The organism is Bradyrhizobium sp. USDA 4472 (assembly GCF_054058595.1).
Genome location: NZ_JBSSAM010000001.1, coordinates 1 through 54,529 on the forward strand (window position 1 = coordinate 1; position 54,529 = coordinate 54,529).

A 54,529-nucleotide genomic window follows, 5' to 3' on the forward strand; every position below is an offset into this window, starting at 1 on the left:
AGGGCTAGCGGCGAGGTGTAGACGACCTGATACTCGCCGCGCGCCTCGCGGAGCTCCGGCGGCATCGGCGGCAGCAGGCCGAGCGAGTTCAGCACGTCGACCTCGCGCTCGATCATCGGGCCGAGGTATTCGGTCTCCTGCCGGCCGAGCGTCGGCGCGATCAGGATGCCCTTCTCGTTGACGAGCTCGATCACCTGCGTGGCGGTCATGTTCGGGTGCTCGGACAGCACTTTGAACAGCGACACCAGGAACATGTCGTCGATGATCGCCTTTTCCTCGAGCATCATCTCCTTGGCGATCTGGATGTCGCCGGTCGGAAGCGTCCCGATGAGCGGCTTCCCGTCGGCACTCATGCCGCCCTTGTTCTGGGCGCCGGGCTTCAGGTTGACCTGGTCGATGATGCCGTCGTCGGCGATCAGCAGCACGGGATCAGCGGCGCGGTGCGCCTGCTTCAGGAAGACGGACTTCTGCGCGTTCAGCGTCTTCAGCGCCGGCAGAACCATCTGCGCCGGCCCGCGGCCGTAGACCTCGCGCGGCGCCTGGTCATAGCGGCTGATCGCATACGGGAAGGTGCGATAGCCGCCCTCCTCCTGCATCAGGCAGCCGCCCTCGATCGAGACATAGTGCGAGGAGAACGGCAGGCCTTTGGCATCATAGCGGCCGCGGTCATAGTCGCGGCGCGGCTTGACGCAGTGCAGGAAGTTGAACGGCTGCTGGCTGCCCTTATCCAAGGCTGCCGTGATCTGGATCGGCAGGTTCTCGTATTTCCATTTCTGGGCGGCCTGCTGCGCGGTGAAGCGGAACCAGCGGATGATGCTGTCGACCTGCCCCTGGTGGTTCTCGGCAAAGAAACATTCGCCGAGCGGGACCGAGCGGTATCGCAGGCCCTTGGCGCCGTGATAGTCGCGGCCGTCGAAGGCGTCGATGAACATGCAGCCGTTGCCGAAGCCGCCAAGCGATCGGAAATTCGAGTTGTTCTGGCCGCGGAAGTTGGCGAGCGGATTGCGGCGATACTTGAACAGCAACTGCGTGACCTGGTCGAAATACAGCCGGACGCGCCTGGATTTCATCAGGTAATCGTTGCTGGCCTCGAGGTTGTGCCACTTGCTGTTCGCCGGCGTCAGAAGCGAGTCCGCGATCGCAGCGAACCGGTGCAGCGCGAGCATGCCGGAGGCATCGACCTGCTGGAATGCCTTCTTCTGACCGGGCCAATTCCAAGAGCCATAGAAAAACGTGTTGCGCTGTTCAGGCCAGATCAGTTGCGCCGCCTCTTCCCACTGGCCGGCGAACACGTTGCGCCAGACGGTGCGCTCGGTGAAGTCGGCCATGATCTCGGCGACGATTCCCTGCTCCTGGCTGGAAATCATGCGATATTTGCGGGCGGTGTCGGCCATCAGTGCATCACCAGCCTGCGCGCGTCGGGATCGCGGCGATCCATGGTCGGGTCGAGCCGGAGATCGGCCTTGACCCAATGCCTGACCGCGATGAACAGGTCGATGCGCTCAGCGTCGGACATGCGCATGTTGTCGGCCAGGCGCCGCAAAACGCCTTGCATCTGATCCTCATCGTCGAAGATCACATAGGCTTTCTGCCTGTTGCCGTACTTCGTGATCAGGTCGGCGACGACGCGGCCTCGCTTGTCGATCTTAGGCGAGGTGCACAGGAACGGCGCCGTCACCGCGCAACTGCCGAAAACGGCATGCAGCAGGAACGGCATGGTCTCGTCGTAGTTGTCGGCGAATACGCTCATGAGCACGCGCGCCAGTTTCGGCGACGTGACCTCGCACCAGGCGAGCGCGCGGCCCTGCCAGCTCTGCCGCAGTTCCTCGGCGTCCATGCGTGGATTGATGCTGTCAGACCGATCCGACACCGCTCGTCCCCCCAAGCAGCATCTGCGCCGCCGGCGATTGCAGCGGCGACAGCCCCATCAGTCGCTTCTTGCGCTCCTCCTCGGTCTCGTCCTGGACCTGCTGTTGCAGGTTGGATCCGAGACCGAGATCGGAGGATGCAATGCCGGTCAGGTCAGGCAGCCTATTCAGCGGCATGGCGGTCGGCCGCCTCGCTTGCCTGTGCGTGGTTCTTCTGCGCCTCGGCCAGCGCGTTGGTCGCGCGGAGAAGTTCCTCCTCGGCGGCCACCAGGCGTTCAAGCGCGGCGTGCTCTGCCTTCTCGGCGTCGCTCATGTTCTGGAATTTCGAGCCGATCCCGCGCTCGACCTTGCCCTCGAACCGAACGGCGTCCGGGCCGAATTTTTCATCCTCAAAGGCACGGAGGCGGGCCTTGGCATCATCGGGGGCCGCTTCGGGCTCATCGCTCGCGGTCTCCGGCTCGTCCTTCACCACTTCGTCAGCGGGCGCATCGAGCGCGCGTTCGGTTTCGACGAGATGTTCGAGCGGCTTGTCCTGATCGTCCATGATCTACTCCGGAAAATGCGGCGGGCAGGCTTGTCCGGTCCACCCGCCGCCCAAGTCAGGGAGGAAACGCCCCTTGAGAGGGTGGCCGGACGATGTCGGCTGCATGACGCAGCAACAACGCACCCGACTATGCGCCACTGTGCAGATCGAAATCAGTCCCAGACGCGACCGGCAGGGCTCGCTCCCGCCGCTTCCATTCGACGAAGCCACCGAATTCCGCCTGGGTCCGCGCATATCGGATGTCCATGCAGAGTTGCCGGGTGGCGGACAGCAGGTCGTCGTCGACCTTCACAACCAGACCGCCCTCGCGGTGATAGCCCTGGTATTCGTCGAACCACTCGAAGAGGTGCTCGGCGACGCGAAGCCGACCCGTTGCCATGCGGTTTTGCATCTCGTCGATGCCGTTCTCGAACGTGAATCCGCCAGTGGCGAAGGTGGCATGCGTCGGGCGCATGTTCATTCCGAGCGTCTTGTACGTCTGGGCCACCGTCGCGCCGTCAACGATCGATCCGCCGCGGCCGCCATCGTGGGGCCACGCGCAGGGGGCGCGCCACATTGGATGCTGCTTCATCGCCGCCACGTGCGCCGGCGCCAGTCCAAGCATCCGCACAGCATGGACGATGTGGATAATATCGGCGTCGCGATCCCAGCAGCCGAGCACCGCGGCGAACGGATGGCCCGTGGTGGCTGAGCCAGAGTGCCGGAAGTCGAAGCCCCAAAGCCACGGCCAATAATGTGGCATCGAGGAGGGATCGATCCTCTCCTTGACCTGCGCCATGGGTGTGGAAAACACCGCGCCCTCGCCCTGCAGATCGGCGCCGAACGCGCGGGTCTCGCGCTCATTTTCCGGGAAGTTCGCGATGATGCCAGGGATATCATCGTCCGGGATATGGCCGCCCTTCGACACTGCGGCATCCCAGATCGTCATCAGGATTTCGCGCATGTTCGAGCCGAGCTTCTGCTTGAAGCGCTTGCGGAGCGGCGACAGGCCCAGCAGAGGCGTCAGAGAGCAGATGATGCGCCCGCGCGTCGTGATGCACCGCGCCAGCACCTCGCCATAGATCGTATCGTCTGTCTTGCTGATATCCTCGTCGAGCAGCGTCAAATCGACCGGCTCGCCCTGAAAGGCCGTGCGGCCCTGCTCGTAGGACTTGAAGCGCACCACTCCCTTGCCGCCGGTCTCGCGCCGCAGGTTCACCGTGTCGACCAGGCCAGACACGCCGCGCGACATAGTCGGCTTACCAAGGATGTTGTCGAGCGGGATCAGCCCGGTGCCGATGTCGCCGTCGACCACGGACCCAAGCAGCTTGAGCTGGATGTTGTCGCGCACCTTCGACGCCTCGGTCGATGCGCACCATCCCAGCCACTCCATGGGACGCTCGATGCCCGGCGGCTTCAGGAACTTCCGGCCCTCGTACCACTCCGGATAGAGTGCCAAAGCGTCCATCGTGACCTGCGCGCCCGCGGCGTGCGTCTTGCCGTTCTGGTTGCCGGCGCGGAGCATGAGTTCCATCACGTCGGCGTTGTGGAACTCGCGCTGCTTCTCATTGGGCTTGTAGAAATCGATGCGGCGATATTTCTTGCGGTATTGCTCGTTCGTCAGCATCCGCTTCTGGTGGCGCCGCAGATCGTTCGGATCCGGGCCTTCCTCGACCTCATCCGACACGCTTGGCCTCGCCTTCGATCACGGCTGGCTTAGGCAGCGCGCGCCCTTCCTTCTCGGCCAGCATCCGCTCATACCGCTGCAGCCCCGAGAACCCGAAAATCTCCTCGAGCTTCGCCCGCGGCACCTGCAAATCGAGATAGCGGCGCAAATCCGCGACCGCCTGATCGGTATGATTGACCTGCACCTCACCGCTGACATTGACGTCGAGTTTCGTCCGATCGCCCAGCCCATGGGCCGACAGCGCCGACAAGACCATCTTGGCGTGATCGGGGTGCTTCTTGTTCGCTATCATGTCCTCGGCAGCCAGCACCGCCGGCAACAGCAGCCCGCCGAAATACGCTCGGGCAACCTCCTGCATCGCCTCGATCACCCGCGGCCGGTGCCGGAGCTCATGCCCGCGCACCCGGATCGCGCTCGACTGCGGCCCTGGGTCGGAGCACCCCGCCTTCCGCGCCGCATCAGCCGCGTCCTCGCAGCCGTTCTCCAAAAATGCCCAGACAAAACGCCGCTCGCGCTCGCTGCACGCCTGCATCTTCGGGCCAAGTTCTTTCGGCAAATCCATGCCCAGAACTTGCCGTAACAGTTACAGGCAACAACGCACCCCAAAAATCACAGTGGCAGCAGGGCAACACCTTTTTCGCTAAGTCCGCGAAAAGATTTGGATATCTCGAAATATGCGGCGCGACCCTGCGTCTCCCCCACCCCCACCCCACCCCCGGTCTTTTTGCCGGGAAATCCATGCGTTTGGACGGTTCAGAGGTTTCGCCAGCAGTCGACCTGGCACATGGCTGGCACACCAACAGCAATTTCATCAATGATATCAACGATTGGATGACCCTCACGCAGGGACATGCGAGCTGATAGGCTGCCGGAAGTGGTTACGAGCGCTGATGACGTGACGAGGTCAATCGCGCTCTGGTGAGCGTGTCCGCTTGCCGGTTGGGATGATGGTTGGCTTGCGTGATGCTGCGGCGTTGTCGGCTGCCTCGCGGAGCTCAGCCTTGGTCGGATCGTGGGTGATGACGCCTTTCGCTATGAGGCGATGGAGGCGCTTGTGTCTGCCCTCGATCTTCGGATTGTGGTTGAAGGGCAGTTTAGCCATTCGGCTGGTGCTTGTTGTTGGAAGGGTGCGCGCGAGGTTGCTGTTGGCTCTTGCGGGATGCCTGAAGAATTGTGATTTGGCAATCCGTGGGACGACGCACCAATGGTTTGCGCATTGATCGAGGCGGATCGATTCAATTTTGGTATTGATCGAATGCGTCAGGGCCGAGCTCCTGCTCAATGAGCCGGCCGAGCTCCATGATCTCGTCTATGTCGAGCGTGACCTCAAAACCATCGATTGCATCCCGCATCAGCGCTTCGGTGAGGCGTTCGTGCAGGAGCAGCAGCATGCCCTTGCGCTCGTCCTCGCTCATCGGTGCGCTTGGATCAGGGAATGGGATGATATCGGCCGGCATCTCACCCTCCTATGAAAACGCCCGGTGGTGAGCCGGGCATTTCGTAGCGGGAATTCCCGCTACGGTCACTTCATGATCGCCTTCACCTGCTCCTCAGTGAGTTTCACGCCGACCAATTCGGTCTTCTTGCCCATCGCTGCGAGCTTGGTGAACCGATTGCCAAACATTGCCATTTCTTGGAACGTGCAGTCGCGCATGGCCTTGCCGTTGGGCATGGTGAGGTCGAGCATGATGATCTGAGCCTTGATGGCTTCAGTTCGTTCTTCCATCCCTACACGGCCCGGACCGCGGCGTGACTGAGCCGGCCTATGGTTTCGCGCTGACGTTGCGTAGCTGTATGCGTTCGTAAAGAAATACAGGTCTACTGCGCGCCTGAAGCTTTCACTATCAGCAATCTCCACCTGAAACAGTTCGAACAAAGCATTTTTGTCCATTCCTGGGTGTTGATCGACAAGGCGATAGACCATCTTGAAAGGATTGTCGGAGGCCTCCCGCGTAAGAGCCGCCGCTCCGATCGCCGCTTCTGCCGCGTAATTGTTCATGATGCCTCCTATATTTTTATGCCAAGCTCTTCGAGTGCGCGGAGCGCATCGCGCGCTCTCTTCTGCCTGATCTGGATACGAGCCCTATTCTGTTTTTTCTGATCTTCGGACAATTCCATCTTTTTGAGGACTTGGCGGCGACCGGCGCATTCTTCGGAGCAAGTTATTTGCCACGTCATTGTTGTTGCAAACGGCTTTGCGCAAACGACGCAGGGCTTTTGAACCGGCCCTTTCCTGATCTTCGCATGCGCTGCCTCGCTCCGGCACTTCACCGTGCAATATAGCCTGTAAGGACCACCAAGCGGCTTAGCAGACTCGAAGGGAGCGCCACACGTTTTGCAGAACGCGGGGCGAGGCAGAACTATTCTCCTCATTTTGAGACGATCGCATTCCATGCACGATCCACCTCGCACCTGCCGCTGTTCCACATGCCCATGGAGGCACGGCTTCCCGGTAAAATACCGCTTCAACCCGCGCGCCTTGGCATCAGCCCTGCTGATGATTTCCGGCATTGCCCTTGCTCCACCGCTTGCGTGCCGCATGTGTCGCTTTCGCCTGCCTGGCACGTTTCGCCATCATCTTGGCCCGCCGCTTCGGTGACTTGTTGCCTTTCATACCGATTTCTCGCATGCGGGCCTGGAGGGCATTTCTCATCAAATCCTCTATGTTTTCCGGGGTATTTGGCGTTTCTTGCTCGATGCTCGACGCAGCCCGTTTTTTCAGTTGCCGGGCTGATCCGCCAACGATATTTCGCTTTTTCCACCGGCCCTTTACGAGCACGATCTGCTCCTCGTCGTCGACCAGGACCAGCGCCTTGCCGAGCGCGCCGAGCAGCGGGAATGTCGAAACGGGCCCCAGCCGTTTCGATTGCGCCGGGCCCAAGATCTTCGCCGTGTAGCCGCTCTGGAGCCCAGACAGCGCATCGATCACCTCATAGCTGAGCTCGCGATCGATTTGAGCCGCGCGCACGGCCTCGACCAGGTCGGTCATGGAGCGGATCGGCGCGGTCATTGGTCGCCCTGCTGCGATGCCTGGGCGGTGGCCTGTATCGCGTCCCAGATGCGGTCCTGCTCCTGAAACTTCGCTATGCAATCGAGGTCGATCACCGGAGGCGATGGCGGACGCGGCTTTCGGCCAAAGTCGATCCGCTTGAGCGGCGGCCGGTGCCCGACGATGATCATAGCATCACCACCCCGAGCGTAATGATCGCCCCGACCATGGCGCCGATCATGAACGCCACGAACATGATGCCGTTGATCGAACTATGCCCCATAGCTGTGCACTCCCACGCACTTCCAATTGCTGCCTTTGCGAATGCGCGAAACCTGAGACTCGCTCATGCCAAATCGTGCTGCGATCTCGACCCCAGAAGCGCCACTTGAACGAATGGCGCTTACATCGGCTTCACTGAGCTTTGCCCTGCCGTGGCCGGCTCCTCGCCTCTGTCTGCCCTTGGAATTCCTGTCTGCCATGTTGTCGAAATTGGTGCCTAGAAACAGATGATCTGGGTTGATGCATGCCCGATTGTCGCAGCGGTGCAGGACATGCATTCCCTCCGGGATCGCGCCGCAATGCACCTCGTATGAAACACGGTGGGCGGCGCCTGATCTCACTCGGCTGTTGACCCAGATGCGCCCATAGCCGTCGGCGTCCTTGCGCGCTTGCCATTCCCAACATCCATTGCTGGCCGCGTGCGCCTTAGCCAACAGGCGTGTTTTCAAACCCCCATGCCCCGTCATGTCAGCCCCCGACCTCTGCCTCGTCGACGATCTTTTGCACGGCTTCCTTGCCGAGCGCGATAATCGCCTGCTGCACGAGCATGCGGAAATGGCGGACGTAGAACTCTTTGGCGACGTCTATCATGCTGCGGTCTCCTTTGCGTTTGCACGAATCTTGCGCTCAATGCGGGCGATCATGTCGAGCGCTTCCATCCTGTCGTCGTCGTCGATGCCCGGGATGCCCAGCTTTGCCCGCGTGGCATTGATCTCGTTGAGCGTCGAAGAGATTGAACGGCGCGCCGCTTCCAGATCATTGGACATCGAAATCGCTCCCGTATTGCGGTGTGAATTGACCAGTCAGAGGATCGACCATGAAATGGCAGGATCCGAGCTTACCAGCGCCGATCTCGCGCACCTTGCCGCTGATGACCTTGGCCGAGTTCTGGCCTGCCTCGCGCACAACGATCAGGCCGTTGTCGCATTTGTTAAACCAGTTCATCGAACCTTCGATGTCGGCGAGGCTCACGACGCGGCCGCCGTTCTGGGCAATGGCCTTGGTGGGATGCGCGACGATGATGACGATCGCGTTCATGGTACGGCAGAAGTCTTTGACCAGCATCAGGCAGCGGCCGATGTAGTCGGTCATCATCTCGTCGCGCTTGCGAGCGCGGTCGAGCTCGTTCCATGGATCGATCAGCACGATCTCGGTGTTGCGGTGCTGCACGGCCCAGGCGGCGCGATCGAGCACCCACTCGATGGTGTGAGCTGGCTCGTACTGGGCATGCGGGACGGCCGATTGGATGGTGCACTGCTCGCGGCAGAACCAGTCGAATTGTGCCTCGCTGCCGCGCCAAATCTTGCGAAGCTTGCTGCGCAGATGCCCCTCGTTCTCCGGAACGTACAGGAACGAGCCGATGCGCTGCTCGAGCGCCATCTTGAGCATCACGTTCAGCACGAACGTCGACTTCCCATGGCCGGCGATGCCAGTGACGACGACAAACTGGCCGAGATAGAACTTCAGGATCGAATCCAGTTCTTCCCAGCCGGAGCCGAAGGCTTGCTTGGCAACGGATCCGCGCTGCGGCAGATCGGCTAGGCGGTACAGCCCGGACGGAACGGACAGGTCCGGAAGCTCGACGACATCGCCCATCAGATCACCCCCTCGATGCCGTTCCATTTGAAGCCGCCCTGCTCTTTGGTTTTGTCTTTCGCGATCTTCGTTTCGCGGTTTCGCTTGGCGAGTGCGCCCTTGAGCGCGTGGAACCAGTTTTTGCCCTCGCTCTCAGCCCACTTGCTGAGCGACAGAAGCTCGGCGGCAAGGTCGAGATTGCTGAACGCCTTCGACCAGGCATCGAAGTCCTTCTGGTTGAGCTTGATGATGCCGTCCTCGAAAGCGTACGCCTTCGTCGACGACACGGCGCTAGCCGTCTCTTCTCTCTCTCTCTCTTTCTCTCTCTCCGTCGCGACCATTCGTCGAACGTTCGGAGAGTCCTGCGGAGGAGGCTCTGGGTGACGAGGCTTTTGCGGCTTGTCTATCTTCTGATGGTGCCAGCCTGTGACCTGCAAATATTCTTTCCCATCAACCACATACAATCTCACGAGACCATTCGACGACAATTCGTCGACCATTCCACGAATGGTCTCGACGGTGATGTCATCGCCGGGGAAAATCTGGGCTTTGATGGTTTTAGGTGAGTAAGAGCAGCGGCCGGCGTCGTCGGCAAAATTCCAGATGCCGATGAACATCAGCCGAGCGATCGGCGAGCATTCCATGACCTGCTCGCTCGACCAAAATTCGGGCTTGATTGTGCGGTAGCGAGCCATCTATCTCGCCTCCTTTGCGTGCTGGTCCTGGCGCCGCGCGAGCTCACTGGCGAGTTCGTCGGCGCGTTGGTTGGCCTTCAGCCGCTCAGCCCGCAGCGCGGCCTGTAGCAGGACCTCGTGCAACCCAGCCTTGGCCTCGATGGAAAGGGGCATCAGAACTCCTCGACCTCCCAGCCGCCACCGCGCTTGGCCGCGATTGGCTTGAGCCCTTTGAAACGGAACGGATAGAGCGACGCCGCGACCTTGATCTTCACGCGAGCGTCGTCCTCCCAGAAGCCTTTGGTCTCGTGCATCTCGATCGTGCCGTCGGCGATCATCACGGCAAAGTCGGGCGTGTAGAACGTGTTGTCGGCAAGGCGCAGTTTGACGGCCTCGAATTTGTGCCAGAGAACGTCACCGGTGCGGCGTAGATCCCAGAGGTGGGAATCGTACTTCGCCTCGGTCTTGTTCATCTCGCCGGTCTTGAGACGGCCCAGCGCCAGCCGTCCGCCACCCGGCTTGTCCTGAGGGATGGCGAACGGCGGCTGGCTGGTGTCGACATGGCGCGCGTTGGACGGCACACCATGGCGCTCCAGATGCTGCTTGAGCTGTTCTTCGGACCAGCGCATCAGTGAACCGCGGGCGCGTCGTGCTCGATGTCCATCTGCGCCGGAGTTATATTTTCAGATATATTTGGCGACGAATTTGTTGGATCAGCCGGCGGCGCGGGCTGGCGCTTCTTGGCGAAGGCACGCATGAGGATCGCCTGGCCGTCATGCCAGCCCGAGATCCAAAGCTGGAACTGATCCTGGGCGAGAGACAGCGGAGGCTCGCACTTATCGCCCTGCATGCCCGCGACCTTGCCGGCCTCAAACTGGTCGGCGGCCGGCTCGAAGAGTTGAGGCTGCGAGCCGATCGGCAGGCCAGCCCACCGCGCGAGACGCTGCACGCGCTCGACCACCGCCTTCATTTTGGCCGGCGTGTTGGCAGTCAGCAGATCGATGATATCGGCTTTGGCGCCGCGGCCGAGATCAGCCTTCGCGAGGTCGACGACAGCAGCGCGATCCTTCTTGGCCTTCTCGACCAGCGCCTCGGCGATCTCGTATGCCCTCGCATGGTGGAAGGTCAGAGCGCGCTTCTCGTCATCGGTCAGTGTGGAATTGTGCCCGGGCCCTGCCGTGCCATTCTTCTTAGCCATGTTGGCCTCTGGAATGATGCTGCCGGACACTCTCCGGCCAGAGACGCAAGCGATTTTACTGGCGTTCGTTATCGGCGTCGTCCTTGGGGCGCAGCCACGGCGCGATGCAGTGTGCCAACGCTTGCGCGCGGCGCATCAACATCTCGGCAATCCACGTCCGGACGTCGAAGCCCCAAGGAAGTTTCGGCCCGGTCGATGCTTGCTTTGAGAGATCGGTTGGCATCGAGAGCACCTTTGATCCGGCGGCGCGCTCCGACTTCGGCCGGCGCGCTAGTCTCCAACTTCAGAATTTCTTGTTCATCTTCGATGCGGCGCCGCTTTATTGCGGCCACGGCCATCACCTGCTTGGCCCACCACCACCATTTCGGCTGGGCATCGGCCATGATCGCGGCGAGATAATCGAGGCCGTCTTCGGACTGGAGCAGCGCCTGCAATTCTTCGATGGTGTAAACGCGCGAGTTAGCGAGACGATGCTTTGCAGAGCGCTCTTTCAGGCCGAACAGATCAGCGACAAAAGCCCATGTTTTATACGGGTTTTTGGCGCGGATGATGTTTGTGATGCTCGCCTGGAGTTCCGAGATCGTGGTGCACGATCCTGGAAAATCGGTGCACAAATCGGCACCCCCTGAATTTGCACAATTCGCCGTCGTCGCTGATGCTCGCGACATGTTCAGCCCCTCACGCAATGGACGGAAGATGATTTCGATCGAACTTGAATCAAAGCTGCGCAATGTGCGCGCGCTTTTCCAAAGCGAACAGCTTTTGAATTGCTATCGCTGCCAATCTGAGATTCTTGTTGCAGAGATTTCCCGAGCGAAGCAGTGTGCTGGAAACAAAAAGTGGTCGGGAGGATCAGATCAAGGAGACGGCGAACCACGCCGTCGTTTCGTGCGTAAGGAATTGGGTAATGGGGAATGTGGTTCGCTTTCCGACGCGGCGTCATGCGCGGATCTCTGCGGGAACGGCAAAAAACCAACCATCCTCCCACGCGATACCGCGCGAGAGTGCGGCGGCGCGGATCTTGGACATTTCATCGAGACTGGGCGCGAGTTCGCCGGCCTCCCACTTCGAGACCGTGCCTTGCGATACCTCGGCGACCGCAGCGAGTTCCGCCTGCGAGAAACCGAGCACGTCTTTGCGGATGAAGCGTAGTGCGCTCATGCCAACACAAATATTCGAAAACGAATTTATTCGTCAAGGCATTTTATTCGAAGACGCATCAAGTTACCGCCTATCCTGTGCGCAAGTCAGGACGGGGCACATGAAGGCGCGAGAAGCGGTTCCGCGGATACTTGAGGCGACCGGCTGGACACAGCAAGAGTTTGCCAAAAAGATCGAGGTCTCTCAGGGAACCATATCGAAGTGGATGAATGAGACGCAGTCCCCGAACACCAAACAGTGGGATCGGGTGCTAGAGCTTATCCGCCGAGATGGGCGCCTGACCGATTTAGCCCAAGAATTAGAGCCGGCCGCGTCTGCGGACGTGGTGGGCCAGGTGGGCGCGGGCTCCAAGATCGACGACTTCTTCGATGACGAGGCGGGAACCACACAAGTCGTCCTGCCCTTTCCAGCCTTTGGCGATTTCATCTCGTTCGAGGTGCTCGGCGATTCCATGCTTCCAAAGTACGAGCCGGGCGAAGTTGTCGTTGTCTGGAAGAATCAGCGACGGAGCACGGAATCGTTCATCGGCGAGCTCTGTGTGGTGCGCCTGGAGACGGGCGAGAGATACCTAAAAAAGCTGGCAGCCGGGTCCAAGCCCGGCCTCTATCGACTAGAGAGTTTCAACGCGAGCCCGATCGTCGATGTCTCCGTCGCTTGGGTTGGCGAGGTCATGGCGACCGTGCCGGCGAAGCAGGTGAAGACCATCGTCGTTCCGGCGGTACAGGGCAAAAGAAAATCGCGTAACGGTAGATAGATTATTCGTCGGCGAATTTTCCGCTTGACTGATATTCGTTTTGGAATATCGTTTGCTCCTCAACGGAGCGAACCCCATGCCCAATGCTCTCTACTTCGCCGAGGTCAATCATCGCCGGCTCGGGCCGGCCTTCCGCGAGACCGATCGCGATCTCAACAGCCGCGACGAAATTATCGGCCTGATCCGGTCGGGCGAGATTGACCCGCTCAAAATCATCGAGGTCGTCGAGCCCTGCGACGAGTACCCGAACGGGCGCGTGGCTGACGTCACCGACGAGATCGTCGCCGCCGCGATCGATCCGGTGCTCGTCCATTCCTTCGATCCCACTGCGCGCGTCGAGTACCTGAACGACCACCGCCGCGATCTGCGCGAGCAGGTGCGCGCATGAACAGCCGCCTCGACCCCAAGATGACCACGGCGCTCGAAGTCGCCGTCATCGTCAAATGCCTGCCGGACCTTCAGCAGGCCGCCGATCTGATCGAGCAGTACGGCCGCACCGTCGCATCTGCCGCCGTCTGTGATGCGACTGCGGAGGCCTACGGCAAGGTGCTCAAGAGCCTCACCAGGGAGCCGACAAATGCGCAAGCCTGATCCGGTCGAAATAGCTCAGATCGCCATCCCCGTGCTCGTCGAGGCCGTGTGCGTGTCAATCGCGCTGGCAGGCGCGGCGGCCTGGATCATCATCATGGCGACGCCGGTGCCATGAGGAAGATCGAGACCGCGACCTGCGGCGAGTGCAAGCGGCCGTTCAGATTTGAGCGGAAAGGCAAGCGGCCCCGGGTTTATTGCAACGTCTGCCGCGTGCTCCGATACGAGACCCAGCGCGCGGAATTCTACCAGCGGCAAGATGCGACCGAGAAACGGCTCGCCGACCGCGCCAACGCCATCAAATGCCACGAGGCAGCATGATCATCACCCAACCCGGCATCTACCGTGATTTCCCGACGGCTGCGTATTTCGATGACCCCACCCCAGCCCCCTCGTTCACGCAGTCACTCGCGAAAGTCCTCATCGAGCAGAGCCCGTTACACGCTTATCAGGCGCACCCGCGGCTGAATGTGAGGCCTGCCGATGAGGACGACGGCGAGAGCTACGACAAGGCGAAGGCGATCGGCAACGCCGCCCACGCGCTCATGCTCAACCGCGGCAAGGAGCTCGCCGTCGGCGAGTTCAAGGACTGGCGGAAGAAGGAAGCGCAGGAGTTCAAGGCCGACGCTATCCTCCATGGCCGCGAGCCGATCCTGCGCAAGCACTTCGACGCCGCCGGCAAGATGGTGGACGCCGGCACCGAGCAGCTAACCGCCATCCATGGCTGTCAGAACGCCTTCACTCACGGCGACGCCGAGGTCGTGATTGCCAACTGCGAGGACGGGATTTGGTTGCGCTCCATGATCGATTGGATCACGCCGGACCTGCGCGAGGTCTGGGATTACAAATCGGGCGGCGTCTCGGCCTCGCCCTACGCCACCCCTCGCCGCATGGCCGATGCCGGCTGGCATATCCAGGCCGCCTTCCATGAGCGGATCCTCGACGCTATCGATCCGAAGGGCGCCGGACGCCGCAAGTTCTTCTATGTCGCACAGGAGAACGAAGAGCCCTACGCGCTGACTGTCAATCAGATCAGCGAGTCCGCGCTGACGATCGGCCGCAAGCAGGTCGACTACGCGGTGCGCACCTGGGCCTTCTGCATGCGCCGCAAGACATGGCCCGGCTATCCGAACCGGATCAACCGTGCAGAGCTCCCGACCTGGGCCGAAAGCTCGTGGCTCGGCCGGGAGATCGAGGAAGCATCCGAAAACGATCCGTCACTCATTTTTGCAGGCTGAACATGAACGCGCCCGCTCGTTTCCAAGCGCAACCCGCTATCCGCTCCGAGGAGCCGCTTCTGCTTGGGGTAATTGGCCCGCCAGGCGGCGGCAAAACCCTGAGCTCGCTGAAGATAGCCCGCGGCATTCAGAAGGTCCGCGGCGGCGATATCCATGTGATCGACACAGAGGGCGGTCGGTCGCGCAAGTACAATGACCTGATCCCCTTCAACATCGTCGAGCTCACGAATGGCCGATCGAATGATTTCCTTGAGGCGATCCGCGCGCAATTGCCGGCGAACCCGGCCGCCATCATCGTGGACTCGATGAGCGATGAGCACGACCAGTACCTGGCGTGGCACGACGAGATGGTGCCGAAGATGGGCGGCAACGAGTGGGCGGCCTGGGCGAAGCCTGCCGCCGCCCGCAAAGCTCTGATCACCGGGCTTCTCAAGGTCAAGGTGCCGCTGATCTTTACCTTCCGCGCGCGAGAGAAGACGAAGCAGGAAGGCAAGAAGGTGATCAACATCGGCTGGCAGCCGGTCGCGCCGCTCGAGATCGTGCACACTCTGGATCTGACCTGCATCCTGCCGCCGCGTGCCGACGGCGTCCCGGTCTGGAAATCGGACAAGATCGGCGAGGATTTCATCATCAAGCTTCCGAATTACCTCGCGCCCTACATCCGCGAAGGCCAGGCGCTCAACGAGCAAATGGGCGAGGCCTTCGCACGGTGGGCAGCGGGATCACCAGTTTCGCCGCCTGAGCAAACGGCGAGGTCAGCCGCTCCGGAGAAGCCCTCCAGCCCCGGCATTTCCGGGGCGGCTGACGACAAAACCGCCGCCGAGTGGGACGTCGAGCTCGGCGAGGCCGCGAAGCAAGGCACGGTCGCACTCGCTAGCCTGTGGACGAAAATCCCGCGCGAACATCAGACGACGCTGAAGGCCGCGCTTGATCGCAGGCATAAGGTCACGGCAGCCGAGGCCGACAAGGCAAAGGAGTCCGCGTAATGGCGCTCCTCGGCAAGGCCTATCGCCCAACGATCGTGCTGATCGCCGTCGGCGCAAGCGTCATTGCGATCGCGCTTTGGATTTTGTGAGGTCCGACATGACCATGATTGACGCTGTCTCTCCGGAGGACTTCGCCAAGCAGATGGGATGGGCCCCGAAACGACTGCGCCGCCTGGCCAAGAAGCTTGGCGCGTGCCGGATTTTGGGCAATCGTATGGCTCTCATGCCCGAAGACATCGAAACCATTTTGAAGGCGACGAAGCCATGTCCATCAATTCCCTCAAGCTCTACCGCCGCGGCAAGGTCTGGCACTACCGCGGGACAATCAATGGGGATCGACTACGCGGCTCGACTGGCGCAACGGAACGCAGCGAAGCTGCAAAAATCGCGGCCGGTATCGCGCACGCAAGACATCAACGTAGTCCCGATGCCGAGAAAGAAGGCCTGACCTTCCCGCAGGCCGTCGCGCATTATCTCGCCGCCGGGAAGCCGGAAAAGTATCTCGACAAGATCGAAGACCATTGGAAAGACACCAAGGTCAAGGACATGACCGCCGGCGCGATCCGACAGAGCGCGATCGACATCTATCCGGACGCCGGCGGTGCCACGCGCAATCGCCAGGTGATCACGCCAACGCAGGCTGTCATTAACCATTGTGCCGAGCTCGAGCTGTGCGCGCCCATTCGGATCAAGCGCTTCAAGTTCGAGGCCGAGATCAAAAAGCCGATCACCCTGGAGTGGATCGAGACTTTTGCCCAGCACGCGCGGCCGGTGATCAAGGCCCTGGCGCTGTGCATGTGGTCGACCGCCTGCCGGTTTGGCGAGGCGAAGCGTCTGGAGTGGGAAGACTTCGACTTTCCGAACAGGACCGTCCTCATCCGCGATACCAAGATCAAGCAGCAGCGCCGGCCGAACATGCCGATGCCGATGCTGATCGCCTTCGCCAACCTGCCCCGCGACAAGAAGCCGTTTCACAGGGCCGAGACAACGCTGCGCCGCTGGTGGGACGAGGACGTCGCGTCGACTGCTGAGAAGGTTAAGGGATTTGAGCGGCTGACCTTCCATTCCTGCCGGCACGGCTTCGCAACAAAGATGCTGCGCGACGGCGTCGATCCGAAGACTGCATCGGACCTCGGCGGCTGGGCTGATATCGGCACGTTTATGAAGACTTACGCGCATGCGCTGCGCGATCCGCGGATCACCGACCAGCTATTTTCTGGCACAAAAGTGACACAAGAAGAAGCTGACGCCAACGAAATCAAGAGGATAGAGAAATGAAAAGACCCGTCCGGGGGGACAACCGGACGGGTCGAGCCATATGGGCGCTTGGGGTGGATGGGCGCTCGCGCCTGATATGACTGATGGGGAGGGATGACCGCTCCCACATAATTTGGTCGTGGCAGCACGCTGAACGTTCAATGCGGCGTTCGATTTTTCGACCCTGGGCCGACGCGCAATGTTGTCGCGGCCGTTACTGCGTTGGCGGCCTATCCGCCTGAAAAATCGTGGATTTATCGCCGGAATTCGACAACGAGGGCCGCTGCTCGAGGGCGCGGATGCCGGGGTCCTCGCGACGCTTCTCGGCATCTTCACGTTTAGTTGTAGCGGACGCGGCGGCGACCGGCGTCGTGCCGTCGACCGGAATGGCCATCACCGCAGCAAACGCATCGGGCTCGCCGTCGCCATAGAGATCATCACGCCCGGGTGAACCGAGGTCGCGCGCGGTCTTGGCCAGCGTCATGCGCAGCGCTTCCGGCTTGAGCGCGTAGTTGCGCTCGAGCAGCAATGCCGCGACGCCGGAGACGTAGGCGGCCGAGAAGGAGGTACCCGACGTGATCTGATATTTGCCGTCGGGCGCCGGCAGGAAGATGTCGACGCCCGGCGCGGCCAGCGCGACGTAGTTGCCGCGGTTCGACGCGGTGAACAACTTGTCCTGCCGATCGGTTGCGCTCACTGCGATCACGTTGGGATTGGCCGCGGGATAGAGCGGCGGCGATTTGGCGCCGGCATTGCCGGCCGCCGCGATCAGCACCAGGCCGCGCTCGGCACTCGCCGCGATCGCGCGCTCGATGACCGCGTCCTTGGGACCGGCAAAGCTCATATTGACGATCTGGGCGCCGTGCTCCGCGGCATAATTGAGCGACCGCAGGATGATGTAGGACGAGCTCTCGGCACCGCCGATAGTGCCGCCGAACGCCCTGATGGCGATGATGCGCGCTTCCGGCGCGCTGCCCATCAGCTTGGCATGGGCCACGATCGCACCGGCAATGCCGGTGCCATGGATATGGGCGCCCTCGCCACTGCCGAGCGCGTCGAAGACGTCGGCAATGGAATTGGCGAGCTCGGGATGTTTTGCGTCGATCCCGGAATCGATCACTGCAACCGTCACGTTGGCGCCGTGCACCAGCGTGTGCGCCTGCGGCAGCCGCAGCTTCGAGAGCGCGTATTGCGCCGGATCGCCTTCGGTCGGCACCGCCGGCTTCTCGTCCTGCAGCAAATAGCGGAAGTTCGGCTGCAGCGAGCGTACGCTGCCATCGGCGGCGAACTCGCGGCGCGCCGTCTCGTACGGCCTGCCGTCGCTGATGCGAAACAGGCCGACCGTAGCCCCGATCAGCGGGAAATTCTCCGAAGAGATGCGGATCAAGCCGTGGCGTCGCGCAAGCTCGTCGGCTTCGGTCGGCGACAGCGCGCCATCGATCTCGGCCACGAATTCATTGGCGAAACTGCGCGAGGTCATGGCAACCGGCGTCGCGTTGCCACGTCCCTTGCGGGCGCTCTTTTTGGCCGACTTGCCGGAGCCGCCGCCGCCGCCATTCGGCTGGCCGAGGCACTCGCCATCGGCATCGCGCGAGGCGTTAGAGCAGGCGGGATAGAGATTTGGCGAGTAGCGCGCGTAGGGCAGCACGGGGTTGACGGAATTCGGGGCGATCCGCGCGATGCTATGAACCGTGGGCGTCACGTGCGGCGTCACATGCGGACCGTGATCGCCTCCCACGACACGCGCCGCGACGCCCGGTGAGATCGTGGGCGTACGCGTGGGAATGCTGATCGTCGGCGTGCGCATGATCGCCTGGGCGTGGGCGACCTCGAGACCGGGACAGGCAAGCAGGAGCGCGGCCCCGAGCGACGAAGCATAGGCCCCGGTTCGCAACAGGCTCTGGGACTTGCGCGTCATCGCTGCAGGGGCGGCCTTAAGGCGCCGCGACGGCGAGATTGACGAACTTCTCGCGCTGCATTCTGGCGAGCAACGCAGTGAGCTCGTCCTGGCTCATCGCCTTGTCGAACTGGAGGCGGAACATGCCGCCTTTGGCATCGCCGATGATCGAGGCCTGGTAATTGTCGAGCAGCGCGGTGATGTCGGCGACGCGCGCCTCCGGCGTGAAGCGCACCAGCGCCCGCGAAGGTGTAGCCGCCCCGAGCTCGCGCATGACCGGCGCACCGGTCGAGAGCGAAGCAGTCTGGAAGGTCGCGGGCTGGGTCTGCATCAAGACAGCGCCGATGATGCCGGCCTGGAGCAGCAGCGCGATCGCGCCAAGGGTCGCGGACCAGGCCAGCGTGCGCGGCGACAGGCTCGCGAAGAACGTGGCGATACGCGCCGGGAGCGGCAACGAACGGGTCGCCCGCGCGGGCTCAGCGTCGATTGCGGCGAACAGCTTCTGCATCGCGCGCGCCGACGGAGCACCCAGGCTCTCATTCAGGTGGATGGTCTCTTCGTATTCGCCGCGGATCGCCGCATATTGCTTTGCGAGCTCCGGATCGCCGGCAAGCGCTTCCTCGACGCGTCGGGTGTCGCGCGGGTTCAGCGTTCCGGCGGCGTACCACGGCAGCAGCAACTCGATCTCCCCGGGCTCTCGCTCCAGCATCTTCTTGCTCAAAGCCATCATGGCCAGCCTCGCTCAATGCCGGCTGCCTGCAGCAGTTCGGCCAATTTCTTGCGCGCATAGAAGAGGCGCGTCTTTACCGTGTTCTCCGGGATGCCGACGATCTCGGCCACCTCTTCCACCGATTTCTCGTGGTAATAGACGAGGTCGACGATTTCCCGATGGTCCGGCGAGAGGCCCGTCAGACACTCCCGCAACGCTTCACTGGTATCTTTCTTCTGAACCGCCGTTTCTGGATTGTCGGATGAATCCTCGATCGCATTGGCGGCCTCGTCGTCCAATTCAAAATCCTTTCGGCGGCGAAGCGCAGAGAGGGCCTTGAATCGGGTGATTGCCAGCAGCCAGGTGGAAACGGCGGATCGGCCCTCGAATTTGCCGGCTTGACGCCAGACATCCAGAAAAACCTCGCTGATGAGGTCTTCCGCCGTCTGCTCGTCCCGCACGAGCCTCAGCCCGAACCTGTAAACCCTGACATGGTGCCGCCCGTACAGCACCTGCATGGCGAGCCGGTCACCCTGGGCGATCCTGGCGATCAGGACCTCGTCCGTAGCCGCCTGTGTCACGCTCAAAGCCGGTCTCGCAAGATTGGTCGAGTCGAGGCGGGGGACGGTTCGACGGGAGGCGCGAAATTCTCCAACCTATCCAAGTCATGCCGGGAACTGTGTGATCTACCGCACATGCGCGCGATTTTCTCGTCGTACCGGAGGCGGTCGGTCTTGGGGCTCGAGGACGGTAACATAATACGGAAATACTCTGTTGCGGACTCACCGTGGCCGAGGCGGACGGCTCGATCGCGCCGATGCGTCACGGCCATGTGAACCATTTGTCGCGCGGCGCCGGATTTGGTCCGGCGATATCGCCTGGGGATGCCCTAATGACCGCCGAATCCCGCGCTGCCACAAGACCCTTCTCCGCGCGGCGCCTCCGGGATTCGGTGCAAAAGGATACCAAACCTAAAGGCTTGCCACGTAGATTTTTTAGGCTGACATCCACCCTTTGGCGAGGACCATGAGCACGGCCGCGACGTCCTTTCCGGAGAGGAGTGCCGCAGAGGTCGCGGATATCGTCCTCGCGCCCGAGGCGGCCGCACCCGCAGTGCTGGCGCGCCGGGCCCGCCAGCGCCGCCAGATGTATATCGGCCAGGCCGTGAGCTATTCGCTCGGCGCCGCCGTGCTGCTGCTCTATGCCTATGACGGCGCCATCCACATCAACGTTCCATCGCTGTTCTGGGTCGGCGGCCTCCTGATCATCGGCATCTTCACCGTGATGTCGGAGGCCGGCGTCGGCGAGAAGCGCGACGACCATTATCTCACGGTCTTCCAGATCTCGGCGCACATGGCGCTGCAATTCATTTTCCTGGTGTCGGTGCCGACGATCGGGATCGCCTTCATCAGCGTGCTGTTCCTGATCTTCGCCTTCGGCACGCTGCGCATGACCCCGGCCCAGGCGATGCTGACATGGGCAATCGCGACGGTCGCGCTTGCGGCCGTGTTCCTCGGCTCCGATCTGCCGATCGGCATGCCGGTTGCGACCCGGCTCGAACGGATCGCGTCGATGCTGTGCTTCGTGCTGGTGATCGGCCAGTGCGCCTTCCTCGGCCTGTTCGGCGCCACGCTCCGCAAGATCCTGTATCGGCGCAGCATCGAGCTGAAGGCGGCCTATCGGCGCATCGAGGAGCTCGCCGAGCTCGACGAGCTGACCGGCTCCTATAACCGCCGCAGCATCATGCGGCTTCTCGATGCTGAGATCGAGAACTCGCGGCAGGCCGCCGCGCCATGCGCCATCGCGCTGATCGATCTCGACTGGTTCAAGCGCATCAACGACGCCCACGGCCATCCCATCGGCGACGAGGTGCTGCGGACCTTCGCCATCACCATGTTCGCCAACATCCGCCCCGGCGACCGTTTCGGTCGTTATGGCGGCGAGGAGTTTCTGCTCCTGCTGCCGGGCACCGAGAGCAACGCCGCATCGCACATGCTCGACCGGCTGCGCGGCATCGTCGCCGATCTCGACTGGAGCGCATTCTCGCCCGGCATGCGCGTGACGATTTCCGCCGGCGTCGTGACGCTGCGCGACAATGATACTGCCGACACATTTCTCGCGCGCGCCGACAGCGCGCTCTATTCCGCCAAGGCTCAGGGGCGCAACCGCATTGCCACGAGCTGACCAATCCATTTTTTGCCGGCGGGCATGAACGCGCCGGACCGAACGCTCCAGGACAGGGCCATGACATCCAAATCCGTCAAATCATCAGAAAACATCCTCGACGAATTGCAGTCGGCGCTCGCGCACGGCACCGTAGCCCGACGGGTCGAGACGCTGCGCCGGGTCACCGATCTCTTCCTCAACAACGTGGCGGATTATACCGAGGACCATGTCCGGGTGTTCGACGACGTCTTCCAATGCCTGATCGAGCAGATCGAGACCTCGGCGAGGGCGCTGCTCGCCGACCGCCTCGCCCCGGTCGCAGCCGCGCCGCCGCAGATCATCCGTACGCTTGCGCTCGACGACGTCATCGAGGTCGCAGGTCCCGTGCTGTCGAAATCAGAGCGGCTGGACGAAACGACCCTGATCGATATCGCGCGCCGCAAGAGCCAGGCCCACCTCAAGGCGATCTCGCTGCGGCGAGTGCTGTCCGAAGCACTGACCGACGTGCTGGTGACGCGCGGCAACCAAGACGTGGTGCAGTCGACGGTCAATAATCCGGGCGCGCGGCTCTCCGAGGGCAGCCTGACCGATCTCGTCACCCGCGCCGAGCGCGACGACGACCTTGCCGCCTGCATCGGCCTGCGGCCCGACCTGCCGCGGCATCATTATCTGAAACTGGTCGCCAAGGCGTCGCTGAGCGTCCGCAGGAAGCTGGAGGCCGCCCATCCTGGACTCGCGGACGAAGTCTCCAGCGTGGTCCAGGAGGCCGCGCAGCGGGTCCGCGCCGCCGCCATGACCAAGCAGACCGAGATGGCACGCGCGCTGGTTAAATCGCTCCATGACGACGGCCGTTTGACCGAAATCCAGGTCGCGACCTTCGCCGAGCAGGGCAAGTTCGACGAGGCCAATGCCGGGCTCGCGGCGCTCGCCGACGTTCCGGTCGAGACCGCCGAGAACATGATGATCGAGAGCCAGGTCGAGGGTCTGATGATCCTCGCCAAGGTCGCCGGTATGCAATGGGCGAGCGTTCGCGCGATCATCGCCATGCGCGAAAAGCTCTCGGGCGGGCCGAAGGCCGACATGCTGACGCTGCGCGACACCTATGAGGGCCTGCGCAGTTCCACTGCCCAGCAGGTGCTGCGCTTCCACCGCATGCAGGGCACGACGTCGGCGGCCTAATACCGCAAGACCTTCGACCCGACCACCGCGCCGATCGCGGTCACCAGCGCGGTCGCGATGGTGTACCAGGTCGCGACGAACAGCGGCGAGTCGTCCGTGCAATGCGAGGCGTAAAGGGTGGCGGCGAGCCCGGCCGACAACAGGCCGGCCAGCGCGCCGGCCAGCGCAGGCCGCGACGGCGCGCCGTGGCGCAGGCCAAACAACGCGCCCGCCAGCAAGGGCAGCGACATTGCGGGAATCGCCGACAGGCACGCCCGCGAGTTCTTGCCGACGAGACGCATCGCCATCGGCATGGCCGGCGCCATCATCGCCTCGCTGCCGATCGCGACTGCAAGCAATCCCACAGGCAGCAGCAGGAGCCAGCCCCAGCCGCGCATCAAGGCTTCCGGCCGCGACAGATGCAGGCTGATGATGATCGCGGGGATCGCGAGCGACAGCGTGACCGCGAACTTCATGTCGAAGAACGGGTTGTGAATGGCGCTCATCACGTCCGAGCGCACGCCGAGGAACGTCGCGAAGATCAGGATCGACAAGGGCGCCGCGACCAGCAGTCCCGTGGTCAGCAAGGCGCCCACGCGCGGGGCGCGGCGGGCGTTGTCGGCCGCGAGCGTGCGAATGAGTTGATCGGTGTCCATGCCTAGCGGTCCCGTAGTTTGGCGGTCAGGGCCGCAAGCCCCCGATGCAGCGCGACCCGCACCGCACCTTCGCTCATCGCAAATTTCGCCGCCGTGTCCTTGATCGAGGCGCTGTCGACCGCGATCGACTGCAACACGTCGCGCTGGCGCTGCGGCAGCGTGTTGAGCTGCGTGGTGATCTCCCCCGTCGAGGCCGTCTCCTGTGGCGCTTCGCCGGGCAGCGTCTCGGCGAAATCGTCGATGTTGACGAAGATGCGCCGACCGCGGCGCCTGAGCGCATCGATCAGCTTGTTGCGCGCGATCGCGAACAGCCAGGGCGCGAAGGGCGCTTCGCTGTCCCAGGTGTGCCGCTTCAGATGCACCGCCAACAAAATCTCCTGCACGATATCCTCAGCCTGGTCAGGGGGCTGCCCGGCCCGGGCCAGGCCGCGCCTCGCGGCGGCGCGCAGCACCGGCGTGACCGCCTTCAACAGCCGATGATACGCCGCATCATCGCCTGCCATGGCCGACCGCATCAGGCCGGTCCATTCGTCCTCACGTCCGCGCACGCGCGCCCCTCATCATTGCAATTCGGCCGCTTTTTCAATTTGTTACGCCCCGGCTCGCACGATCACGAAGTCGTGATCATAGCCGGATCCTGCCCCGAAGCAGCCGCAGAAGCTGCGTCAGGGCTCATAACACCGATCGAAGCCTCCCGCATCCGGCAGGCCGCCGCGGCCGGCCGGTTTGCCCCGGATTTGCCCGGTGTGGCCCGAAGATTCCCATATTTTGCCCCGCTGTCGTCATGCAGCGGGGTCTCTGTTCGGTACCGGGACGGGCGAATTGGGGAGATCGTCAACATGATGAAAGCCAGCGGGCGCGCGGCATGGATCGTTTTGGCCGGACTATTGCTGCTGTTCGGAGCGGCAGTGCAGGCCGCGCCGAGTTCTGCCACAGGCTCAAAGCCGGAAGGGGCGAGCAAACAGACCGATGCGGCCAAGCCAAGCAAGCACCGGCACCACGCCTCTCGCCGCCACACCGACAGCAAGACGGCGCAGAAATCCGACGACAAGACCAACAACGCGGACGCGACGCCCCCTGCGGACGAGGCCAAGACAGACAAACAGGCAGACAACAAGGCCGCCAACGACGCCACGCCGTCGAACCAGATGCCGCCGGAAGTTGCCAATGCCAACGCGCAGGTCGCCGCGGCCGACACGACGCCTGCGGCCGCGGCGTCGGCGATGACTGGCCGCGCCAACGACGATATGCAGGCGGCGGCCGATAGTCCCGCTGCGGCTGGCGCCGAGAACCAGGTCGTGGCCGCCGATCAGCTCAACGACCTCGACCGAGCCCTGCAACAGGACAACCCGGGGGCGCAAAAGACGGTGATCGCAGCAACCGACGCACAGCCGCGCCCGGCGCCAGTGATGGCGAGCAGCCAGCCGAGCTCGGCCTGGGATCAGAGCTCCCTGATCGGCAAGATCTTCATCGGCGTCGGCACGCTGCTGACGCTGGCCTCCGCCGCGCGCATGTTCATGGCCTGAGTCCTCGGGACGCGCTCACCTCGCGCGTTCCAGCCCCTTGAAGGCATCCGCGCCAGCGGGCACATTGCCCGCCCAATCAAACGCGTGGGTGGAGCATGAGCACGTTCGAACACATCATCGTCGAAAGCCAGGGCGCGGTCGGCCTCATCAAGCTGAACCGGCCGAAGATGCTCAACGCGCTCTCGTTCGGCGTCTTTCGCGAGATTGCCGCGGCCGTCGACGATCTCGAAGCCGATGACGCGATCGGCTGCATCGTCGTGACCGGCAGCGAAAAGGCCTTTGCCGCCGGTGCCGACATCAAGGAGATGCAGCCGAAGAGCTTCATCGACATGTTCTCCGAGGATTTCGCCGCGATCGGCGGCGACCGCATCGCGCGCTGCCGGAAGCCGACCATCGCGGCGGTCGCGGGCTACGCGCTCGGCGGCGGCTGCGAACTCGCCATGATGTGTGATTTCATCATCGCCGCCGATACCGCCAAGTTCGGCCAGCCCGAGATCACGCTCGGTACCATCCCCGGCATCGGCGGCACCCAGCGCCTGACCCGCGCGATCGGCAAATCCAAGGCGATGGATCTCTGCCTCACCGGTCGCATGATGGATGCGGCGGAAGCCGAGCGCTCGGGCCTCGTCAGCCGCATCGTACCCGCCGACAGGCTGATGGACGAAACCATGGCGGCCGCGGAGAAGATCGCGGCGATGTCACGGCCCGCGGTGGCGATGGCCAAGGAAGCAGTCAACCGCGCCTTCGAGACCACGCTGGCCGAAGGCATGAGCGTGGAGCGCAATCTATTCCACGCGACCTTCGCGCTGGAAGACCGCTCCGAGGGCATGGCCGCGTTCATCGAGAAGCGCAAGCCGGTGAACAAGAACCGATAGCTCCGTCGTCGCGCCGAAGGCCGGGACGACACCGAGATCAGGCGCGGCTCTGCTCGAGGGCCGCGCTGACCAGCGCGCGATAGAAGCGCTCCGGCCAGGTTTTGGGGCGATCGAGGCCGACGCGTGCGAGACAGGCCTGATCGGCCGTATCAGGCTTTCGCTTCACCCCCAGCCACAGCAGGCTCGCCAGCGCACGCGATGAATGTTGCGCGTTTTGCAATATCTCCAGCGCCGGAATGAGGCGCTGCTCCACCTCGGTGAAATCAGAGCCGAACGGAAACGACGGCAGCAGCCCGGCCTCGCGTGCGGGCTTGAGCGCTGCCGCGATCCGCTCAGGATGATTTTCGCGCCGGGCCGCAGGGATCTCGTAGCCGCGCGGCAATTTGCCGGCGTCCTTAGCCATCCGCACCAACTCGTCCTGGAAGCGCGAGTCAGCAATCCCCAGCATGGCCGCGATCACGTCGGCGTCCGATTTTCCCCTGAGATCGGCAACGCCGTACTCGGTGACGAAGACGTCGCGCAGATGCCGCGGAATCGTCTCGTGTCCGTAATGCCAGAGGATATTGGATTGCGGCGCGCCGCCGGTCTGCCGGGTCGCTTCGAAGGTCAGGACCGATCGCGCCCCACGAAGCGCAAAGGCCTGCGCCACGAAATTGTACTGGCCGCCGACACCGCTCACGACCTGCCCGTCGTCAAGTCCGTCCGACACAGCCGCGCCCAGGAGCGTCGCCATCATGGTGACATTGATGAAGCGTGCATCGACGCGGGCGCGCCGCTTCTCATCCTCCGCGCCGTAGATCTCGTTCGTGAACGACACAGGCATCATCCGGATCCCCGCGATCCGGTCCGGCGGCATCTCGCGCAGCGCGCGATAGAACGATTTGGGGCCGAGAAAGAAGGCGCCGTGCAACACCACGCCGTCGATGGCGCGCTTGAGAATGCCGGCGTCGATCAGGCCGATGAACGCCTCCGTGACCATCTCGCTGACGCCGTAAAGGCCGGCCTCGAAAGCACCGGCTTCCTGCGCGACGGCTGGTCGCGTTGGAGACAACCGAGCGACAATCTCGCGAAACGCCGTGCTGTTGCGATGGCGCAGGATCAGGCCCTGCGCCACCGCATCGCCGACCTGCCCGATGCCGATCTGCAACGTGCCGCCGTCACGCACGAGGGCCGCCGCGTTGAGGCCAACGGCATATTTGGTATCCGAGATCGGCGCCGAGGGCGGCGCGAACAGCGGAAAGTCGGTCGCTGCGCTGTCCAGCACGGCGCTGAACTCGTCGGCCGCGAGATCGCCCTCGCCCGGCATGAACGGCAGTTCGGAATTCACCTGCGCGATCAGCTTGAACGCCGCGCGTCCGGCACGGCGCTCGCGCAGCACATCCAGCGTCGTGTCGGTGTTGCAGGACAGGCTGTAGCGCGGCACGCCGTCGATGATGCGCTTGGCCACCAACTGTGTCACCACGTTCATCCCGCGCGCCAGCAGATAGCCCGCCGCATGGGTATAATTGGCCGAGATGTAGTTCTGCTGCGCGATCGGCACGTGCAGCCAGCGCCCGGCGAGAAAGAAGAATTCGACGACGTTGATATTGGGCGGCAGCCGATTTTCGCGCAGCGCATCGGCATAGGCCAGATCGGGATACGAGCCGAACAGGCGGTCGATCACGGGCATGATGAACCGCTGTTCGATCAGGGCCTTCGGCCTTGGTTTCTCCAGTGTCAGCGCCGACAGCAATGTCAGCTTGATGTCAGAGTCGGCGCAGGCTCGCGCATAGAGCGCGTTGACCACATGATTGGCCTTGCCGAGGCCAAGCGGCAGTCCGACCACCAGATCGGTTCCGACGTCGCGAATGATCTCCTCGGCGAGCGCATCGGGATCGGAGAAGAACGTCGGCGTCATCCGTGGCGTCCGGACCGCATGACAGGCACCTGACAGAATTGGACTGTGGGACCCTATAGCGCATTTGGGCTGGGTTGGGTGTGTGACGCACCTGCAACAAGCACGGAATACATGGAGGTTTTCCCCGCGGCAGTTTGCCTGCGGGACCGCCGCTGGGTAAACAGTTAAGAGAGCCGCCGTCGGCGGGGGCGGACAGCCAGGGTTTTGCAGGATTACATGATTGGGCGTGCCGCCAGAGCTGGTCGCGTGATGACGCGGCATCGATCGGGCGTGGGTCCTGTCCTGGCGGCATGGACGACATTGGCGCTCTGCTGCCTGCCCGCGACGGCCCGTGCGGAGGCCCTGCCGGAAGCGCTGGTCAAGGCCTACCAGACCAATCCACAGCTCAATGCCGAGCGCGCAAGGCAGCGCGCCACCGACGAGAACGTGCCCCAGGCGCTGGCCGGTTATCGGCCGCAGATCGTGGCTAGCCTCAGCGCCGGCCTGCAGGCGGTGCGCAACCTGCTTCCTGACAACACAATCCAGACAGCAACTCTGAAGCCCTGGACCATCGGGGTCACGGTGTCGCAGACGCTGTTCAACGGCTTCCGGACCGCCAACAGCGTGCGGGTTGCCGAACTCCAGGTGCAGTCCGGCCGCGAAGCCCTGCGCAATGTCGGTCAGGGCGTGCTGCTCGACGCGGTGACCGCCTACACCAACGTGTTGGCGAACCAGTCGCTGGTTGAAGCGCAACGCTCCAACGTCGCCTTCCTGCGCGAGACGCTGTCCATCACCCAGCGCCGCCTCAACGCCGGCGACGTCACCCCGACCGATACCGCGCAGGCCGAGGCCCGCCTCAATCGAGGCCTTTCCGATCTGAACGCCGCCGAGGTCGCGCTCGCGGTGAGCCAGGCGACTTATTCGCAGGTGATCGGCAATGCGCCCTCCGCACTTCGGCCCGCCGAGGTTGTCGATCGCTATCTGCCGAAGAGCCGCGAGGATTCGATCGCGATGGCGATCCACGAACATCCGGCGGTGATGGCGGCTAGCTTCGACGTCGACGTCGCCTCGACCAACATCCGCGTGGCCGAAGGCGCGCTGCTGCCCAGCGCCAGCCTCCAGGGCAGCGTCAGCCGCAGCCGCGACAGCGACCAGACGCTCGGCACCTTCGGCACCGACCAGGCCTCGATCGTCGCCAACGTCACCGCGCCCATCTATGACGGTGGCCAGGCCGCTTCACAGACGCGACAGGCCAAGGAGGTGACGGCGCAGAGCCGCCTGGTGCTCGACCAGGTGCGCAACCAGGCGCGCACCGCGGCTGTCAGCGCATGGGTCGCCAATGAGGGCGCCAAGATCGCGGTGTCCGCCTCGGAGTCCGAGGTGAAGGCCGCAACGGTGGCCCTCCAGGGCGTGCAGCGCGAGGCCGCCGGTGGACAGCGTACCACGGTGGACGTGCTGAACTCGCAGGCTGACCTGATCCAGGCCAAGGCTCGCCTGATCGGCGCACTGCGCGACCGCGTCATCGCCTCCTACACGCTGCTCAGCGCCGTCGGCCATCTCGACGTCAAGACGCTGAGCCTGAACACGCCGGACTATTTGCCCGAGGTGCACTACCATCAGGTCCGCGACGCCTGGCACGGCCTGCGCACGCCGTCGGGGCAGTAATTTCGAATCCTCGGGTCGAGCGAGGAGACTTCGTCGAATGGGCCTGCCACTACGAAGCCGGTGATCGCGAGGGCCGCAGTCTCGCAAAACATGAGGCCTGGCTTACGGGTCTGCCCCGTCCGGTCGTCCGCGTCGACGGTTCGCGGCCGGTTGCGGAGTTGGTCGAGCAGCTATGCAGTGACGTGGCGGGACGGCCAGGCTGATATGCTATCTTTCGGCGCCTGTCGCAACGCCGGAGCAGCCATGACCGACAAGATCTACGCGCGAGCCGCGCAACCCGCGACGCCGGTCGATTTCGACATGCCTGCGCATGCCTGCGATTGCCATACGCACATCCATGGCGATGTCGAACAGTTTCCGTTCTTCGCGGGGCGCGTCTATACGCCGGGACCTGCGAGTCCGGAAGAGATGGCGGCGCTGCACAAGGCGCTGCTTATCGAGCGCGTGGTGATCGTCACGCCGAGCGTCTACGGAACCGACAATTCCGCCAGCCTGTTCGGCATCAAGGCCCGCGGCCCCACCGCGCGCGGCGTGGCCGTGATCGACGACAACACCACGGAAGCCCAGCTCGACGCGATGCATGCGGACGGCTTTCGCGGCATCCGCATCAATCTGGCGACCGACGGCATCAACAATCCCGATGTCGGCCGCGCCCGCTTCACCGCTGCGGTCGAGCGCATGACGGCCCGCGGCTGGCATGTGCAGCTGTACACCACGCCGGCGATGATCTCGGCGATCAAGGATCTCGTGCTGGCCTCACCGGTGCACGCTGTGTTCGACCACTTTGGTGGGCTCGACGCTGCGCACGGACTCGCGCAGCCCGGCTTTGCCGACCTCATCGCGCTCGTCAAATCCGGCAAGGCCTATGTGAAGATCTCCGGCGCCTATCGCTCCTCACATCTCGCGCCCGACTATCAGGACATGGCGCCGTATGCGCGCGCATTGATCGCTGCGAATCCGGACCGCATCGTCTGGGGCACCGACTGGCCGCATCCGGATTCGGCGCAGGTCGAAGGCCGCAAGGCCACGGACATCGCGCCGTTCCACCAGATCGACGACGGCCGCCTGCTCAACCAGCTTCCGGTGTGGGCACCGGATGCCGATGTGCGCAAGAAGATCCTGGTCGACAATCCGGCGCGGCTCTACGGATTTTGAGGGCGGCGTCAGCGCGCGCGGCGGGAGAAGAACGAGATCAGCACCGGCAAGGTCACCAGGATCACGAGCGGCGCCAGCATCATGCCGGTGACGACCACGACCGCGAGCGGCTTTTGCACCTGCGAGCCGATACCTCCCGACAGCGCGGCCGGCAGCAGGCCGACGCCGGCAACGACGCAGGTCATCAGCACCGGCCTGAGCTGCAATTCGCCGGTACGGATCACCGCGCCCAGGCGGTCCATGCCTTCATCAATCAGCTGGTTGAACTGCGACAGGATGATGATGCCGTCCATCACGGCGATACCGAACAGCGCAATGAACCCGATCGCCGCCGAGACGCTGAAAGCGGTGCCGGTGATCAGCAGGCCGAGCACGCCGCCGAAGATCGCCATCGGGATCACGCTCATGGCGAGCAGCGTGTCAGTCATCGAGCCGAAATTGAACCAGAGCAGGACGGCGATCAGCGCCAGCGAGATCGGCACCACGATCGACAAGCGCCGGATCGCATCCTGGAGATTTCCGAACTCGCCGACCCATTCCATGTGCGAGCCGGGCGGCAGCTGCACCTGATCGGCGATCTTCTGCTGCGCTTCGCGGATCGCGCTGCCGAGATCGCGCTCACGCACCGAGAACTTGATCGGCAAATAGCGTTCCTGCTGCTCGCGATAGATGTAGGCGGCGCCGGAGACCAGGTTGATCGTAGCGACCTCGCTGAGGGGAATCTGGGTGATCGAGCCGTTCGGCCCGGGCGCCCCGATCCTGATATTCTGGATCGCCTCCGCACTGCGGCGATATTCCGGCGCAAGGCGAACGATGATCGGGAAGTGGCGATCGCTGCCCGGCTCGTAGAGATCGCCGGCGGTGTCGCCGCCGATCGCGACCTTGATGGTGGCGTTGATGTCGCCGGGCGCCAGGCCATAGCGCGCGGCCTTGGCGCGGTCGATGTCGATTTGCACGGTCGGCTGACCGAGCGAGGTGAACACCGCGAGGTCGGTGATGCCCTGCACCGTCGCCAGCACCGATTTGATCTTGTTGGCGGTGTCGGTCAGCGCCTGAAGGTCGCTGCCGAACAGCTTGATCGAGTTTTCGCCCTTCACGCCGGAGACGGCCTCCGAGACGTTGTCCTGGAGATATTGCGAGAAGTTGAACTCGACGCCGGGGAAGCGATCGTCGAGCTGCTTCAACAGCTCCGCGGTCAGCTCTTCCTTGTCATGCGTGCCGGGCCACTCGCTCGCGGGCTTCAGCGGCGCGAAGAATTCAGCGTTGAAGAAGCCGGCGGCGTCGGTGCCGTCGTCGGGGCGGCCGTGCTGCGACACCACGGACTCGACCTCGGGCCGGGCGCGGATCAGCTTGCGCATCTCGTTGACGTAGGTGTTGCCCTCCTCGAGCGAAATGGTCGGCGGCAGCGTGGCGCGGATCCAGAGGTTGCCCTCTTCGAGCTTGGGCAGGAATTCGAGGCCGAGCAGCCGCCCGAAGAGGATCGTCATCACCACGAGGCCGACGGCACCGCCGAGCACGATGGTGCGGTTGGCGACGGCCCAGTTCAGCAACGGCATGTAGAGCCGGTGCAGGACCTGCATCACCCTGGTCTCGGTCTCCTCGACATGCGCCGGCAGGATGATCGCCGATAGCGCCGGCGTCACGGTGAAGGTCGCAAGCAGGCCGCCGGCGAGCGCATAGGCATAGGTGCGCGCCATCGGTCCGAAGATGTTGCCCTCGACGCCCGAGAGCGTGAACAGCGGCAGGAAGGCCGCGATGATGATCGCGGCGGCGAAGAAGATCGAGCGCGAGACGTCGGCCGCGGCGCTGAGGATGGCGTGACTTTTCATGCCGAACAGCGTCTCTTGCGACATGTGCTCGGATTCCGAAGGCGGGGTGGTCTGCGTCAGGCGGCGGAAGATCGCCTCCACCATGATGACGGTGGCATCCACGATCAGGCCGAAATCGATGGCGCCGACCGAGAGCAGGTTCGCCGATTCCCCGCGCAGCACCAGAATGATCACCGCGAAGAACAACGCGAACGGAATCGTGGCGCCGACGATCAGCGCGCTGCGGAGATCGCCGAGGAATATCCACTGCAGCAGCACGATCAGCAGGATGCCCACCACCATGTTGTGCAGAACGGTGTGGGTGGTGAGGTCGATCAGGTCCTTGCGGTCATAGATGCGCTCGATGCGCACGCCCGGCGGCAGGATGGTCGAGCCGTTGATCTGATTCACGAGCTGCTCGACGCGATTGATGGTCGGCGTGCTCTGCTCGCCGCGGCGCATCAGCACGATGCCTTGCACGATGTCGTCGGAATCGTCGAGGCCAGCGATGCCAAGTCGCGGTTTCTGGCCGACGGTGACGGTGGCGACGTCCTTCACCAGCACGGGATTGCCGTTGGTCTGGGCAACCATGGTGTTGGCGAGGTCGTCGATCGAGCGGATCAGGCCGACGCCGCGCACCACGGCCGATTGCTGGCCGATATCGACGGTGTTGCCGCCGACATTGACGTTGGAGTTGCTGACTGCCTGCAGCAGCTGCGGCAGCGTCAGGCCGTTGGCGACCAGCTTGTTGTTGTCGACCTGGATCTCATAGGTCTTGCTCTTGCCGCCCCACCCGGTGACGTCGATCACGCCGGGCACGGAGCGGAAGCGGCGCTGCAGGATCCAGTCCTGGATGGTCTTGAGGTCGAGCACGCTGTAGTTCGGCGGGCCGACCAGGCGATAGCGGAAGATTTCGCCGATCGGGCTCAGCGGCGAGATCTGCGGCTGCACGTTGCCCGGCAGCGGGGCGAGCTGCGCCAGGCGGTTCAAGACCTGCTGCAGCGCCTCTTCATAGGTGTAGGCGAAGGAAAACTGCAGTTTGACGTCGGAGAGGCCGTAGAGCGAGATGGTTCGGATGGTCGTCAGGTTCTTCAGGCCCGCGACCTGGGTCTCGATCGGGATCGTGATGTAGCGCTCGATCTCTTCCGCCGAGAGGCCCGGGCTCTGGGTGACGATGTCGACCATCGGAGGGGTCGGGTCGGGATAGGCCTCGATGTTGAGCTGGTTGAACGCGATCAGGCCGCCGATGAACACGGCGACGAACATGCCGACCATCAGGAAGCGCCGGTTGACGGCTAGGGCGACGAGACGGTCCATTCAGGTTTTCGCAGTTTTCTCGGGGCGTCGATCAGCTACCGGACGCCGCGCGGTCGATGAACAGGCTGCCTTTGACGACGATCTGTTCGCCGGGCTTCAGGTTGCTGGTGACCTCGACGAGGTTGCCGTTGATGAGGCCGATCTTGATCTGGCGGAGCTCGACCGACTTGTCCTCACGCGCGACCCAGATGCGGACCTGGTCGCCTTCATAGATCAGCGCCTGCTTCGGCACTGCAGGCGCCGCGCGATCGCCGGCCGAATAGATCGTGACGTTGGCGAACATTTCCGGCTTGAGCAGGCCGTCCTTGTTGTCGATGGTGGCGCGAACCAGCAGGCGGCGGGTGTTCGGATCGATCGCGGCGGCGACGTAGTTGATCTTGGCCGTCAGCGGGCGGCCCGGCAGCGCCATCACGTTGATGGAGATGTCTTGCCCGACGCTGACTTGCGCAGCGTCGCTCTCGCGCACGAAGGCGGTGAGCCAGACCGTGGAAAGATCGCCGATCACGAAGACGGGATCGCTGGCGCCGGCGCTGACATATTGCCCCGGGCCGATCTTGCGCTGCACGACCGTGCCCGAGAGCGGCGCATAGATCGTGATTTCAGGGTTGATGGTGCCCTTGTCCTGGAACGCCTTGATCGTCGCGTCGGTGAAACCGAGGATACGCAGCTTGTTGTTGGCGGCCTCCAGCGCGGTCACCGCGGAGCGCATGTCGTTCTGCGCCTGAACCTGGGTCGCTTCCGCCTGCTGATAATCCTTGAGCGGGATGGCGCGGCCTTCATAGAGATCCTTGGCGCGCTTGTACTGGATGTCGGCAAGCTCGAGTGCCGACTTTGCCTTGTTCTGCGATGTCATCGCCGCGATGAAATCGTTCTGGGCCTGCACGGTGTCGGCGGCCTCGATCGTGAACAGCGGTTGTCCCTGGGTCACGGTCTCGCCCGGCTTGGCCAGCAGCTTTGTCACCCGGCCCGCATAGGGCGAGAACACCGGTGTCGAGCGGTCCTCATCGACTGCGACCTTGCCCTCTGTGACGTATTCCGCGCGGAAGGTCTTGGCGTTGACCGGCTCGATCGTCAGCGTCGCCCATTCGGACGGCGTCGGCTTGAAATTCTGGGCGTTTTTGCGCGACTGGCTGGAGACTTCGGAGTTCTTCTTGTCCTTGGCGCCGGCAGAGAGGAAGCCGTACGCACCAGCCCCGGCAAGCGCCAGTAAAACTACGGATGCGATCACCCGTCGTTTTGTAAGCAACTGCAATGGCTTGGTCTTTTCAGCTACCATGGGGCCCGGTCGTGTCTGCGACGAACTCGGCAGACGACTGCCTCATCGGTCGCGCTAATAGTGCCGAATTGAGATTTCAGACAACCTAAAAAACGCTGGCCGTCCTTCGGTTTGCGTTAAAATTTTGCGACATGTCAGCTTCACGTCAGCTTCGCGCCGGCCATTGCGCCGGGTGGCTGCCGAGCGGCATCGCCGGACGGCTCCATTGCGCCGGCGTCCTCGACAACACGGCCGAATGGCGCACCGCCCTCAACGTGCCGAAGCCAGATGACATGGTTTCCATGAACGCAGTATGTACGGCCTCACCCGTAAGATCCGGGGTGCTGAGACCGCCCTCGAGCCGGCCGAGATTCCACAGCCAACGTCCGGTCTGCGCCAGCGAGACACGCACGTGCCAGCTGCCGCCTTCGCGGGCCTGGCGCGCCTTGGCCATCATCGCGCCGAACGCCATCAGATAGCCGGTGGCGTGGTCGAGCATCTGCGCCGGCAATTCCTTGGGACCATGGATACCGGCTGCTTTTCCTTCCGCATGGTTGAAGCCCGTCGTGGTCTGCACCAGCGAATCGAACCCGCGCCGCCCGGCCCAGGGACCGGCATGGCCATAGGCGGACAGGGTGACGTAGACGATGCCGGGATTGATTTCCGCAGCCTCGTCCGGCGAGAAGCCGAGGTGAGCGAGTGCGCGCGGCCGATAGCCTTGCGAGAAAATGTCGGCGCCCTTCAGCAATTCACGCATTTGCGCCCTGCCCGCCTCGCTCTTCAGCTCGATGAAGGTGGTGAGCTTGCCGCGACCGGTGTCGATGGTCAGCCAGGGAATCGCCGGCAGGTCCGGCCCGGAGACCAGCAGCACGTCGGCGCCGTGGGCAGCGAGCGTGCGGCCGGCGACGGGACCTGCGATGACGCGGGAGAGATCGAGCACGCGCAGGCCCGCGAGCGGACGATCGCCTTCAGGCCAGGATTTGATCGGCGCATCGCCGATCTTCTCGATCGAGACCAGCGGCAGCTCGGCAAGTGCACGTGCCTGCGGCAGCGCCGACCATTCGTCGCAGGAGCGCATCAGCGCGACGACGCCGCCGGCGGCATAGGCCGCGCTTTCAAAATCCTCACCGTTCCATTGCATCAGCGCGGCCTGCACCTTGTCGCGCTCGGGCACGCAGCCGAGCACGTTGCAGACGGCGTCGCGGTGATGCGGGAAATTGGTATGGCAGCGAACGAAGCGGCCGTCGCCGGTCCTGTAGACGCCGGCGATGGCGTCCCAGGCGGGTGGCGGCGGCTTGTCGTCGAGCCGAAGATAACGTTCCGAGCGGCATTCGACGACCGCGTGGCGCATATCGACCGTCACGTCCTGCGCCTCTCCACTGCGCAGCCGCCAGATCTCTGCGGCAGCAAGGCCTGAGGCGCCGATTGTCGCTTGGCCCGCGACGGCGACACGGAACGAGGACGGGATCTGCGGCTCCTCGCCCGTGAGATGCACGCCGTCGAGCGCGGCCGTGTGGCCGCCAGCGGAGGTCCAGATGTCGCGGAGGATGTCGGTGGGGCTTTGCATTGGTGCCTCTGTCCCTGTCATGCGAGCATGATGTTTTCGGAAAACCGCTGCGCACATTTCCGGATCATGCTGTAGCTTTGTTGCGACCATCCCATGAGCACGGAAAGGATTGCAATGGCTGCCATCGCCCCCCTCACCGCCGGCGCCGTGTTCGTCGCAACAGCGGCGACCGACGCTGTCTATGTGATGTTTACGTCAGCCGTGGTCGCGCGCAAGCGCGTACCGGCCGCAAGCTGGAGCGCGATCTGGTATCTGCTCTCCTCTTATGCCGTGATCAGCTACACCGAGAACGCCGTCTATGTCGCCTTTGCGGCGATCGGCTCCTGGGTCGGCGCCTATGCCTCGCTGACCTTCCTGCATCGCCCGCCCGGCGGCCCTCCGGTGGGGGCTGCGCCGGAGTAAGGTTGGAAATTGCTCCGAGTCTTCTGCGAGTCCCGTCATCCAGAGGTGCGAGGCTTGCGATGCCACGCATCGCAAGTCGAGCCTCGAAGGATGAACGGCCGAGGTGGCAGCGGGGCTGTCGCCCTTCCAGGCCTGCGCTACGCTCCGGCGCCTCAGGGTGACGGTCTTGCAGCTGCATTTGCGATGACGGTCGTTACGCAGCTACACTCGCGCAGCGATCAACGAAAGGAAAACCAACCAATGGATCTCGGTCTCAACGGAAAGAGCGCCATCGTGCTCGGCGGCACGCGTGGCATCGGGCGAGCGATTGCGGCAACGCTGGCCGCGGAAGGCAGCAATATCGCGGTGTGTGCGCGCAATGCAGAGCAGGTCGCGGCCACCGTTACCGAATTAAAGGCGAGCGGCATCAACGCCACCGGCGGCCCCGTTGACGTCACCGACGGCGCGGCGCTGAAGGCATGGGTCGAGGGCGCGGCCAGGGAGCTCGGCGGCATCGACCTGCTGTTCGCCAATGCCGGTGCCATGGCGCAAGGCCACGATGCCGCATCGTGGGAGCAGAATTTCCGGCTCGACGTGCTCGGCGCCGTACATGCATTCGACGCGGCGCGGCCGTTCCTCGAGGCCAGCGGCGAGAAGAGCGGCGATGCCGCCTTCGTCATCATCTCCTCGATCTCGGCGGCGCAGGCCGATCTCGCCAGCTCCTACGGCCCGATCAAGGCGGCGCTGATCCACATGGCCAAGGGACTGGCGCGGCAATATGCCAGGAAGAAGATCCGCGTGAATGTCGTCTCGCCCGGCACCGTCTACTTCAAGGGCGGCGTCTGGAACATGATCGAGCAGAACATGCCCGAGCGTTACAATGACGCGATGAAGCGAAATCCGACGGGGCGCATGGCGACGCCACAGGAGATCGCGAGCGCGGCGGTGTTTCTGGCAAGCCCGGTGTCGGCGTTCACCACGGGCGCCAATCTTGTCGTGGACGGGGCGATCTCGAACCGGGTGAATTTCTGAAGCCCCGCTCCGCCGTCATGGCCGGGCTTGTCCGGCCATCCAGGCGCCACCACACACGCTGAAGGACGTGGATGCCCGGGACAAGCCCGGGCATGACGACGGAGTGGCGGCATCCCGTGCCACACCTCAATGAAAATCCCGCGACGGGGGCAGGATGCGGACGTTGCGGGGATGGCGGATTTTTTGCGCCGGCATGTCCGTGAGCGCGCGCGGGTCCTCGTTGAGTGGTTCGACCACGGTGGCCCCTGCGGGCACCGGATGCTTGCGGCTCAGGGCATCGTCGGCAAGGCCGACCAGATCGTGCGAGCGGTCGATCATGCGTTGCGCGATCAGATGGGTTACCTTCTCTGGGCTGCTCTGGATATAGCCCTGAACCTCGATGAGGCGCGCACCCATCACTTCCTTCCGGTACTGCTCCATGACCTTGGGCCACACCACGACGTTGGCGATGCCGGTTTCGTCCTCCAGCGTCATGAACACGACGCCGCTGGCGCTGCCCGGCCGCTGACGCACCAGCACCACGCCGGCGCAGCGGACGCGGCGCCGCTCGTTCTCGTGACTGATCTCCTTGCAGGCAACGATGCGCTCGCGCGTAAACGCCTCGCGCAAAAATTCCATCGGATGGCCTTTGAGCGACAGCCGGATGGTCTGGTAGTCGGCAACGACCTGTTCGGGACGTGGCATCACCGGGAGCGGCTTGGCCTGCTCGTCCGGCTGCTCGCGCGCAGTCGCAGCCTCGAACAGCGGCAGCGCCACGTCGTCGGGCAGCCGCCGCACCTGCCACAGCGCCTCGCGGCGGTCGAGCCCGAGCGAGCGGAACGCATCGGCATCCGCCAGCAGGATCAGCGCGCGCTTGGGCAGGCCGGTATCGCGGGCGAAGTCTTCGAGCGAGGTGAAGGGGCAACGATTGCGGGCGGCGATGATGCGATCGGCCCAGTCCTCCTGAGTGACATAGACTTTGCCCTGCTGCTTCGCCTGCTCTCTTTTGAGAAACTCCTCATCCGGATCTAGCCAGTGAAAGCCGTCGATCTGGCGAAAACCCAGGCGAACGGCACAATATCTGTCGTCAGTGTTTTCCAGCGTGTTCTGTGCAAAGCTGTAGGACACGTCGATGTCGCGCACCTCGACGCCATTCTTGCGGGCGTCACCGACGATCTGCGCCGGGGCGTAGAAGCCCATCGGCTGCGAATTCAGGAGACCGCAGCAGAAGGCATCAGGGTGATGATATTTCAGCCATGACGAAATATAGACGAGCTGGGCAAAGCTCGCGGCATGGCTCTCCGGGAAGCCATATGAGCCAAAACCCTTGATCTGGTCGAAGCAGCTTCTGGCGAAATTGGCCTCATAGCCGCGCGCGACCATGTTGCCGATCAGCTTCTCTTCGTACTGGCCGATGGTGCCGACATTGCGAAAGGTCGCCATCGAGCGGCGCAGCCCGTTGGCTTCTTCGGGCGTGAATTTCGCCGCCTCAATCGCGATGCGCATCGCCTGCTCCTGGAACAGGGGCACGCCCTTGGTCTTGTGCAGCACCTTGTAGAGCTCGTCCGCGGGACCATGCTCGGGCGATGGCGAAGGATAGGTCACCTTCTCCAGGCCGTTCCGCCGCCGCAGATAGGGATGCACCATATCGCCCTGGATCGGTCCCGGGCGTACGATCGCGACCTCGATAACGAGATCATAGAAGGTTCGCGGTTTCAGCCGCGGCAGCATGTTCATTTGCGCGCGGCTCTCGACCTGGAATACGCCGAGCGACTCGCCGGCACACAGCATGTCGTAAACCTTCGGATCGTCCTGCGGGACGCTCGCCAGAACCCATCGTTTACCCTTGTGATGATCGATCAAATCAAAACACTTCCTGATGCAGGTCAGCATGCCCAGCGCAAGCACGTCGACCTTCATCATATTCAGCGCGTCGACGTCATCCTTGTCCCATTCGATGAAGGTGCGGTCGTTCATCGCAGCGTTGCCGATCGGCACATAGGTGTCGAGCCGGTCCTGCGTCAGCACATAGCCGCCGACATGCTGGGAGAGATGGCGCGGGAATTCGATCAGCTCGGTCGCCAGCTCGACTGCGAGGTTGATCATGGGATTTTGCGGATCGAGCCCGGCCTGCCGGACCTGCATGTCATTGAGGCCCTTGCCCCAGCTGCCCCACACGGTGTCGGCGAGCGCCGCGGTGACGTCCTCGGTCAGGCCCAGCGCCTTGCCGACATCCCGGATGGCGCTGCGCGGACGATAATGGATGACGGTCGCGATGATGGCGGCGCGGTGGCGGCCGTAGCGGCGATAGACATATTGCATCACCTCCTCGCGCCGCGAATGCTCGAAATCGACGTCGATGTCGGGCGGCTCCAGCCGTTCCTTGGAGATGAAGCGCTCGAACAGCAGATCGACCTTGGTCGGATCGACCGAGGTGATGCCGAGCACGTAGCACACGGCCGAATTCGCCGCAGAACCCCGTCCCTGGCACAGAATGTTCTGGCTGCGCGCGTAGTGGACGATGTCGTGCACGGTGAGGAAGTAATGCGCGTATTTCAGCTCTGATATCAGCGCGAGCTCTTTCTTCAGCGTCGCGCGCAGCTTCGCGTCAATGTTCTCGATACCGCCGAAATATTTGTCGACGCCGGCCCAGGTCAGGTCCTCCAGATGTCCCTGCGCGGTCTTGCCCGGCGGCACCGGCTCATCAGGATATTGGTATTTGAGCTGGTCGAGCGTGAAGTCGATCCTGTCCGCAAAGCGCATGGTCTCCGCGATCGCGTCGGGGGCATCGCGGAACAGCCGCGCCATCTCGCGGGGCGTCTTCAGAAAACGCTCGGCATTGGCTTGCAGCCTTCGTCCGGCCGCCTCGATCGTGGTCTTTTCCCTGATACAGGTGAGCACATCCTGAAGCGGACGACGGCCGGGATCGTGATAGAGCACCTCGTTGGTCGCAAGCAGCGGCACTTTTGCCTTTTCGGCGAGATCGTCCAGCCGCGCCAGACGGCGCCGGTCGTCGCCGCGATAAATCAGGCTCGCCGCCAGCCATACACCCTCGGCGCGGCTTGCTTTCAACCTTGCAAGAATATCCAACGCTTGTGCCGGCTCGAAGCGATGCGGCAGCGTCAGGATCAGGAGCTGACCTTCCGAAAACTCCAGCAGATCGGCGAAGGAGAGACGGCACTCGCCCTTCTCGATCCGCGTGATGTCGTCGCCGCGTTTGCCTCTGGTGAGAAGCTGGCAGAGCCGGCCATAGGCGGCGCGGTCGCGCGGATAGACGAAAATGTCGGGCGTGCCGTCGATGAAGACGATGCGCGCACCGACCAACAATTTGGGCTTATGCAGCACCTTGTCATTGTCGAGCTCCTTCCAGGCGCGCACCACGCCGGCGAGCGTATTGTGATCGGCGATGCCGATCACGGGAAGGCCGAGCTTGGCGGCCTGATGCACATAGGCGCGCGGATCCGAGCCGCCGCGCAGGAAGGAGAAGTTGGTGGTGATGCCGATCTCGGCATAAGCAGGCGCGTTCATGCGAAGAGACCGTGCACATACCAGTTGGGGGGACCAGGCTTGCCGTCGGCGTCGAACACCTCCCCTTCGTAAAGACCATCGCGGAAAATCCACAAGCGCAGGCCCTCGGCATCCTCGATACGGAAATAATCCCGCGTCAGCTGCTTGCCGTCCTGGCGCCACCATTCCATCGCGATGCGTTCGGGTCCCTCTACCCGTACCACCGCATGTTTTGCCCGGCGCCAAGTGAATTGATGCGGCGGGCCATCGGGTACGGTCGCGAACGGTACGGTGACCGGCTCCGGCTTGTCGAACAGCCGCAGGGGCCGCAGCGGCGGCTCGCCCTCGGCACGATCTGGCCATTTGGCCTGCATGGCAGCCGCGAGATGATGCTGGGCGGGGGCAGCCAGCACCGCCCGCTCAGGAATATGGGTATCCTGCGGCAGGTGCACGACGACGCGCTTTCCGCCGATGCGTGCGGCGATGCGGTCGATCAGCGCGGCGAGTTCGTCATTGTCGTGGACATGGGCATCGAGATCGCGCTGCTCCTGCACCACGATCTCGGTGCGGCTCGCCGACAGCCGCACCATGTCGAAGCCGAAACCGGGATCGAGCGGATCGGCGAGCGCATCGAGCCGTTCGCGGAACAGACGATCGACGACTTTGCTTCGCGTCACGGGACGTCCGGTCTCGACCATGATCGCACGCACCACACCGTCGGTGCGGAAGAACGCGGCCTCCAGCCGCCGCGCGCCCTTGCCCTGTTTCTCCATGGACGCGATCAACGTATCGGCCAGCCGCGACAGCGTCATCGCGATCATGGTGTCGGTCGCGATCGGCTCGGCAAAACGCTTTTCGACGATGTAGTCAGGCACCGGCTTGCGCGGACTAATGGGCGCATCGCCCTGCCCCAGCGCATGCGCGAGCAGCGTGGAGAACCGCGCGCCGAACCGCGCCGTGATCTCGGAGGCGTTGCGCGAGGCGACATCGCCGATGGTCTTCAGCCCGGCGCGGCGTAGGCCGGTGGTGATCGTCTCCTCCGCACCGAGCGCGGACACCGGAAACCGGTCGATTGCCGCCGCTTCCCCACCGTCGGCAACGATGATCCCGGAGCCCTGCCGCGTCAGTGTGCGCGCGCAGACCGAGGTGCCGGCGATCGCCGCGCTGACGGCAAAGCCTTGTCGGCCGAGCGCCCGGACCAGCGTCTGCAACAGCGCAGCCTCGCCGCCGAACAGATGCGCGCAGCCGGTGATGTCGAGGAACAACCCGTGCGGCGGATCGAGCGCCACCAGCGGCGTGAAGCGATCGCACCAATCGGCGATGTCGCTGAGCGTTTTCGCATCGGCCACGACATCGGCGTCGAACACTTTCAAATCCGGGCACATCGCCCGGGCATTCGCCAGCGGCTGACCAATATGCAACCCGAAGCGCTCGGCGGTTTCATCCAGTGCGTGGATCACCAGCGCATTGTTGTCCTTGATGACAACGATGCTCGGACCATTATTATTTTTACCCAGCCCGGCGCTGCTGAAAAACCGCTGGATCCGGTCGATGGGCAGGCGCGGCAGCCACAGGCTGAGAATACGCCGACGGTTCACTGAACTGGCACTCATCACACTTCCATTCCATGATCCACCGGCCACACGGGCCATGACGATTGCGCAACAGCTCGACATCGAAGCGCGGCGCCCCCCAGACGTCCCAAGGCGCCGCAGGCATTGAAGCCGATCCCGGCGGCGAATGCGCCGCGCGCAGCATCCATCGCGTCTCCGCTGTCGAGGGCAACGGTTGTGCTGCCATCCGCAGCAACAAACCGGTAACGCCGGATGATTGCGCGGCGAGCGTCAGCTTGCGGCTCGCGACGAGATCGAACTGCCTCGTCTCGCCCCAGAGCTCGAGCACGACGGCGCCGAGCGCATCGCAGGCGAGCGCATCGGCCGAGGTCCGCAGCGCGCTCTCCACATCGGCCGCGCGCACCATAACCACGCGGCGTGGATCGAGCCCGAGCTCGGCGAGCCCGCTCATCGACAGCGCGCCGGTTTCGAGTTCCGAAAAATCCTGCCGCACCCACAGCAGCGGCCGCTGCGCCGTGACGCGACCCGCCAGCGCGGTGACAAAACCGGTCGCGGCCGCACCCTGACGCCCTTCGCAAAACACCTCATGGACCGCCGCGCGCGCGAGGCCGCCTTTCAGCGCGCGATCGACCTCGCTGTGACCGAGCGCGACACGATCGTGATGATGCACGACCTCCGCCGTCTCGATCCGCTCGATCTGGCTGCGCAAGGTCGCAAGCGCGCTCATGCGTGCGTTCATGCTCGCCGCTCCTCAGAGGTGATTGCCGGTGGCTCTCAAAAGAGAAACCAACGGCTGGCTTATTTGTTCATGGTATGTTCTAATATAAAGCTAACGGCAGCCGAAGAGTCAAATCGAATTGCGTTCGATCGAATTCATGAGCCAAATCAAAGGGATTCCGGAATGGACGTACAACGCAAGCTGGAAATTCTCGCGGACGCCGCCAAGTACGACGCCTCCTGCGCCTCCAGCGGCACCGAGAAGCGGGATTCCAGCGACGGCAAGGGCATGGGCTCGACCGCGCCCGGCATGGGCATCTGCCATTCCTACGCGCCGGATGGACGCTGCATCTCCCTGCTCAAGGTGCTGCTGACCAATGCCTGCAATTACGATTGCCTCTATTGCGTCAACCGCGCTTCCTCCAACGTGCCGCGCGCCCGCTTCACCATCGATGAAGTGGTCAAGCTGACGCTCGATTTCTACCGGCGCAATTACATCGAGGGCCTGTTTCTCTCCTCCGGCATCATCCGCAGCCCCGACTACACCATGGAGCAAGTGGTCAGTGTCGCGCGAAAACTGCGCGAGGACCATCACTTCCGCGGCTACATCCATCTCAAGACCATTCCGGAAGCCGACGATGCGCTGATCGCGGAAGCCGGCAAATATGCCGACCGTCTCTCCATCAACATCGAAATGCCCGAGGCGACAAGCCTGCAGCAATTCGCGCCGGAGAAGGACGTGCGTGCGATCCGCCGCACCATGGGCCGATTGCGGCTGCAGCTCGACGAAGCCGAGGAAAATCGCCGCGCGAAGACAAGGACAAGACCGCAGCGCTTCGCACCGGCCGGCCAAAGCACGCAGATGATCGTCGGCGCCGACGGCGCGAACGATCACACCATCCTCCACACCAGCGCCAATCTCTATGGATCCTACAGGCTCAGGCGCGTCTATTACTCCGCCTTCAGCCCGATCCCCGATGCGAGCCGCGCATTGCCTCTGGTCCAGCCGCCGCTGCTGCGTGAGCACCGGCTCTACCAGGCCGACTGGCTGATGCGATTCTACGGTTTCGACGTCGGTGAGATCGTCGACGACACCGCGATGCTGCCGCTCGACATCGATCCAAAGCTCGCCTGGGCGCTACGGCATCGCGACCGCTTTCCGCTCGACGTCAACAGCGCCAGCCGCGAGCAGCTGCTGCGCGTGCCGGGTTTCGGCACCAGGGCGGTCGAGCGCATCATCGCGACGCGGCGCACCACCACGATCCGCCTGTCCGATCTCGCGCGGCTGCACGTGCCCAAGCACAAGGCGCTGCCGTTCATCGTCCTCAGCGATCACCGGCCCTCCTCGCAACGCCTGGACGAGGCGCGGTTGATCGAACGGTTCAAGCCGAAAGCAACGCAATTGGGGTTTGGCTTCTGATGCAGTTCATTATCCTCGACACCGAGACCGATTTCGGCGGCTGGCGCAAAGCTGCTCGCACGCTCGTGCTTCATCACGTGGCGCCCGCCGATATCACCTGGGCCGTGCGGGGTGGCGAAGCTGAGCTGTTCGCGCCGCCCGCGCCCTCTCCGATTCTCGAGGTGAATGACGGCACTTTCAGCGTATCAGCGAAATTCATCGAGCTGGCGAAAGCGGCAATCCTGCACCGCGACGGCGAGCGTTTTGCGATCCTCTATCGCCTGCTCTGGCGATTGAAGGACAATCACGACCTCATCGAAGTCGCGATGGATACCGACGTCGCGCTGGTCACGGCCATGGCGAGAGCTGTTCATCGCGACGAGCACAAGATGCACGCCTTCGTTCGTTTTCGCGAAGTCGGACGCGAGCGTGCCGCCCATTACGTCGCATGGTTCGAGCCGGAGCATCATATCGTCGAGCTCGCCGCGCCGTTTTTCGCGCGCCGCTTTGCCGACATGCCGTGGTCGATTTTGACGCCCGATCTCTGCGCGCATTGGGATGGCCACGCGCTCTCGTTCACGCCGGGCGCGAGCAAGAACGAAGCACGGGGCGAAGACCGGCTGGAGGAAACCTGGCGGCGTTACTACGCCAGCATCTTCAATCCGGCGCGGTTGAAGGTGAAGGCGATGCAGGCGGAGATGCCGAAGAAATACTGGAGGAACCTGCCCGAGGCTTCGATCATTAAACCCCTGATCGAGGACGCCGAACGCATGACCGGCGCCATGATCGCCAACGCCGCAACGGATCCGCACAAGCCCCAGAAGCGGCCGGAGGCCCCGATGAGCCGCAAACACGCCGCCAATGTTCTCGATGCACTTCGCGAGGAGGCCGGCCATTGCCGCGCCTGCCCGCTCTACAAGGACGCGACACAGACCGTGTTCGGCGAAGGCCCCAAGAGCGCCACCATCATGCTGGTCGGCGAGCAGCCCGGCGACAAGGAAGACCTTTCCGGCCATCCCTTCGTCGGGCCGGCCGGACAGATGCTCGATCGCGCGCTGGAGGAGGCCGGCGTCGACCGCAGGAAGGTCTATGTCACCAACGCGGTCAAACACTTCAAATTCGTGCCGCGCGGAAAAATCCGCCTGCACCAGAAGCCGAACACGTCCGAGATCCGGGCATGCCGACAATGGTATGAGCGGGAAGTCTCAGTCATCCAGCCCGATCTCGTGGTCGCGATGGGCGCCACCGCCGCGCAGAGCGTGTTCGGCAAGATCACACCCATCGGCAAGACCCGCGGCCGGCTCATAGACCTCCCCGACGGACGCAAGGCTCTGGTGACGGTGCATCCGTCCTACCTGCTGCGGCTCCCTGATCCGCAGGCGAAGGTGCAGGAATATCAGCGTTTTGTCGAAGACCTGACGATCGCGGCCGGCGTGCAGAAGAAGTCGGCCCACGCCGCCTGAGACGCTGCCGGCGCTCAGCGACAGAGCGCGGATAAGCTCCATCATTTCAACTGCCTGCCGCCATTTCAACCGCCTGTCACATGCCACGCGCAAAATCGGGGCCTTGGGACAGGAGAATTTCCAATGAGTGACGTTGCTTTGCCCGGCTCCATCGAGCCGGCCTTGAGTAAGGGGCCAGACCTCAACCGCGGATTCCACCCGCTCACCGGCGTGATCTACATGGGCGTGATCGCCGCCGCACTTCTCTTCGTCGCCTACAGCATCTGGGTCGACGTCGATGCATCAGGCGCGCAGGTCAAGACCTTCGCTCCCTTCCTCCTGCTCTTCGTCGCGCTCCTGATCGCACTCGGCTTCGAGTTCGTGAACGGCTTCCACGACACCGCCAACGCGGTCGCGACCGTGATCTACACCCGCTCGCTACCCGCCCACGTCGCCGTGGTGTGGTCCGGCATGTTCAACCTGTTCGGCGTGCTGCTGTCCTCCGGCGCGGTCGCGTTCGGCATCGTCTCGCTGCTCCCGGTCGAGCTGATCCTCCAGGTCGGCTCCAGCGCCGGCTTCGCGATGGTGTTCGCGTTGTTGATCGCCGCCATCATCTGGAACGTCGGCACCTGGTATTTCGGCCTGCCGGCCTCGAGCTCGCACACGCTGATCGGCTCGATCATGGGCGTCGGCATCATGAACGCCGTCCTGCATGGCCGCAACGGCACCACCGGCGTCGACTGGAGCCAGGCCACCAACATCGGCAAGGCGCTGCTGCTGTCGCCGCTGTTCGGCTTCGCGCTTGCCGCCGGCCTGCTCCTGATCCTGCGTACCGTTCTGCTGCGCGTCACGCCCACCCTGTTCGGCGAGCCGAAGGGCGACCAGCCGCCGCCGTGGTGGATCCGTGGCATCCTGATCCTCACCTGCACGCTGGTGAGCTTCTTCCACGGCTCCAACGACGGTCAGAAGGGAATGGGCCTGATCATGCTGATCCTGATCGGCACCGTGCCGACAGCCTACGCGCTCAACCGCGCGCTGCCGGAGAGCCAGATCGTGGCATTCAGCCAGAACTCGGAGGCTGCCAGCAAGATCATCGAAGCCAAGGCCGCCGGCTACAGCGTGATCGGCAATCCGCGCCGCGCCGTGACCAACTATGTCGCGCAGCACGAGGTGAACGCCGGTACATTCCCGTCGCTCGCCGTGCTCGTCCGCGACATCTCCAGGCAGGTGGCGACCTATGGCTCGCTCGCCAAGGTGCCCGCCGAGCTCGTCGGCAACACCCGCAACGACATGTACCTCGTTTCGGAAGCGCTGCGCTTCCTGATGAAGGACAAGGAAGCCGAACTCAGTGCTGCCGACGTCACCGTGCTCAACGCCTATAAGGGCTCACTCGACAGCGCCACGAAGTTCATTCCCGGTTGGGTGAAGATCGTGGTCGCCATCGCGCTTGGCCTTGGCACCATGGTCGGCTGGAAGCGCATCGTGGTCACGGTCGGCGAGAAGATCGGCAAGACCCACCTGACCTACGCGCAGGGAGCCTGCGCGGAGATCACCGCGGCCGCCACCATCGCGGCCGCCGATGTCTATGGCCTGCCGGTCTCGACCACGCATGTGCTGTCATCAGGCATCGCCGGCACCATGGCCGCCAATGGATCGGGCCTGCAATGGGCGACGATCCGCAACATCGCGATGGCCTGGGTCCTGACCCTGCCCGCCGCGATGCTGATCTCGGGCGTGCTCTATTTCCTGTTCTCGCACGTGTTCTGAGCCACGACACGGACCACAACAAAAAGGGCCCGCGCGATGCACGGGCCCTTTTCATTTGCAAATTCGCTTGAGCGCCTCACGACGCCGCGAGCTGTTCCTCGACCAGCTTGACCCAGTAGGACGTGCCGAACACGATCGCCTCGTCGTTGAAATTGTAGGCGGGGTGATGCAGGCCGGCGCTGTCGCCATTGCCGCAGAAGATGAACGCGCCGGGACGCGCTTCCAGCATGTAGGCAAAGTCCTCGCCGCCCATCAGGGGCGGCATCTGATGCACGTTGGCATCGCCGGCGACCTGCTTGGCAATGCGCGTTGCCACCTCGGTCTCCGCGGCGTGGTTGTTCACGACTGGATAGTTGCGCTTGTAGTGTAGATCGATCTTGGCGCCGGTGATCTGCGCCACCCCCGCAACCACTTCGCGCACCCGCTTCTCGACGAGCTTGCGCACCTCCGGCGACAGGGTCCGGATGGTGCCCTTCAGGGTCGCGGTTTGCGGAATGACGTTACGGGCATTGCCGGCGTGAAACTCGCAGATCGAGATCACCGCTGATTCCAAGGGATCGACACTGCGCGCAACGATCGACTGCAACGCCGTGATCACCTGCGCACCGACGAGAACGGAATCAATGCATTTATGCGGTCGCGCGGCGTGGCCGCCGAGACCCTCGATATTGATGTCGACCTCGTCGGTTGCCGCCATGATCGGACCGGGCCGGATCGCAAACGAGCCGATCGGAATGCCGGGACCGTTGTGCATGCCGTAGACCTGCTCGATGCCGAAGCGCTCCATCATGCCGTCCTTGACCATGGCCGCGCCCCCGGCGCCGCCTTCCTCGGCCGGCTGGAAGATCACGATCGCATCGCCGGCGAAGTTGCGGGTCTCGGCCAGGTAGCGCGCAGCCCCCAGCAGCATCGCGGTGTGGCCGTCATGGCCGCAGGCGTGCATCTTGCCCGGAGTCTTCGAGGCGTATGGCAGATTGGTCTGTTCCTCGACGGGCAGCGCATCCATGTCGGCGCGCAGACCGATCACCTTGAGCCCCTCGCCGGCCGGCTTGTTGCCTTTGATCACTCCGACCACGCCGGTCTGGCCGATACCGGTCACGACCTCGTCGCAACCGAATTCGCGCAGGCGATCCGCGACGAATGCTGCGGTGCGATGGACGTCATACAGCAACTCGGGATGCTGGTGGATGTCCCGTCTCCAAGCCTGAATATCGGGTTGAAGGTCGGCGACGCGATTCACGATGGGCATGGAGGGTCTCAAGCTTTGTTGAAAATACAGCCCTGTCTACCATGCAAGCGCCAGTCCACCCAACTGGTCGAGATCGGGTCTAGCCCTGCCCGTGCGACATGGCCGGGCTTGTCCCGGTCGTCTCCGTCTGCCTATTAGGGTGGAACGTTTAGAGATCATCCGGGTGGAAGCAGAATGCCAAGGCGGCTCGAAGGTGAGTTTGATTATATTGTCGTGGGCGCCGGCACGGCCGGCTGCGTTCTTGCCAACCGGCTTTCCGCGGAGCCCAAAAACCGCGTCCTTATTCTCGAAGCCGGTGGTGACGACAACTGGATCTGGTTCCACATTCCGGTCGGCTATCTTTTCGCCATCGGCAATCCGCGCTCGGACTGGATGTTCAAGACCGAGGCCGAGCCGGGCCTCAACGGCCGTTCGCTGGCCTACCCCAGAGGCAAGGTGATCGGCGGCTGCTCGGCGATCAATGCCATGATCTCGATGCGCGGCCAGGCCGCCGACTACGATCACTGGCGCCAGCTCGGCATGACCGGCTGGGGCTATGACGACGTGTTGCCGCTGTTCAGGCGGCTCGAGGATCACTTCCTCGGCGCAAGCGAGCATCACGGCGCCGGCGGCGGCTGGCGCATCGAGGCGCCGCGGCTGTCGTGGGAGGTTCTCGATGCGGTCGGCGATGCCGCGGAAGAAATGGGCATCAAGCGCATCCCCGACTTCAACACCGGCGACAACGAAGGCACCAGCTATTTCCACGTGAACCAGAAGCGCGGCCGGCGCTGGTCGTCGGCGCGAGGCTTCCTCAAGCCGGCGTTGAAGCGCTCCAATTTGCGGCTCGAGAAGCACGTGCTGGTCGACCGTCTGATCATCGAGCAGGGCCGCGCCGTCGGCGTCCGCTTCATCCAGAACGGCGAGATCGTCGAGGCGCGCGCCAAACGCGAGGTGATCTTGTCAGCCGGCTCGATCGGCTCGGTGCAGGTGCTGCATCGCTCCGGCATCGGCCCGGCCGACTGGCTGTCGCCGCTCGGCATCGACATTGTCATGGACAAGCCCGGCGTCGGGCGCAATCTGCAGGACCACCTCCAGCAGCGCGCGATCTACAAGGTCGAAGGCGTGCGGACGCTGAACGAGACCTATTACAACCTGTTCCGCCGCGGTCTGATGGGCCTCGACTATGCCTTCCGTCGCCGTGGGCCGCTGACCATGGCGCCGTCACAGCTCGGCATCTTCACGCGCTCGGATGCGACACGCGCGCGCGCCAACATCCAGTTTCACGTGCAGCCGCTGTCGCTCGACAAGTTCGGCGATCCCCTGCACCGCTTCCCTGCCATCACGGTCAGCGCCTGCAATCTCCAGCCGACGTCGCGCGGCACCGTGCGGCTGCGCTCGTCGATCCCGGACGAGAAACCGATCATCGCGCCAAACTATCTGTCGACCGACGATGACCGCCAGGTCGGCGCCGACGCCATCCGCACCACGCGCCGCCTGATGCAGCAGAAGGCGCTCGCAAAATATCGCCCGAGCGAATATCTGCCCGGCCCCACCGTGGGCGACGACGATGCCTCGCTCGCAAAAGCCGCCGGCGATATCGGCACCACGATCTTCCATCCGGTCGGCACGGCCAAGATGGGTGCTGTGAGCGATCCCATGGCCGTGGTCGACGAGCGCCTGCGCTTCTATGGGCTCGGCGGTCTGCGCGTCGTCGACGCCTCGATCATGCCGACGATCACTTCGGGCAATACCAACACACCGACCGCGATGATCGCCGAGAAGGGCGCGGCGATGATCCTGGAGGATGCGAGGTAGCCTCCCGTCATCATGATCAGTCACCGCTTTTCCGTCGATCCCACCTCACGAAAACGTCATCGCTCCCCGCGAATAAACCGACTCCTTCCCCGATCAACTCCCCCGAAGCCCAATTCCGGGCCAAAGGAGACGTGCGATGAGCGGACACGATCACGGGGAAGACGGCGTCAGCCGTCGCAAGGTGCTCGAGTGCATGACTTGGGCCGGCACCGGGGTGCTCTGGACAATCACGGGCGGCGTCCCGCGCTCGCTCGGCATCATCGATTCCGCGGAGGCCGCGACGGCGGCCGCGCCCGGCATGACCTTCCTCCAGATCAGCGACAGCCATGTCGGCTTCGACAAGCCGGCCAACCCGAACGCGCTGGGCACGCTGGAGGAAGCCGTCAACAAGATCAATGCGATGCCCACCAAGCCGTCGTTCATGATCCACACCGGCGATATCACCCATCTGTCCAAGGCGTCCGAGTTCGACAACGCCGATCGCATAATCTCGCAGTCCAAGTTGGACGTGCACTACGTGCCGGGCGAGCATGATTTCCTCGACGAGGAAGTGAAGTTCTATCGCGACCGTTACGGCCGCGGCACCAAGGGGGCGGGCTGGTATTCCTTCGACGCCGGCGGCGTGCACTTCGTCGGCCTCGTCAACGTCGTCGACCTCAAGGCCGGCGGCCTCGGCAATCTCGGCGCCGAGCAGCTCGCCTGGCTCGAGGACGATCTCCGTGGCAAGTCGAAATCGACGCCTATCGTCTTGTTCGCGCATATTCCGCTCTGGACCGTCTATCCGGAATGGGGTTGGGGCACAGAGGACGGCGGCCGCGCGCTCGAATACGTCAAGGGCTTTGGTTCGGTCACCGTGCTCAACGGTCACATCCACCAGGTGATGCAGAAGGTCGAGGGCAACGTCACCTTCCACACCGCGCGGTCGACCGCCTTTCCGCAGCCGGCACCCGGCACCGCCCCCTCCCCCGGACCGATGAAGGTCGAGGACGCCAAGCTCCGTTCGATGCTCGGGGTCGCGAGCATCAACTTCAAGCAGAACGAGCAGCGGCTCGCGATCATCGACACGCCGCTCCAGGGTTGATCGGAAGCAGACCAATGAAGACACTCACTCGCCGCGACTTCGGGGGCGACCTTCTCACTTTGGCCGCGGCCATCCTGCTGCCGCTCACAACCGCCCGTGCCGAAGACACCAACATGGAGGTGCATATCGACAATTTCGTCTTCCAGCCGGCGGAGCTCAAGATCAAGGTCGGCACGACCGTAACGTGGACCAACCGGGACGACATCCCGCACACCGTGGTGTCGGCCGGCAAGTTCAGGTCCAAGGCCCTGGACACCGACGACAAGTTCACGTTCACCTTCACCGATGCGGGCGACTACAAGTATTTTTGTTCGTTGCACCCGCATATGACCGGGATGATCAAGGTTGAGTAACGTCTCCAACCAAGGCATCTCTGTCTTGCCCGGCCGGTGGTCCCACGCCGGCCGGGCGCGCGTGCCTGCGGTCAGGCCCAAAGGCGAAACCCCGGACGAAACGCAGCAAGAGGCAAAGCGAGAGGCGATGCCCGTCAGCGACGATTTCCAGAAGGCACAGCGCTTCCGCGAGGCGGCCCTGCCCTATCTCGACGACGTCTACACGCTCGCACGCTATCTGCTGCGCGACGCCTCCGACGCGGAGGACGCGGTGCAGGAATGCTATCTGCGCGCGCTGAAGCACTTTGACAGCTATCGAGGCCCGGCCATGAAGCCGTGGCTGTTCGCGATCCTGCGCAATGTCTGCAACGCCGAATATGCCCGGCGCGTGCATTCGCCCGCCGCGATCGAGGACACGCCCGGTGCAACCGACCAGACGCCGATGTGGCAGGAGAACGAGGCGAGCCCGGAGACGGAAGTCTTGCGTAACCGCGACGCCGGCGCCATCCGCAACATGATCGACGCACTCGCCGAGCCGTTCAAGGAGACCTTCGTGCTGCGGGAGATCAATAACCTGTCCTATCGCGAAATTGCAGAAGCCGTCGGCGTCCCCGTCGGCACCGTGATGTCCCGCCTCGCTCGTGCCCGCGCCATGCTGCGCGCGGCCTGGACGGCGGAAGAGGAGCACTCGAAATGACCTGCGACGAAGCAAAGATGCTGCTTCACGCTCTGCTGGACAACGAGCTCGATGCCGGCCACGCGCGCGAGGTCGAAGCTCATCTCGCCGGCTGTCCGGGCTGCGCGGCCGAATTCGCAGCACAACGCGAGATGAAGCGCGTGCTGGCCGACACCAAGCTGCGCTACAGTGCGCCGGCTAGTCTGCGTGCCCGTATCGAGGCGTCGATGCCGCAAGCGCGGCCGCAGCCGAGCCGGCGTTCCGTGCTGCGTGGTTTCGCAATGGGCTCGGCGGTCTCTGCGCTCGCCGCCTCCGGCGTCTTTGCCGTGGTGCTGCGCCAGGACGACCAGCAGCGCATCCTTTCGGAGGTCGTCTCCGCGCATCTGCGTTCGCTCCAGGCCGGCCACCTCATCGACGTCGTCTCGACCGACCAACACACCGTCAAACCCTGGTTCAACGGCAAGCTCGACGTCGCCCCGCCCGTCATCGACCTCACTGCGCAAGGCTTTACGCTGGTCGGCGGCCGGCTCGACTATGTCGATGCCCGCGCCATCGGTGCCGTCGTCTACCGGCGCCGGCAGCACATCATCAACCTGTTCGTGGCGCAGACCGCGAGCATCGAGCATCGGCCCCCGAAGACGCAGACCATGCAGGGCTTCAACTGCCGCCGCTGGGGCGAGCGCGGCCTGAACTTCTGGGCCGTGAGCGATATCGGCGGCGACGAGCTCACCGAGTTCGTGGACAAGTTCGAGGCGGCGATCAAGGCGAATGTGGAGGGGTAGTCGTCTCGCCGTCGTTGCCGATGCCGCGGCAAGAGATCAAGCCGACCGCCGCACCGCGTTGTCCACCAGCGTCTTGCCGAGCGACCAGATCGCACCGGGAACCTTGTGGCTGCCCGCGATGACGTCGTCGAAGGCGCGCTCGATCCAGCTGCAGTCTTCTTCCGTGATGGTGAGCGGCGGCAGCAGCTTGATGGTGTGGCTGCCGTGGCCGGCGACCTGCGTCAGGATCTTGTGATCCTTGAACAGCGGCACGGTGATGAGCTGGCAGAACAGGCCCTTGTTGGCGGCTTCCAGCACGTTCCAGGAGGCCCGCAGCCGCAGCGATTTCGGCGGCCCGAACTCGATGCCGATCATCAGGCCCTTGCCGCGGACTTCCTTCAGCAGCTCATAGCCGGGCACCATACGCG

At 63.7% G+C, this 54,529-nt stretch carries 59 protein-coding genes (1 of these 59 cut by a window edge); 24 read left to right on the plus strand and 35 right to left on the minus strand.

Going from position 1 to position 54,529, the window contains the following annotated elements; genetic code table 11:
* The 21 genes from ACVWZ4_RS00005 to ACVWZ4_RS00105 all read right to left on the minus strand — a co-directional run.
* Positions 1–1,394 (minus strand): portal protein (locus ACVWZ4_RS00005; protein ID WP_456789910.1); only part of this gene is annotated, 1,394 nt, incomplete at its 3' end.
* Positions 1,394–1,870, minus strand: coding sequence for a hypothetical protein (locus ACVWZ4_RS00010; RefSeq protein WP_456789911.1), 477 nt, complete (start codon positions 1,868–1,870; stop codon positions 1,394–1,396). The genes ACVWZ4_RS00005 and ACVWZ4_RS00010, both read right to left, overlap by 1 nt.
* Positions 1,854–2,045, minus strand: coding sequence for a hypothetical protein (locus ACVWZ4_RS00015; RefSeq protein ID WP_456789912.1), 192 nt, complete (start codon positions 2,043–2,045; stop codon positions 1,854–1,856). The genes ACVWZ4_RS00010 and ACVWZ4_RS00015 overlap by 17 nt, the downstream gene beginning before the upstream one ends.
* The gene (locus ACVWZ4_RS00020) at positions 2,032–2,412 is read right to left on the minus strand and encodes a hypothetical protein (RefSeq protein ID WP_456789913.1); all 381 of its coding nucleotides are present in this window, start codon (positions 2,410–2,412) and stop codon (positions 2,032–2,034) included. The genes ACVWZ4_RS00015 and ACVWZ4_RS00020 overlap by 14 nt, the downstream gene beginning before the upstream one ends.
* A 127-nt stretch (positions 2,413–2,539) precedes the next feature.
* The gene (locus ACVWZ4_RS00025; protein WP_456789914.1) at positions 2,540–3,916 is read right to left on the minus strand and encodes a phage terminase large subunit family protein; all 1,377 of its coding nucleotides are present in this window, start codon (positions 3,914–3,916) and stop codon (positions 2,540–2,542) included.
* Between the two features lie 151 nt (positions 3,917–4,067).
* A complete protein-coding gene (locus ACVWZ4_RS00030; protein ID WP_456789915.1) occupies positions 4,068–4,640 on the minus strand; it encodes a hypothetical protein in 573 nt (190 codons plus the stop codon).
* A 342-nt stretch (positions 4,641–4,982) separates the two neighbouring features.
* Positions 4,983–5,180 carry a hypothetical protein gene (locus ACVWZ4_RS00035; RefSeq protein WP_456789916.1) on the minus strand — a complete coding sequence of 66 codons (198 nt, stop codon included), beginning with the start codon at positions 5,178–5,180 and terminating at the stop codon, positions 4,983–4,985.
* Positions 5,181–5,313: 133 nt separating this feature from the next.
* Positions 5,314–5,535 (minus strand): hypothetical protein, encoded by a 222-nt coding sequence (locus ACVWZ4_RS00040; protein ID WP_456789917.1) that lies wholly within the window; start codon positions 5,533–5,535, stop codon positions 5,314–5,316.
* 65 nt (positions 5,536–5,600) lie between these two features.
* Complete coding sequence (locus tag ACVWZ4_RS00045) at positions 5,601–6,077, minus strand: hypothetical protein (RefSeq protein WP_456789918.1); 477 nt, start codon at positions 6,075–6,077, stop codon at positions 5,601–5,603.
* A 486-nt stretch (positions 6,078–6,563) separates the two neighbouring features.
* Positions 6,564–7,088: a hypothetical protein gene (locus tag ACVWZ4_RS00050; RefSeq protein WP_456789919.1), complete on the minus strand. Its 525-nt coding sequence runs from the start codon at positions 7,086–7,088 to the stop codon at positions 6,564–6,566.
* Positions 7,085–7,258, minus strand: a complete 174-nt coding sequence (locus tag ACVWZ4_RS00055) for a hypothetical protein (protein ID WP_456789920.1) — start codon at positions 7,256–7,258, stop codon at positions 7,085–7,087. Before ACVWZ4_RS00055 ends, ACVWZ4_RS00050 begins: the two co-directional genes overlap by 4 nt.
* Positions 7,259–7,339: 81 nt before the next feature.
* Complete coding sequence (locus ACVWZ4_RS00060) at positions 7,340–7,816, minus strand: HNH endonuclease (RefSeq protein ID WP_456789921.1); 477 nt, start codon at positions 7,814–7,816, stop codon at positions 7,340–7,342.
* 1 nt (position 7,817) lies between these two features.
* Positions 7,818–7,940: a hypothetical protein gene (locus tag ACVWZ4_RS00065; protein ID WP_456789922.1), complete on the minus strand. Its 123-nt coding sequence runs from the start codon at positions 7,938–7,940 to the stop codon at positions 7,818–7,820.
* Positions 7,937–8,116: a hypothetical protein gene (locus tag ACVWZ4_RS00070; RefSeq protein WP_456789923.1), complete on the minus strand. Its 180-nt coding sequence runs from the start codon at positions 8,114–8,116 to the stop codon at positions 7,937–7,939. Before ACVWZ4_RS00070 ends, ACVWZ4_RS00065 begins: the two co-directional genes overlap by 4 nt.
* A complete protein-coding gene (locus tag ACVWZ4_RS00075) occupies positions 8,106–8,972 on the minus strand; it encodes an AAA family ATPase (RefSeq protein WP_456789924.1) in 867 nt (288 codons plus the stop codon). Before ACVWZ4_RS00075 ends, ACVWZ4_RS00070 begins: the two co-directional genes overlap by 11 nt.
* Complete coding sequence (locus ACVWZ4_RS00080; RefSeq protein WP_456789925.1) at positions 8,945–9,619, minus strand: hypothetical protein; 675 nt, start codon at positions 9,617–9,619, stop codon at positions 8,945–8,947. Before ACVWZ4_RS00080 ends, ACVWZ4_RS00075 begins: the two co-directional genes overlap by 28 nt.
* Complete coding sequence (locus ACVWZ4_RS00085; RefSeq protein WP_456789926.1) at positions 9,620–9,772, minus strand: hypothetical protein; 153 nt, start codon at positions 9,770–9,772, stop codon at positions 9,620–9,622.
* Positions 9,772–10,227 (minus strand): DUF1064 domain-containing protein, encoded by a 456-nt coding sequence (locus ACVWZ4_RS00090; RefSeq protein WP_456789927.1) that lies wholly within the window; start codon positions 10,225–10,227, stop codon positions 9,772–9,774. Before ACVWZ4_RS00090 ends, ACVWZ4_RS00085 begins: the two co-directional genes overlap by 1 nt.
* Complete coding sequence (locus ACVWZ4_RS00095) at positions 10,227–10,796, minus strand: hypothetical protein (RefSeq protein ID WP_456789928.1); 570 nt, start codon at positions 10,794–10,796, stop codon at positions 10,227–10,229. The genes ACVWZ4_RS00090 and ACVWZ4_RS00095 overlap by 1 nt, the downstream gene beginning before the upstream one ends.
* Positions 10,797–10,864: 68 nt before the next feature.
* On the minus strand, positions 10,865–11,527 hold the full coding sequence (locus ACVWZ4_RS00100) for a hypothetical protein (RefSeq protein ID WP_456789930.1): 663 nt from the start codon (positions 11,525–11,527) through the stop codon (positions 10,865–10,867).
* Between the two features lie 208 nt (positions 11,528–11,735).
* Entirely contained in the window at positions 11,736–11,957 is a 222-nt protein-coding gene (locus ACVWZ4_RS00105) for a helix-turn-helix transcriptional regulator (protein ID WP_456789931.1), read from the minus strand.
* A gap of 100 nt (positions 11,958–12,057) precedes the next feature.
* On the opposite strand from ACVWZ4_RS00105, the gene ACVWZ4_RS00110 reads away from it, so the two are divergent.
* The 8 genes from ACVWZ4_RS00110 to ACVWZ4_RS00145 all read left to right on the plus strand — a co-directional run bounded on the left by ACVWZ4_RS00110 (position 12,058) and on the right by ACVWZ4_RS00145 (position 16,801).
* On the plus strand, positions 12,058–12,711 hold the full coding sequence (locus tag ACVWZ4_RS00110; RefSeq protein WP_456789932.1) for a LexA family transcriptional regulator: 654 nt from the start codon (positions 12,058–12,060) through the stop codon (positions 12,709–12,711).
* 52 nt (positions 12,712–12,763) lie between these two features.
* Positions 12,764–13,099, plus strand: coding sequence for a hypothetical protein (locus ACVWZ4_RS00115; protein WP_456789933.1), 336 nt, complete (start codon positions 12,764–12,766; stop codon positions 13,097–13,099).
* Positions 13,096–13,302 (plus strand): hypothetical protein, encoded by a 207-nt coding sequence (locus ACVWZ4_RS00120; protein ID WP_456789934.1) that lies wholly within the window; start codon positions 13,096–13,098, stop codon positions 13,300–13,302. The genes ACVWZ4_RS00115 and ACVWZ4_RS00120 overlap by 4 nt, the downstream gene beginning before the upstream one ends.
* The gene (locus tag ACVWZ4_RS00125; protein WP_456789935.1) at positions 13,289–13,417 is read left to right on the plus strand and encodes a hypothetical protein; all 129 of its coding nucleotides are present in this window, start codon (positions 13,289–13,291) and stop codon (positions 13,415–13,417) included. The genes ACVWZ4_RS00120 and ACVWZ4_RS00125 overlap by 14 nt, the downstream gene beginning before the upstream one ends.
* Entirely contained in the window at positions 13,414–13,620 is a 207-nt protein-coding gene (locus tag ACVWZ4_RS00130; RefSeq protein ID WP_456789936.1) for a hypothetical protein, read from the plus strand. Before ACVWZ4_RS00125 ends, ACVWZ4_RS00130 begins: the two co-directional genes overlap by 4 nt.
* Complete coding sequence (locus tag ACVWZ4_RS00135; protein WP_456789937.1) at positions 13,617–14,537, plus strand: PD-(D/E)XK nuclease-like domain-containing protein; 921 nt, start codon at positions 13,617–13,619, stop codon at positions 14,535–14,537. Before ACVWZ4_RS00130 ends, ACVWZ4_RS00135 begins: the two co-directional genes overlap by 4 nt.
* Positions 14,538–14,539: 2 nt before the next feature.
* The gene (locus tag ACVWZ4_RS00140) at positions 14,540–15,523 is read left to right on the plus strand and encodes an AAA family ATPase (RefSeq protein ID WP_456789938.1); all 984 of its coding nucleotides are present in this window, start codon (positions 14,540–14,542) and stop codon (positions 15,521–15,523) included.
* Positions 15,524–15,715: 192 nt separating this feature from the next.
* Positions 15,716–16,801, plus strand: a complete 1,086-nt coding sequence (locus ACVWZ4_RS00145; protein WP_456789939.1) for a tyrosine-type recombinase/integrase — start codon at positions 15,716–15,718, stop codon at positions 16,799–16,801.
* A gap of 193 nt (positions 16,802–16,994) precedes the next feature.
* Here the strand turns inward: ACVWZ4_RS00145 and ACVWZ4_RS00150 are convergent, their stop codons facing one another.
* The 3 genes from ACVWZ4_RS00150 to ACVWZ4_RS00160 are packed head-to-tail and all read right to left on the minus strand — an operon-like array spanning position 16,995 to position 19,973.
* Complete coding sequence (locus ACVWZ4_RS00150) at positions 16,995–18,698, minus strand: S8 family serine peptidase (RefSeq protein WP_456739589.1); 1,704 nt, start codon at positions 18,696–18,698, stop codon at positions 16,995–16,997.
* Between the two features lie 16 nt (positions 18,699–18,714).
* Positions 18,715–19,407 carry a hypothetical protein gene (locus ACVWZ4_RS00155; RefSeq protein ID WP_456702588.1) on the minus strand — a complete coding sequence of 231 codons (693 nt, stop codon included), beginning with the start codon at positions 19,405–19,407 and terminating at the stop codon, positions 18,715–18,717.
* On the minus strand, positions 19,404–19,973 hold the full coding sequence (locus ACVWZ4_RS00160) for a sigma-70 family RNA polymerase sigma factor (RefSeq protein ID WP_456739590.1): 570 nt from the start codon (positions 19,971–19,973) through the stop codon (positions 19,404–19,406). The genes ACVWZ4_RS00155 and ACVWZ4_RS00160 overlap by 4 nt, the downstream gene beginning before the upstream one ends.
* Positions 19,974–20,412: 439 nt before the next feature.
* Between ACVWZ4_RS00160 and ACVWZ4_RS00165 the strand changes: the two genes are divergently transcribed.
* Both ACVWZ4_RS00165 and ACVWZ4_RS00170 read left to right on the plus strand, forming a co-directional pair.
* Positions 20,413–21,570, plus strand: coding sequence for a GGDEF domain-containing protein (locus ACVWZ4_RS00165; protein ID WP_456702586.1), 1,158 nt, complete (start codon positions 20,413–20,415; stop codon positions 21,568–21,570).
* A 60-nt stretch (positions 21,571–21,630) separates the two neighbouring features.
* The gene (locus ACVWZ4_RS00170) at positions 21,631–22,731 is read left to right on the plus strand and encodes a DUF2336 domain-containing protein (RefSeq protein ID WP_456734536.1); all 1,101 of its coding nucleotides are present in this window, start codon (positions 21,631–21,633) and stop codon (positions 22,729–22,731) included.
* Here ACVWZ4_RS00170 and ACVWZ4_RS00175 read toward each other — a convergent pair.
* Both ACVWZ4_RS00175 and ACVWZ4_RS00180 read right to left on the minus strand, forming a co-directional pair.
* Entirely contained in the window at positions 22,728–23,366 is a 639-nt protein-coding gene (locus ACVWZ4_RS00175) for an NrsF family protein (protein ID WP_456739591.1), read from the minus strand. The two genes, ACVWZ4_RS00170 and ACVWZ4_RS00175, sit on opposite strands and share 4 nt — an antisense overlap.
* Positions 23,367–23,368: 2 nt before the next feature.
* Positions 23,369–23,914, minus strand: coding sequence for a sigma-70 family RNA polymerase sigma factor (locus tag ACVWZ4_RS00180; protein WP_456702583.1), 546 nt, complete (start codon positions 23,912–23,914; stop codon positions 23,369–23,371).
* A 291-nt stretch (positions 23,915–24,205) separates the two neighbouring features.
* On the opposite strand from ACVWZ4_RS00180, the gene ACVWZ4_RS00185 reads away from it, so the two are divergent.
* Both ACVWZ4_RS00185 and ACVWZ4_RS00190 read left to right on the plus strand, forming a co-directional pair.
* Positions 24,206–24,892 (plus strand): hypothetical protein, encoded by a 687-nt coding sequence (locus ACVWZ4_RS00185; protein WP_456739592.1) that lies wholly within the window; start codon positions 24,206–24,208, stop codon positions 24,890–24,892.
* Between the two features lie 95 nt (positions 24,893–24,987).
* The gene (locus ACVWZ4_RS00190; RefSeq protein ID WP_456702582.1) at positions 24,988–25,767 is read left to right on the plus strand and encodes an enoyl-CoA hydratase; all 780 of its coding nucleotides are present in this window, start codon (positions 24,988–24,990) and stop codon (positions 25,765–25,767) included.
* Between the two features lie 37 nt (positions 25,768–25,804).
* On the opposite strand, the gene ACVWZ4_RS00195 is transcribed toward ACVWZ4_RS00190, so the two are convergent.
* Positions 25,805–27,664 (minus strand): acetyl-CoA hydrolase/transferase C-terminal domain-containing protein, encoded by a 1,860-nt coding sequence (locus tag ACVWZ4_RS00195; RefSeq protein WP_456739593.1) that lies wholly within the window; start codon positions 27,662–27,664, stop codon positions 25,805–25,807.
* 216 nt (positions 27,665–27,880) lie between these two features.
* Between ACVWZ4_RS00195 and ACVWZ4_RS00200 the strand changes: the two genes are divergently transcribed.
* Positions 27,881–29,308 carry a TolC family outer membrane protein gene (locus ACVWZ4_RS00200; protein ID WP_456702580.1) on the plus strand — a complete coding sequence of 476 codons (1,428 nt, stop codon included), beginning with the start codon at positions 27,881–27,883 and terminating at the stop codon, positions 29,306–29,308.
* 204 nt (positions 29,309–29,512) lie between these two features.
* A complete protein-coding gene (locus tag ACVWZ4_RS00205) occupies positions 29,513–30,463 on the plus strand; it encodes an amidohydrolase family protein (RefSeq protein WP_456742171.1) in 951 nt (316 codons plus the stop codon).
* 8 nt (positions 30,464–30,471) lie between these two features.
* On the opposite strand, the gene ACVWZ4_RS00210 is transcribed toward ACVWZ4_RS00205, so the two are convergent.
* The 3 genes from ACVWZ4_RS00210 to ACVWZ4_RS00220 form a co-directional block, all read right to left on the minus strand.
* Positions 30,472–33,588: an efflux RND transporter permease subunit gene (locus tag ACVWZ4_RS00210; RefSeq protein ID WP_456702579.1), complete on the minus strand. Its 3,117-nt coding sequence runs from the start codon at positions 33,586–33,588 to the stop codon at positions 30,472–30,474.
* A 31-nt stretch (positions 33,589–33,619) separates the two neighbouring features.
* Positions 33,620–34,864, minus strand: coding sequence for an efflux RND transporter periplasmic adaptor subunit (locus ACVWZ4_RS00215; protein WP_456739594.1), 1,245 nt, complete (start codon positions 34,862–34,864; stop codon positions 33,620–33,622).
* 145 nt (positions 34,865–35,009) lie between these two features.
* The gene (locus ACVWZ4_RS00220) at positions 35,010–36,410 is read right to left on the minus strand and encodes a CoA transferase (RefSeq protein ID WP_456739595.1); all 1,401 of its coding nucleotides are present in this window, start codon (positions 36,408–36,410) and stop codon (positions 35,010–35,012) included.
* A 114-nt stretch (positions 36,411–36,524) separates the two neighbouring features.
* Here ACVWZ4_RS00220 and ACVWZ4_RS00225 point away from each other — a divergent pair, with 114 nt between their 5' ends.
* Positions 36,525–36,812, plus strand: coding sequence for a hypothetical protein (locus ACVWZ4_RS00225; RefSeq protein WP_456702576.1), 288 nt, complete (start codon positions 36,525–36,527; stop codon positions 36,810–36,812).
* Positions 36,813–37,052: 240 nt separating this feature from the next.
* A complete protein-coding gene (locus ACVWZ4_RS00230; protein ID WP_456739596.1) occupies positions 37,053–37,823 on the plus strand; it encodes an SDR family NAD(P)-dependent oxidoreductase in 771 nt (256 codons plus the stop codon).
* A 126-nt stretch (positions 37,824–37,949) separates the two neighbouring features.
* Here ACVWZ4_RS00230 and ACVWZ4_RS00235 read toward each other — a convergent pair whose 3' ends face one another.
* From ACVWZ4_RS00235 to ACVWZ4_RS00245, 3 genes are read right to left on the minus strand one after another with little or no spacing between them, the layout of a single operon-like run.
* Positions 37,950–41,330 carry an error-prone DNA polymerase gene (locus ACVWZ4_RS00235; RefSeq protein ID WP_456739597.1) on the minus strand — a complete coding sequence of 1,127 codons (3,381 nt, stop codon included), beginning with the start codon at positions 41,328–41,330 and terminating at the stop codon, positions 37,950–37,952.
* On the minus strand, positions 41,327–42,922 hold the full coding sequence (locus ACVWZ4_RS00240) for a Y-family DNA polymerase (protein WP_456739598.1): 1,596 nt from the start codon (positions 42,920–42,922) through the stop codon (positions 41,327–41,329). The genes ACVWZ4_RS00235 and ACVWZ4_RS00240 overlap by 4 nt, the downstream gene beginning before the upstream one ends.
* Entirely contained in the window at positions 42,819–43,622 is an 804-nt protein-coding gene (locus ACVWZ4_RS00245) for an ImuA family protein (RefSeq protein ID WP_456739599.1), read from the minus strand. The genes ACVWZ4_RS00240 and ACVWZ4_RS00245 overlap by 104 nt, the downstream gene beginning before the upstream one ends.
* Positions 43,623–43,784: 162 nt before the next feature.
* Between ACVWZ4_RS00245 and ACVWZ4_RS00250 the strand changes: the two genes are divergently transcribed.
* The 3 genes from ACVWZ4_RS00250 (at position 43,785) to ACVWZ4_RS00260 (ending at position 48,208) form a co-directional block, all read left to right on the plus strand.
* A complete protein-coding gene (locus ACVWZ4_RS00250) occupies positions 43,785–45,020 on the plus strand; it encodes a putative DNA modification/repair radical SAM protein (protein WP_456739600.1) in 1,236 nt (411 codons plus the stop codon).
* Positions 45,020–46,462, plus strand: coding sequence for a UdgX family uracil-DNA binding protein (locus tag ACVWZ4_RS00255; protein WP_456739601.1), 1,443 nt, complete (start codon positions 45,020–45,022; stop codon positions 46,460–46,462). The genes ACVWZ4_RS00250 and ACVWZ4_RS00255 overlap by 1 nt, the downstream gene beginning before the upstream one ends.
* Before the next feature lie 123 nt (positions 46,463–46,585).
* Positions 46,586–48,208 (plus strand): inorganic phosphate transporter, encoded by a 1,623-nt coding sequence (locus ACVWZ4_RS00260; protein WP_456734529.1) that lies wholly within the window; start codon positions 46,586–46,588, stop codon positions 48,206–48,208.
* A 76-nt stretch (positions 48,209–48,284) separates the two neighbouring features.
* Here ACVWZ4_RS00260 and ACVWZ4_RS00265 read toward each other — a convergent pair whose 3' ends face one another.
* Positions 48,285–49,457, minus strand: coding sequence for a M20 aminoacylase family protein (locus ACVWZ4_RS00265; RefSeq protein WP_456734528.1), 1,173 nt, complete (start codon positions 49,455–49,457; stop codon positions 48,285–48,287).
* 174 nt (positions 49,458–49,631) lie between these two features.
* Here ACVWZ4_RS00265 and ACVWZ4_RS00270 point away from each other — a divergent pair, with 174 nt between their 5' ends.
* The 5 genes from ACVWZ4_RS00270 to ACVWZ4_RS00290 all read left to right on the plus strand — a co-directional run bounded on the left by ACVWZ4_RS00270 (position 49,632) and on the right by ACVWZ4_RS00290 (position 54,122).
* Positions 49,632–51,251 (plus strand): GMC family oxidoreductase, encoded by a 1,620-nt coding sequence (locus ACVWZ4_RS00270; RefSeq protein WP_456739602.1) that lies wholly within the window; start codon positions 49,632–49,634, stop codon positions 51,249–51,251.
* 136 nt (positions 51,252–51,387) lie between these two features.
* Complete coding sequence (locus ACVWZ4_RS00275) at positions 51,388–52,332, plus strand: metallophosphoesterase family protein (RefSeq protein WP_456702566.1); 945 nt, start codon at positions 51,388–51,390, stop codon at positions 52,330–52,332.
* 14 nt (positions 52,333–52,346) lie between these two features.
* Positions 52,347–52,685 carry a cupredoxin domain-containing protein gene (locus ACVWZ4_RS00280; RefSeq protein WP_456702565.1) on the plus strand — a complete coding sequence of 113 codons (339 nt, stop codon included), beginning with the start codon at positions 52,347–52,349 and terminating at the stop codon, positions 52,683–52,685.
* 127 nt (positions 52,686–52,812) lie between these two features.
* Positions 52,813–53,361 carry a sigma-70 family RNA polymerase sigma factor gene (locus tag ACVWZ4_RS00285; RefSeq protein ID WP_456702564.1) on the plus strand — a complete coding sequence of 183 codons (549 nt, stop codon included), beginning with the start codon at positions 52,813–52,815 and terminating at the stop codon, positions 53,359–53,361.
* Entirely contained in the window at positions 53,358–54,122 is a 765-nt protein-coding gene (locus ACVWZ4_RS00290; protein WP_456702563.1) for an anti-sigma factor family protein, read from the plus strand. The genes ACVWZ4_RS00285 and ACVWZ4_RS00290 overlap by 4 nt, the downstream gene beginning before the upstream one ends.
* 36 nt (positions 54,123–54,158) lie before the next feature.
* Here the strand turns inward: ACVWZ4_RS00290 and hpnO are convergent, their stop codons facing one another.
* A protein-coding gene (hpnO, locus tag ACVWZ4_RS00295; protein WP_456702562.1) for an aminobacteriohopanetriol synthase HpnO crosses the window boundary here: on the minus strand, positions 54,159–54,529 show its end. 1,021 nt of this gene lie beyond the right edge of the window; only the last 371 of its 1,392 coding nucleotides appear in the window; the start codon falls outside the window, past its right edge; the stop codon is at positions 54,159–54,161.

Bases quoted from the DNA above. Each gene is read 5' to 3' on its own strand.
- ACVWZ4_RS00015 (WP_456789912.1), bottom strand. From the start codon at position 2,045: ATGCCGCTGAATAGGCTGCCTGACCTGACCGGCATTGCATCCTCCGAT.
- ACVWZ4_RS00020 (WP_456789913.1), bottom strand. From the start codon at position 2,412: ATGGACGATCAGGACAAGCCGCTCGAACATCTCGTCGAAACCGAACGC.
- ACVWZ4_RS00025 (WP_456789914.1), bottom strand. From the start codon at position 3,916: ATGCTCCGCGCCGGCAACCAGAACGGCAAGACGCACGCCGCGGGCGCG.
- ACVWZ4_RS00030 (WP_456789915.1), bottom strand. From the start codon at position 4,640: ATGGATTTGCCGAAAGAACTTGGCCCGAAGATGCAGGCGTGCAGCGAG.
- ACVWZ4_RS00035 (WP_456789916.1), bottom strand. From the start codon at position 5,180: ATGGCTAAACTGCCCTTCAACCACAATCCGAAGATCGAGGGCAGACAC.
- ACVWZ4_RS00040 (WP_456789917.1), bottom strand. From the start codon at position 5,535: ATGCCGGCCGATATCATCCCATTCCCTGATCCAAGCGCACCGATGAGC.
- ACVWZ4_RS00045 (WP_456789918.1), bottom strand. From the start codon at position 6,077: ATGAACAATTACGCGGCAGAAGCGGCGATCGGAGCGGCGGCTCTTACG.
- ACVWZ4_RS00050 (WP_456789919.1), bottom strand. From the start codon at position 7,088: ATGACCGCGCCGATCCGCTCCATGACCGACCTGGTCGAGGCCGTGCGC.
- ACVWZ4_RS00055 (WP_456789920.1), bottom strand. From the start codon at position 7,258: ATGATCATCGTCGGGCACCGGCCGCCGCTCAAGCGGATCGACTTTGGC.
- ACVWZ4_RS00060 (WP_456789921.1), bottom strand. From the start codon at position 7,816: ATGACGGGGCATGGGGGTTTGAAAACACGCCTGTTGGCTAAGGCGCAC.
- ACVWZ4_RS00065 (WP_456789922.1), bottom strand. From the start codon at position 7,940: ATGATAGACGTCGCCAAAGAGTTCTACGTCCGCCATTTCCGCATGCTC.
- ACVWZ4_RS00070 (WP_456789923.1), bottom strand. From the start codon at position 8,116: ATGTCCAATGATCTGGAAGCGGCGCGCCGTTCAATCTCTTCGACGCTC.
- ACVWZ4_RS00075 (WP_456789924.1), bottom strand. From the start codon at position 8,972: ATGGAACGGCATCGAGGGGGTGATCTGATGGGCGATGTCGTCGAGCTT.
- ACVWZ4_RS00080 (WP_456789925.1), bottom strand. From the start codon at position 9,619: ATGGCTCGCTACCGCACAATCAAGCCCGAATTTTGGTCGAGCGAGCAG.
- ACVWZ4_RS00085 (WP_456789926.1), bottom strand. From the start codon at position 9,772: ATGCCCCTTTCCATCGAGGCCAAGGCTGGGTTGCACGAGGTCCTGCTA.
- ACVWZ4_RS00090 (WP_456789927.1), bottom strand. From the start codon at position 10,227: ATGCGCTGGTCCGAAGAACAGCTCAAGCAGCATCTGGAGCGCCATGGT.
- ACVWZ4_RS00095 (WP_456789928.1), bottom strand. From the start codon at position 10,796: ATGGCTAAGAAGAATGGCACGGCAGGGCCCGGGCACAATTCCACACTG.
- ACVWZ4_RS00105 (WP_456789931.1), bottom strand. From the start codon at position 11,957: ATGAGCGCACTACGCTTCATCCGCAAAGACGTGCTCGGTTTCTCGCAG.
- ACVWZ4_RS00110 (WP_456789932.1), top strand. From the start codon at position 12,058: ATGAAGGCGCGAGAAGCGGTTCCGCGGATACTTGAGGCGACCGGCTGG.
- ACVWZ4_RS00120 (WP_456789934.1), top strand. From the start codon at position 13,096: ATGAACAGCCGCCTCGACCCCAAGATGACCACGGCGCTCGAAGTCGCC.
- ACVWZ4_RS00125 (WP_456789935.1), top strand. From the start codon at position 13,289: ATGCGCAAGCCTGATCCGGTCGAAATAGCTCAGATCGCCATCCCCGTG.
- ACVWZ4_RS00130 (WP_456789936.1), top strand. From the start codon at position 13,414: ATGAGGAAGATCGAGACCGCGACCTGCGGCGAGTGCAAGCGGCCGTTC.
- ACVWZ4_RS00135 (WP_456789937.1), top strand. From the start codon at position 13,617: ATGATCATCACCCAACCCGGCATCTACCGTGATTTCCCGACGGCTGCG.
- ACVWZ4_RS00140 (WP_456789938.1), top strand. From the start codon at position 14,540: ATGAACGCGCCCGCTCGTTTCCAAGCGCAACCCGCTATCCGCTCCGAG.
- ACVWZ4_RS00150 (WP_456739589.1), bottom strand. From the start codon at position 18,698: ATGACGCGCAAGTCCCAGAGCCTGTTGCGAACCGGGGCCTATGCTTCG.
- ACVWZ4_RS00155 (WP_456702588.1), bottom strand. From the start codon at position 19,407: ATGATGGCTTTGAGCAAGAAGATGCTGGAGCGAGAGCCCGGGGAGATC.
- ACVWZ4_RS00165 (WP_456702586.1), top strand. From the start codon at position 20,413: ATGAGCACGGCCGCGACGTCCTTTCCGGAGAGGAGTGCCGCAGAGGTC.
- ACVWZ4_RS00170 (WP_456734536.1), top strand. From the start codon at position 21,631: ATGACATCCAAATCCGTCAAATCATCAGAAAACATCCTCGACGAATTG.
- ACVWZ4_RS00175 (WP_456739591.1), bottom strand. From the start codon at position 23,366: ATGGACACCGATCAACTCATTCGCACGCTCGCGGCCGACAACGCCCGC.
- ACVWZ4_RS00185 (WP_456739592.1), top strand. From the start codon at position 24,206: ATGATGAAAGCCAGCGGGCGCGCGGCATGGATCGTTTTGGCCGGACTA.
- ACVWZ4_RS00190 (WP_456702582.1), top strand. From the start codon at position 24,988: ATGAGCACGTTCGAACACATCATCGTCGAAAGCCAGGGCGCGGTCGGC.
- ACVWZ4_RS00195 (WP_456739593.1), bottom strand. From the start codon at position 27,664: ATGACGCCGACGTTCTTCTCCGATCCCGATGCGCTCGCCGAGGAGATC.
- ACVWZ4_RS00200 (WP_456702580.1), top strand. From the start codon at position 27,881: ATGATTGGGCGTGCCGCCAGAGCTGGTCGCGTGATGACGCGGCATCGA.
- ACVWZ4_RS00205 (WP_456742171.1), top strand. From the start codon at position 29,513: ATGCTATCTTTCGGCGCCTGTCGCAACGCCGGAGCAGCCATGACCGAC.
- ACVWZ4_RS00210 (WP_456702579.1), bottom strand. From the start codon at position 33,588: ATGGACCGTCTCGTCGCCCTAGCCGTCAACCGGCGCTTCCTGATGGTC.
- ACVWZ4_RS00215 (WP_456739594.1), bottom strand. From the start codon at position 34,864: ATGGTAGCTGAAAAGACCAAGCCATTGCAGTTGCTTACAAAACGACGG.
- ACVWZ4_RS00220 (WP_456739595.1), bottom strand. From the start codon at position 36,410: ATGCAAAGCCCCACCGACATCCTCCGCGACATCTGGACCTCCGCTGGC.
- ACVWZ4_RS00225 (WP_456702576.1), top strand. From the start codon at position 36,525: ATGGCTGCCATCGCCCCCCTCACCGCCGGCGCCGTGTTCGTCGCAACA.
- ACVWZ4_RS00230 (WP_456739596.1), top strand. From the start codon at position 37,053: ATGGATCTCGGTCTCAACGGAAAGAGCGCCATCGTGCTCGGCGGCACG.
- ACVWZ4_RS00235 (WP_456739597.1), bottom strand. From the start codon at position 41,330: ATGAACGCGCCTGCTTATGCCGAGATCGGCATCACCACCAACTTCTCC.
- ACVWZ4_RS00240 (WP_456739598.1), bottom strand. From the start codon at position 42,922: ATGAGTGCCAGTTCAGTGAACCGTCGGCGTATTCTCAGCCTGTGGCTG.
- ACVWZ4_RS00245 (WP_456739599.1), bottom strand. From the start codon at position 43,622: ATGAACGCACGCATGAGCGCGCTTGCGACCTTGCGCAGCCAGATCGAG.
- ACVWZ4_RS00250 (WP_456739600.1), top strand. From the start codon at position 43,785: ATGGACGTACAACGCAAGCTGGAAATTCTCGCGGACGCCGCCAAGTAC.
- ACVWZ4_RS00255 (WP_456739601.1), top strand. From the start codon at position 45,020: ATGCAGTTCATTATCCTCGACACCGAGACCGATTTCGGCGGCTGGCGC.
- ACVWZ4_RS00260 (WP_456734529.1), top strand. From the start codon at position 46,586: ATGAGTGACGTTGCTTTGCCCGGCTCCATCGAGCCGGCCTTGAGTAAG.
- ACVWZ4_RS00265 (WP_456734528.1), bottom strand. From the start codon at position 49,457: ATGCCCATCGTGAATCGCGTCGCCGACCTTCAACCCGATATTCAGGCT.
- ACVWZ4_RS00270 (WP_456739602.1), top strand. From the start codon at position 49,632: ATGCCAAGGCGGCTCGAAGGTGAGTTTGATTATATTGTCGTGGGCGCC.
- ACVWZ4_RS00275 (WP_456702566.1), top strand. From the start codon at position 51,388: ATGAGCGGACACGATCACGGGGAAGACGGCGTCAGCCGTCGCAAGGTG.
- ACVWZ4_RS00280 (WP_456702565.1), top strand. From the start codon at position 52,347: ATGAAGACACTCACTCGCCGCGACTTCGGGGGCGACCTTCTCACTTTG.
- ACVWZ4_RS00285 (WP_456702564.1), top strand. From the start codon at position 52,813: ATGCCCGTCAGCGACGATTTCCAGAAGGCACAGCGCTTCCGCGAGGCG.
- ACVWZ4_RS00290 (WP_456702563.1), top strand. From the start codon at position 53,358: ATGACCTGCGACGAAGCAAAGATGCTGCTTCACGCTCTGCTGGACAAC.